This window comes from Lentisalinibacter salinarum (genome assembly GCF_040706555.1).
Taxonomy (GTDB): Bacteria; Pseudomonadota; Gammaproteobacteria; order Steroidobacterales; family Woeseiaceae; genus Lentisalinibacter; species Lentisalinibacter salinarum.
Genome location: NZ_JAPDRH010000002.1, coordinates 1,468,623 through 1,524,264 on the forward strand (window position 1 = coordinate 1,468,623; position 55,642 = coordinate 1,524,264).

At 67.6% G+C, this 55,642-nt stretch carries 54 protein-coding genes and 2 tRNA genes (2 of these 56 only partly in view); 32 read left to right on the plus strand and 24 right to left on the minus strand.

The genetic code is table 11. From position 1 onward, the window contains the following. Positions 1-417, plus strand: the 3' portion of a protein-coding gene (gene coaD, locus ACJMKZ_RS09910; RefSeq protein ID WP_405233024.1) for a pantetheine-phosphate adenylyltransferase. It extends 69 nt beyond the left edge of the window; only the last 417 of its 486 coding nucleotides appear in the window; its start codon lies off the left edge, out of view; its stop codon occupies positions 415-417. Positions 418-443: 26 nt separating this feature from the next. Here coaD and mutM read toward each other — a convergent pair whose 3' ends face one another. Next, a complete protein-coding gene (gene mutM / locus ACJMKZ_RS09915) occupies positions 444-1,256 on the minus strand; it encodes a bifunctional DNA-formamidopyrimidine glycosylase/DNA-(apurinic or apyrimidinic site) lyase (RefSeq protein WP_405233169.1) in 813 nt (270 codons plus the stop codon). Positions 1,257-1,487: 231 nt separating this feature from the next. On the opposite strand from mutM, the gene ACJMKZ_RS09920 reads away from it, so the two are divergent. Next, positions 1,488-2,675, plus strand: coding sequence for a DesA family fatty acid desaturase (locus ACJMKZ_RS09920; RefSeq protein ID WP_405233025.1), 1,188 nt, complete (start codon positions 1,488-1,490; stop codon positions 2,673-2,675). 72 nt (positions 2,676-2,747) lie between these two features. Here the strand turns inward: ACJMKZ_RS09920 and rpmG are convergent, their stop codons facing one another. The 3 genes from rpmG to radC form a co-directional block, all read right to left on the minus strand. Then, positions 2,748-2,903 carry a 50S ribosomal protein L33 gene (gene rpmG, locus ACJMKZ_RS09925; RefSeq protein ID WP_405225747.1) on the minus strand — a complete coding sequence of 52 codons (156 nt, stop codon included), beginning with the start codon at positions 2,901-2,903 and terminating at the stop codon, positions 2,748-2,750. A 23-nt stretch (positions 2,904-2,926) separates the two neighbouring features. Beyond that, complete coding sequence (gene rpmB / locus ACJMKZ_RS09930; protein WP_405233026.1) at positions 2,927-3,163, minus strand: 50S ribosomal protein L28; 237 nt, start codon at positions 3,161-3,163, stop codon at positions 2,927-2,929. A 102-nt stretch (positions 3,164-3,265) separates the two neighbouring features. Then, complete coding sequence (radC, locus tag ACJMKZ_RS09935) at positions 3,266-3,940, minus strand: RadC family protein (RefSeq protein WP_405233027.1); 675 nt, start codon at positions 3,938-3,940, stop codon at positions 3,266-3,268. A 165-nt stretch (positions 3,941-4,105) separates the two neighbouring features. Here radC and coaBC point away from each other — a divergent pair, with 165 nt between their 5' ends. Together coaBC and dut are read left to right on the plus strand one after the other, a co-directional pair. Beyond that, positions 4,106-5,338, plus strand: a complete 1,233-nt coding sequence (gene coaBC, locus ACJMKZ_RS09940; RefSeq protein ID WP_405233028.1) for a bifunctional phosphopantothenoylcysteine decarboxylase/phosphopantothenate--cysteine ligase CoaBC — start codon at positions 4,106-4,108, stop codon at positions 5,336-5,338. Positions 5,339-5,362: 24 nt separating this feature from the next. Further along, on the plus strand, positions 5,363-5,818 hold the full coding sequence (dut, locus tag ACJMKZ_RS09945; protein WP_405233029.1) for a dUTP diphosphatase: 456 nt from the start codon (positions 5,363-5,365) through the stop codon (positions 5,816-5,818). A 7-nt stretch (positions 5,819-5,825) separates the two neighbouring features. Here dut and ACJMKZ_RS09950 read toward each other — a convergent pair whose 3' ends face one another. Next, positions 5,826-6,446 carry a DUF4124 domain-containing protein gene (locus tag ACJMKZ_RS09950; protein ID WP_405233030.1) on the minus strand — a complete coding sequence of 207 codons (621 nt, stop codon included), beginning with the start codon at positions 6,444-6,446 and terminating at the stop codon, positions 5,826-5,828. Positions 6,447-6,537: 91 nt separating this feature from the next. After that, positions 6,538-7,194 carry an orotate phosphoribosyltransferase gene (gene pyrE, locus ACJMKZ_RS09955; RefSeq protein ID WP_405233031.1) on the minus strand — a complete coding sequence of 219 codons (657 nt, stop codon included), beginning with the start codon at positions 7,192-7,194 and terminating at the stop codon, positions 6,538-6,540. Between the two features lie 74 nt (positions 7,195-7,268). Between pyrE and ACJMKZ_RS09960 the strand changes: the two genes are divergently transcribed. After that, positions 7,269-8,105, plus strand: coding sequence for an exodeoxyribonuclease III (locus ACJMKZ_RS09960; protein ID WP_405233032.1), 837 nt, complete (start codon positions 7,269-7,271; stop codon positions 8,103-8,105). Beyond that, on the plus strand, positions 8,095-9,468 hold the full coding sequence (locus tag ACJMKZ_RS09965) for an AmpG family muropeptide MFS transporter (protein WP_405233033.1): 1,374 nt from the start codon (positions 8,095-8,097) through the stop codon (positions 9,466-9,468). The genes ACJMKZ_RS09960 and ACJMKZ_RS09965 overlap by 11 nt, the downstream gene beginning before the upstream one ends. Before the next feature lie 34 nt (positions 9,469-9,502). Here the strand turns inward: ACJMKZ_RS09965 and ACJMKZ_RS09970 are convergent, their stop codons facing one another. Next, positions 9,503-10,360, minus strand: coding sequence for a LytR/AlgR family response regulator transcription factor (locus ACJMKZ_RS09970; protein ID WP_405233034.1), 858 nt, complete (start codon positions 10,358-10,360; stop codon positions 9,503-9,505). A gap of 198 nt (positions 10,361-10,558) precedes the next feature. Here ACJMKZ_RS09970 and ACJMKZ_RS09975 point away from each other — a divergent pair, with 198 nt between their 5' ends. Then, entirely contained in the window at positions 10,559-11,788 is a 1,230-nt protein-coding gene (locus tag ACJMKZ_RS09975; protein WP_405233035.1) for an acyltransferase family protein, read from the plus strand. Positions 11,789-11,808: 20 nt separating this feature from the next. Here ACJMKZ_RS09975 and ACJMKZ_RS09980 read toward each other — a convergent pair whose 3' ends face one another. Then, positions 11,809-12,225: a nuclear transport factor 2 family protein gene (locus ACJMKZ_RS09980; RefSeq protein ID WP_405233036.1), complete on the minus strand. Its 417-nt coding sequence runs from the start codon at positions 12,223-12,225 to the stop codon at positions 11,809-11,811. 45 nt (positions 12,226-12,270) lie between these two features. On the opposite strand from ACJMKZ_RS09980, the gene ACJMKZ_RS09985 reads away from it, so the two are divergent. Further along, entirely contained in the window at positions 12,271-12,642 is a 372-nt protein-coding gene (locus ACJMKZ_RS09985; RefSeq protein WP_405233037.1) for a Rieske (2Fe-2S) protein, read from the plus strand. Here the strand turns inward: ACJMKZ_RS09985 and ACJMKZ_RS09990 are convergent. Then, positions 12,630-12,914, minus strand: a complete 285-nt coding sequence (locus ACJMKZ_RS09990) for a DUF6763 family protein (RefSeq protein ID WP_405233038.1) — start codon at positions 12,912-12,914, stop codon at positions 12,630-12,632. The two genes, ACJMKZ_RS09985 and ACJMKZ_RS09990, sit on opposite strands and share 13 nt — an antisense overlap. A 132-nt stretch (positions 12,915-13,046) precedes the next feature. Between ACJMKZ_RS09990 and ACJMKZ_RS09995 the strand changes: the two genes are divergently transcribed. After that, entirely contained in the window at positions 13,047-13,667 is a 621-nt protein-coding gene (locus ACJMKZ_RS09995; RefSeq protein WP_405233039.1) for a MarC family protein, read from the plus strand. Positions 13,668-13,683: 16 nt separating this feature from the next. On the opposite strand, the gene trmB is transcribed toward ACJMKZ_RS09995, so the two are convergent. Next, positions 13,684-14,373, minus strand: coding sequence for a tRNA (guanosine(46)-N7)-methyltransferase TrmB (gene trmB, locus ACJMKZ_RS10000; RefSeq protein ID WP_405233040.1), 690 nt, complete (start codon positions 14,371-14,373; stop codon positions 13,684-13,686). 121 nt (positions 14,374-14,494) lie between these two features. On the opposite strand from trmB, the gene ACJMKZ_RS10005 reads away from it, so the two are divergent. From ACJMKZ_RS10005 to ACJMKZ_RS10020, 4 genes are all read left to right on the plus strand, one after another. Then, positions 14,495-16,072, plus strand: a complete 1,578-nt coding sequence (locus ACJMKZ_RS10005; protein ID WP_405233041.1) for a DUF4397 domain-containing protein — start codon at positions 14,495-14,497, stop codon at positions 16,070-16,072. A gap of 171 nt (positions 16,073-16,243) precedes the next feature. Beyond that, positions 16,244-17,527, plus strand: a complete 1,284-nt coding sequence (locus ACJMKZ_RS10010; protein ID WP_405233042.1) for an aspartate aminotransferase family protein — start codon at positions 16,244-16,246, stop codon at positions 17,525-17,527. Then, entirely contained in the window at positions 17,524-18,789 is a 1,266-nt protein-coding gene (gene doeA / locus ACJMKZ_RS10015; RefSeq protein WP_405233043.1) for an ectoine hydrolase, read from the plus strand. Before ACJMKZ_RS10010 ends, doeA begins: the two co-directional genes overlap by 4 nt. 79 nt (positions 18,790-18,868) lie before the next feature. Then, on the plus strand, positions 18,869-20,227 hold the full coding sequence (locus tag ACJMKZ_RS10020) for an NAD-dependent succinate-semialdehyde dehydrogenase (RefSeq protein ID WP_405233044.1): 1,359 nt from the start codon (positions 18,869-18,871) through the stop codon (positions 20,225-20,227). A 45-nt stretch (positions 20,228-20,272) separates the two neighbouring features. Here the strand turns inward: ACJMKZ_RS10020 and ACJMKZ_RS10025 are convergent, their stop codons facing one another. Continuing rightward, complete coding sequence (locus ACJMKZ_RS10025) at positions 20,273-21,355, minus strand: alpha/beta hydrolase (protein ID WP_405233045.1); 1,083 nt, start codon at positions 21,353-21,355, stop codon at positions 20,273-20,275. An 83-nt stretch (positions 21,356-21,438) separates the two neighbouring features. Between ACJMKZ_RS10025 and ACJMKZ_RS10030 the strand changes: the two genes are divergently transcribed. After that, positions 21,439-22,224, plus strand: coding sequence for a methyltransferase domain-containing protein (locus tag ACJMKZ_RS10030; protein ID WP_405233046.1), 786 nt, complete (start codon positions 21,439-21,441; stop codon positions 22,222-22,224). 77 nt (positions 22,225-22,301) lie between these two features. After that, positions 22,302-23,312: a DUF481 domain-containing protein gene (locus tag ACJMKZ_RS10035; RefSeq protein WP_405233047.1), complete on the plus strand. Its 1,011-nt coding sequence runs from the start codon at positions 22,302-22,304 to the stop codon at positions 23,310-23,312. Here ACJMKZ_RS10035 and ACJMKZ_RS10040 read toward each other — a convergent pair. After that, positions 23,309-24,598: an alpha/beta hydrolase gene (locus ACJMKZ_RS10040; protein WP_405233048.1), complete on the minus strand. Its 1,290-nt coding sequence runs from the start codon at positions 24,596-24,598 to the stop codon at positions 23,309-23,311. The genes ACJMKZ_RS10035 and ACJMKZ_RS10040 overlap by 4 nt on opposite strands. A 189-nt stretch (positions 24,599-24,787) precedes the next feature. On the opposite strand from ACJMKZ_RS10040, the gene ACJMKZ_RS10045 reads away from it, so the two are divergent. After that, entirely contained in the window at positions 24,788-25,849 is a 1,062-nt protein-coding gene (locus ACJMKZ_RS10045) for an efflux RND transporter periplasmic adaptor subunit (RefSeq protein ID WP_405233049.1), read from the plus strand. 16 nt (positions 25,850-25,865) lie between these two features. Beyond that, positions 25,866-28,919 (plus strand): efflux RND transporter permease subunit, encoded by a 3,054-nt coding sequence (locus ACJMKZ_RS10050; RefSeq protein ID WP_405233050.1) that lies wholly within the window; start codon positions 25,866-25,868, stop codon positions 28,917-28,919. A gap of 67 nt (positions 28,920-28,986) precedes the next feature. On the opposite strand, the gene ACJMKZ_RS10055 is transcribed toward ACJMKZ_RS10050, so the two are convergent. From ACJMKZ_RS10055 to ACJMKZ_RS10065, 3 genes are all read right to left on the minus strand, one after another. Continuing rightward, positions 28,987-29,988: a hypothetical protein gene (locus ACJMKZ_RS10055; protein ID WP_405233051.1), complete on the minus strand. Its 1,002-nt coding sequence runs from the start codon at positions 29,986-29,988 to the stop codon at positions 28,987-28,989. Then, positions 29,985-30,497, minus strand: a complete 513-nt coding sequence (locus ACJMKZ_RS10060; protein WP_405233052.1) for a hypothetical protein — start codon at positions 30,495-30,497, stop codon at positions 29,985-29,987. The genes ACJMKZ_RS10055 and ACJMKZ_RS10060 overlap by 4 nt, the downstream gene beginning before the upstream one ends. Positions 30,498-30,686: 189 nt before the next feature. Beyond that, a complete protein-coding gene (locus ACJMKZ_RS10065) occupies positions 30,687-31,319 on the minus strand; it encodes a DUF2452 domain-containing protein (protein WP_405233053.1) in 633 nt (210 codons plus the stop codon). A 198-nt stretch (positions 31,320-31,517) separates the two neighbouring features. Between ACJMKZ_RS10065 and ACJMKZ_RS10070 the strand changes: the two genes are divergently transcribed. Then, positions 31,518-33,581, plus strand: coding sequence for a S46 family peptidase (locus ACJMKZ_RS10070; protein WP_405233054.1), 2,064 nt, complete (start codon positions 31,518-31,520; stop codon positions 33,579-33,581). A 66-nt stretch (positions 33,582-33,647) separates the two neighbouring features. Beyond that, positions 33,648-33,721: transfer RNA gene (locus ACJMKZ_RS10075), tRNA-Gly, on the plus strand. A 28-nt stretch (positions 33,722-33,749) separates the two neighbouring features. Here ACJMKZ_RS10075 and ACJMKZ_RS10080 read toward each other — a convergent pair. Both ACJMKZ_RS10080 and ACJMKZ_RS10085 read right to left on the minus strand, forming a co-directional pair. Beyond that, the gene (locus tag ACJMKZ_RS10080) at positions 33,750-34,394 is read right to left on the minus strand and encodes a potassium channel family protein (protein ID WP_405233055.1); all 645 of its coding nucleotides are present in this window, start codon (positions 34,392-34,394) and stop codon (positions 33,750-33,752) included. Then, entirely contained in the window at positions 34,391-35,860 is a 1,470-nt protein-coding gene (locus ACJMKZ_RS10085; RefSeq protein ID WP_405233056.1) for a TrkH family potassium uptake protein, read from the minus strand. Before ACJMKZ_RS10085 ends, ACJMKZ_RS10080 begins: the two co-directional genes overlap by 4 nt. Positions 35,861-35,986: 126 nt before the next feature. Between ACJMKZ_RS10085 and ACJMKZ_RS10090 the strand changes: the two genes are divergently transcribed. Then, a complete protein-coding gene (locus tag ACJMKZ_RS10090) occupies positions 35,987-36,946 on the plus strand; it encodes a fumarylacetoacetate hydrolase family protein (protein ID WP_405233170.1) in 960 nt (319 codons plus the stop codon). Here ACJMKZ_RS10090 and ACJMKZ_RS10095 read toward each other — a convergent pair whose 3' ends face one another. Beyond that, on the minus strand, positions 36,947-39,208 hold the full coding sequence (locus tag ACJMKZ_RS10095; RefSeq protein WP_405233057.1) for a S9 family peptidase: 2,262 nt from the start codon (positions 39,206-39,208) through the stop codon (positions 36,947-36,949). Between the two features lie 395 nt (positions 39,209-39,603). On the opposite strand from ACJMKZ_RS10095, the gene ACJMKZ_RS10100 reads away from it, so the two are divergent. Next, on the plus strand, positions 39,604-40,023 hold the full coding sequence (locus ACJMKZ_RS10100) for a prepilin-type N-terminal cleavage/methylation domain-containing protein (RefSeq protein ID WP_405233059.1): 420 nt from the start codon (positions 39,604-39,606) through the stop codon (positions 40,021-40,023). A 28-nt stretch (positions 40,024-40,051) separates the two neighbouring features. Here the strand turns inward: ACJMKZ_RS10100 and ACJMKZ_RS10105 are convergent, their stop codons facing one another. Beyond that, on the minus strand, positions 40,052-42,199 hold the full coding sequence (locus tag ACJMKZ_RS10105) for a putative bifunctional diguanylate cyclase/phosphodiesterase (RefSeq protein WP_405233060.1): 2,148 nt from the start codon (positions 42,197-42,199) through the stop codon (positions 40,052-40,054). Then, positions 42,196-42,405, minus strand: coding sequence for a hypothetical protein (locus tag ACJMKZ_RS10110; RefSeq protein WP_405233061.1), 210 nt, complete (start codon positions 42,403-42,405; stop codon positions 42,196-42,198). The genes ACJMKZ_RS10105 and ACJMKZ_RS10110 overlap by 4 nt, the downstream gene beginning before the upstream one ends. Before the next feature lie 40 nt (positions 42,406-42,445). Between ACJMKZ_RS10110 and ACJMKZ_RS10115 the strand changes: the two genes are divergently transcribed. From ACJMKZ_RS10115 to ACJMKZ_RS10150, 8 genes are all read left to right on the plus strand, one after another. Next, complete coding sequence (locus ACJMKZ_RS10115; protein ID WP_405233062.1) at positions 42,446-42,991, plus strand: RNA polymerase sigma factor; 546 nt, start codon at positions 42,446-42,448, stop codon at positions 42,989-42,991. After that, the gene (locus ACJMKZ_RS10120; RefSeq protein WP_405233063.1) at positions 42,984-43,598 is read left to right on the plus strand and encodes a hypothetical protein; all 615 of its coding nucleotides are present in this window, start codon (positions 42,984-42,986) and stop codon (positions 43,596-43,598) included. The genes ACJMKZ_RS10115 and ACJMKZ_RS10120 overlap by 8 nt, the downstream gene beginning before the upstream one ends. Further along, positions 43,595-44,500 carry a DUF4097 family beta strand repeat-containing protein gene (locus ACJMKZ_RS10125; protein WP_405233064.1) on the plus strand — a complete coding sequence of 302 codons (906 nt, stop codon included), beginning with the start codon at positions 43,595-43,597 and terminating at the stop codon, positions 44,498-44,500. The genes ACJMKZ_RS10120 and ACJMKZ_RS10125 overlap by 4 nt, the downstream gene beginning before the upstream one ends. Before the next feature lie 129 nt (positions 44,501-44,629). Next, positions 44,630-46,822 (plus strand): AsmA family protein, encoded by a 2,193-nt coding sequence (locus ACJMKZ_RS10130; RefSeq protein ID WP_405233065.1) that lies wholly within the window; start codon positions 44,630-44,632, stop codon positions 46,820-46,822. Next, positions 46,812-47,405, plus strand: coding sequence for an SRPBCC family protein (locus tag ACJMKZ_RS10135; RefSeq protein WP_405233066.1), 594 nt, complete (start codon positions 46,812-46,814; stop codon positions 47,403-47,405). Before ACJMKZ_RS10130 ends, ACJMKZ_RS10135 begins: the two co-directional genes overlap by 11 nt. Further along, complete coding sequence (gene mutY, locus ACJMKZ_RS10140; RefSeq protein ID WP_405233067.1) at positions 47,402-48,454, plus strand: A/G-specific adenine glycosylase; 1,053 nt, start codon at positions 47,402-47,404, stop codon at positions 48,452-48,454. The genes ACJMKZ_RS10135 and mutY overlap by 4 nt, the downstream gene beginning before the upstream one ends. 30 nt (positions 48,455-48,484) lie before the next feature. After that, entirely contained in the window at positions 48,485-49,345 is an 861-nt protein-coding gene (locus ACJMKZ_RS10145) for a mechanosensitive ion channel family protein (RefSeq protein ID WP_405233068.1), read from the plus strand. 96 nt (positions 49,346-49,441) lie between these two features. Beyond that, a complete protein-coding gene (locus tag ACJMKZ_RS10150; RefSeq protein WP_405233069.1) occupies positions 49,442-49,711 on the plus strand; it encodes an oxidative damage protection protein in 270 nt (89 codons plus the stop codon). A gap of 102 nt (positions 49,712-49,813) precedes the next feature. Here ACJMKZ_RS10150 and egtD read toward each other — a convergent pair whose 3' ends face one another. The 4 genes from egtD to nikR form a co-directional block, all read right to left on the minus strand. Further along, on the minus strand, positions 49,814-50,788 hold the full coding sequence (egtD, locus tag ACJMKZ_RS10155) for an L-histidine N(alpha)-methyltransferase (protein WP_405233070.1): 975 nt from the start codon (positions 50,786-50,788) through the stop codon (positions 49,814-49,816). 20 nt (positions 50,789-50,808) lie between these two features. Next, positions 50,809-52,086, minus strand: coding sequence for an ergothioneine biosynthesis protein EgtB (gene egtB, locus ACJMKZ_RS10160; protein WP_405233071.1), 1,278 nt, complete (start codon positions 52,084-52,086; stop codon positions 50,809-50,811). A 143-nt stretch (positions 52,087-52,229) separates the two neighbouring features. Then, entirely contained in the window at positions 52,230-54,290 is a 2,061-nt protein-coding gene (locus tag ACJMKZ_RS10165) for a TonB-dependent receptor (protein ID WP_405233072.1), read from the minus strand. 139 nt (positions 54,291-54,429) lie between these two features. Further along, a complete protein-coding gene (nikR, locus tag ACJMKZ_RS10170; RefSeq protein WP_405233073.1) occupies positions 54,430-54,843 on the minus strand; it encodes a nickel-responsive transcriptional regulator NikR in 414 nt (137 codons plus the stop codon). A gap of 170 nt (positions 54,844-55,013) precedes the next feature. On the opposite strand from nikR, the gene ACJMKZ_RS10175 reads away from it, so the two are divergent. The 3 genes from ACJMKZ_RS10175 to ACJMKZ_RS10185 all read left to right on the plus strand — a co-directional run. Then, positions 55,014-55,089, plus strand: a tRNA-Phe gene (locus ACJMKZ_RS10175). 29 nt (positions 55,090-55,118) lie between these two features. After that, entirely contained in the window at positions 55,119-55,346 is a 228-nt protein-coding gene (locus ACJMKZ_RS10180; RefSeq protein WP_405233171.1) for a HipA domain-containing protein, read from the plus strand. Between the two features lie 127 nt (positions 55,347-55,473). Then, positions 55,474-55,642: the beginning of a calcium/sodium antiporter gene (locus ACJMKZ_RS10185; RefSeq protein ID WP_405233074.1), read on the plus strand. The gene runs 785 nt beyond the window's last position; 169 of the gene's 954 nt are visible here — the first part of the coding sequence; it begins with the start codon at positions 55,474-55,476; its stop codon lies beyond the right edge, outside the window.

Here is a 55,642-nt window from a genome sequence, read left to right on the forward strand (position 1 = left end):
CGGGCGTCGCGGATATTCGACCGCATCGTCGTGGCCATCGCCGCCAACCCGGGCAAGCGGCCCATGTTCGACCTGGACGAGCGTGTGGCGCTGGCGGAGGCCGTCCTGGCCGACATCCCCGGCGTCGAGGTGATGGGTTACGAGGGACTCACCATCGATTTCGCCCGCCAGCACGACCTGGGCGCCATCATCCGCGGCCTGCGCGCCGTCTCCGATTTCGAGTACGAGTTCCAGCTCGCGAACATGAACCGCCATCTCACCGACGAGGTGGAGACCGTGTTCCTGACGCCTACGGAGCGCTACACCTACATATCTTCCAGCCTGGTGCGCGAGATCGCCATGCTGGGCGGCGACGTGGGCGAGTTCGTCTCGCCGGTGGTGGAGAAGGCCCTGCTCGAGCGCAGGCCCGCCAACTAGAATCTTCCGGCCGGTCGCCGTCGACGCTATCGCTGGCAGCGCGGGCAGTAGTAGCTGGAACGCTGACCGATCACCCGCTGCCTGACCGGTTCGCCGCAGTCCGGGCACGGCTCGCCGGCCCGCCCGTAGACCGACAGGCTCTGCCGGAAATAGCCCGGCTCGCCGTCGCCGCCGTAGAAGTCCCTGAGCGTGGTGCCGCCCGCGGCAATGGCCTCGGACAGAACGGACTTCACGGCATCAGCCAGGCGGTCCAGCCGCTGTCGCGAGATGCGGCCCGCGGGACGGGACGGGTGGATGCCCGCCCGGTACAGTGCCTCGCTGGCGTAGATGTTGCCGACGCCGACGACCACACGGGCGTCCATCAGGGCCGTCTTCACGGCCGCCCGCCTGCCGGCGAAGGCCCGCCGCAGCCAGGCGCCGTCGAACGCCTCTTCCAGCGGTTCCGGCCCCAGCCGCGCCAGCAACGGATGTTGGGTCCCGTGCGGCACCCAGTGCAGGGAGCCGAAACGCCGCGGGTCGTGGAAACGCAGCCGGTGACCGTCGTCCAGGACCAGCTCCAGATGATCGTGGGTACGCAGCGGCGCCTCCGCGGGCACGATGCGCAGGCTGCCGGACATGCCCAGGTGCAGCATCAGGCTCCCGCTCTCCAGCCGGATCAGCAGGTACTTGGCGCGTCGGTCCACGGCCGTGATGCGCTGCCCTTGCGCCCTAGCCGCGATGTCCGGCGCCACGGGCCAGCGCAGCCTGGGGTCGCGCACACTGAGCGCGGCGATACGCCGGCCGGCCAGATGGGGCTCCACGCCGCGTCGGGTGGTCTCGACTTCGGGCAATTCGGGCATGGCGGACAGAGGGACCTGCCCCCCCACGGGCGGGGCGCGGTCCACGCTCCAGCGGTGCTGAATCGGGGCGGTCATGTTATTGAAATTCACCCGCGAAGGCACCAAATCCTGCGAAGGCGGTCCAAACCGTTTCCGCGTGTTTGCCCCGAGTGTGAACCGCTCCTTTTTCGCCGGCAGGGGGTCCGTTATAGTGGGCGTCCCGTCACGGCATTCCGACAGGTATACCGACGAATGGAATTACTACTGAATTACGCCTACGGCCTGCTGGGCCTCTCTTTCTGGGGCTACGTGCTCGCCGGTTTCGTCATGGTGCAGATCACCATGATGGCGGTGACGCTGTATCTGCATCGCGACCAGGCTCACCGGTCGCTGGACCTGCATCCCGCGCTGCGCCATTTCTTCCGCTTCTGGATCTGGATGACTTCGGGCATGCTCACCCGCGAATGGGTGGCCGTGCACCGCAAGCACCACGCCTTCTGCGAGACGGAGGGCGACCCCCACAGCCCGAAGGTCTTCGGCCTGAAGAAGGTGCTGCTGGAGGGGGCGGAGCTCTACCGGGAAGAGACCGGCAACGAGGAGACCATCCGCAAGTACGGGCGCGGCTGCCCGGACGACTGGATGGAGCGCAACGTCTACACGCGCTTCCCCTACGGCGGGATCATCCTGCTGATCGTGCTCGACCTGCTGCTTTTCGGCGTGCCGGGCATCATCCTGATCGCCACTTCGCTGGTTTCCATGCCGCTGTTCGCCGCCGGCGTCATCAACGGCGTGGGCCATCACTCCGGCTACCGCAATTTCGAGTGTGACGACGCCGCCACGAACATCGTGCCCTGGGGGCTGCTGCTCGGCGGCGAGGAACTGCACAACAACCACCACGCTTTTCCGACCTCGGCCAAGTTCTCGGTGCGGCCCTGGGAATTCGACATCGGCTGGATGTACATCACGATCTTCCGCTCCCTCGGGCTGGCGAAGGTGAAGAAAGTGGCACCGAAGCCCGTGGTGGCGGAGCCTGCGGAGAACGTCGACATCGAGACGCTGCGCGCCGTGATCGTCAACCGCATGCACGTGCTGCGGGACTATACCCGGCAGGTGACCCTGCCCGAGTTCCGCCGCCAGAAGGGCGACGACCCGCTCTGGCGCCGGGCGAAGCGGCTGGTGGTGCGCCAGCCGGCGCTGCTGGACGAGGCGGCGCAGGACCGGCTGCAGTCGCTGCTCGCGCGCAATCCGCGGCTGGCCACGGTGTATCAGTTCCGTGAGCGTCTGCGCGAACTGTGGAGCGGAGCGACGAACGTCAGCAACGACAAGCTGGTGGCGCAGCTGCGTCAGTGGTGCAACGAGGCGGAGGCGAGCGGCATCAAGGCGCTGCAGGACTTCGCCCGCACGCTCCGCGGCTATGCCATGGCGCCGCAACCCGCCTGACCGCAGACGCGGCAGACAGGCACAAAAAACCCGCCGACCGGCGGGTTTTTTGTATCCGGTGCGGGAAGCCGCCTACTTTATCTTGGCTTCCTTGTACGTCACGTGCTTGCGGACGACCGGATCGAACTTCTTTGTTTCCATCTTCTCCGGATGCAGGCGCTTGTTCTTCGTCGTGGTGTAGAAATGGCCCGTGCCGGCCGAAGAGACGAGGCGGATCTTCTCACGCATGGCTATAACCCTCCGGTCTGGCCCTAGACCTTCTGGCCCTGGGCGCGGAGCTCGGCGACCACGTCGTCGATGCCCCGCTTGTCGATGATGCGCATGCCCTTGCTGGAGACGCGCAGCTTCACGAATCGCTGCTCGCTTTCCAGCCAGAAGCGATGGGTGTGCAGGTTCGGCAGAAAGCGCCGGCGGGTCTTGTTATGGGCATGGGAGACGTTGTTGCCGCTCATGGGCCGCTTCCCAGTCACCTGGCAAACCTTGGACATGGCCTCAAGTTCCTGAAATCACGAAAAATACGCCGGCGCGGGGCCGGCGGAAGGGCGGTATTTATACCAGCAGGCGCCGCTTTAGGCAAGAGAAACCGGGCCTTACAGCAGGCCGCGGCTCGCGAGAGAGGTGGCCAGGCCGTCGCCCACCACCAGGTGGTCCAGCATGCGGATGTCCACCAGGTCCAGGGCGGCCTTCAGCCGCCGGGTGATGGATTCGTCCGCCTGACTCGGCTCGGCGACGCCGGAGGGGTGATTGTGGGCCAGGATCACCGCGGCGGCGTTCAGCGCCAGGGCCCGCCGCACGACCTCCCGCGGGTACACGCTGGTGCCGTCCACCGTGCCGCGGAACATCTCCTCGAAGCGGATGACCCGATGGCGGTTGTCCAGGAACAGGCAGCAGAACACTTCCTGGGGCTGGTCGCGCAGGCGTGCGATGAGGTATTCGCAGGTGTCCGCGGGCCCGCTGATCGTGCGCCCGGGCTTCACCTTCTCGCCGAAGTAGCGCCGGGCGAGTTCCGCGGCCGCCTTGAGGCGGGCGGTGCGGGCCGCGCCCAGCCCGGGCATCGTGGTCAGCGCCCCGCACTCCGCGTGCAGCAGCGCGCGCAGCCCGCCGTGCGCGCCGAGCAGCCGACGGGCCAGAGCCACGGCATCGACGCCCGGCCCGCCGCCGCCGAGTACCACGGCCAGCAGTTCGGCGTTGGTCAGCGTTTCCGCACCGTCGGCCAGCAGTTTCTCCCTGGGCCGCTCCTCCTGCGGCCAGTCCCGGATTCCCACGGCAGTTCTCCTCCCTACCCCGTAGCCGAGCGCCATCTTCGGCGGCGACGGCTGCCGCTGCGCGTCCCGTTTATGGACGCGGGCGGCACTTAGGGCGGACGCCGCCGGTAGCCACGCACCCGGACGGCAGGCTAAGCTCGGTCCGTCGACCGGAGGTTCTCGGCCATGAAGCAGATTCTGTTGGGCGTCACCGGCGGCATCGCCGCCTACAAGTCGCCGGAGATCGTGCGCCGGCTCACCGCCCGCGGACTCGAGGTCCAGGTGGTGATGACGGCCGGCGCGCAGCAGTTCGTCACGCCGCTCACTTTCCAGGCGGTCTCCGGCAGGCCGGTGCGTACGGACCTCTGGGACCTCGAGGCCGAGGCGGCCATGGGGCACATCGAGCTCGCGCGCTGGGCCGACCTGGTCCTCGTGGCGCCGGCCACGGCGGACTTCATGGCTCGGCTCGCCCACGGCCAGGCGCCCGATCTGCTCTCCACACTGTGCCTGGCCACCGAGGCCCCCATCGTGCTCGCGCCGGCGATGAACCGCCTGATGTGGGCCAACGACGCCACTCAGCAGAACCGCCAGACGCTGCTCGGCCGCGGCATCCGCCTGCTCGGTCCCGCCGAGGGCGACCAGGCCTGCGGCGAGACGGGACCCGGCCGTATGCTCGAGCCGGCCGACATTGTGGCGGCGCTGCCGTTCGAGCAACCCGCCGGACCGCTGAGCGACGTGAGCATCCTGATCAGCGCCGGACCCACCCGCGAGCCGCTGGATCCGGTGCGCTTCCTGTCGAACCGCAGCTCCGGCAAGATGGGCTTTGCGCTGGCGGAGGCGGCTGCCGCGGCCGGCGCCCGCGTCCGGCTGGTGGCCGGGCCGGTGGCGCTGGACACCCCGCCCTGGGTGGAGCGCCACGACGTCGAGACGGCCGAGGAGATGCTCGGCAAGGTGCGGGAGCTGCTGCCCCGGACCGATATCTACGTGGGCGCGGCGGCCATTGCGGACTACCAGGCGGCCCAACGCAGCGAACAGAAGATGAAGAAGACCGGCGAACGCATGCAGCTGGATCTCGTGCGCGCGCCGGACACGCTGGCCGAGGTGGCACGGGCGGAGGGTCGGCCCTTCACCGTCGGCTTCGCCGCCGAGACCGAGAACTTGGAGGAGAACGCCCGCGGCAAACTCACCGGCAAGGGGCTGGACATGATCGTGGCCAACCGCGTGGGCGGCGAACTGGGCTTCGACACGGACGAGAACGCGGTGACGGTCTTCTGGAACGGCGGTGAGCGCGAGTTCGCTCGCACCGACAAGAAGCGGCTGGCGCGGGGGCTGATGGCGCTGATCATGAATCGCTATCAGAACATGTTCGGCGAGACCCAGCCGGGGCGCATCACCCCCGTGCGCAAGGCCGGTTCGTAAGATCGGTTTTGTGAGACCTGTTCGGTGAGACGAGTCGAGCTGAAGATCCTGGACGATCGCCTCGGCGGCGAGTTCCCGCTGCCTCATTACGCCACCGACGGTTCGGCAGGGCTGGACATGCGAGCCTGCCTCGACCAGCCGCTGACGCTGGGTCCGGGCGAGACGGAGCTGCTGCCGACCGGGCTGGCCATCCACATCGGCGATCCCGGCCTGGCGGCGGTATTGCTGCCGCGCTCCGGCCTCGGCCACAAGTACGGCATCGTGCTCGGCAACCTGACGGGGCTGATCGACTCCGACTACCAGGGCCAGGTCTACGTCTCCTGCTGGAATCGCGGCAGGGAGCCCTATGTCATCGAGCCCGGCGACCGCATCGCCCAGATGGTGTTCGTGCCCGTGGAGCAGGTGGCGTTCGACATCGTGGACGAGTTCCACGAGAGCGAGAGGGGAGAGGGGGGATTCGGCCACTCGGGCCGCAGCTGAGCCTGCGTCAGTATCCCTTCAGGGCGCGGAAGCGCGAGATGTCCTGGGCAAACTTCTGCTCGAGCTGGTCCGCTTCCCGGCGGTGCTCGGCCAGCTGCGCTTCCTGGCGGTTGATGCGGTCCTTCGTGTCGGAGAGATCCTCGGCCAGGTCCGGCGGGATGATCTCGGCGTCGGGTTCCATGGTGTAGGGCTTGTAGTTGCTGGCCTCCTCCTGCAGCGAGACCATGCGCCGGCGCAGGTTGCGCAGGTAGAGTTCGGCCACCTTCTGCTGCGCCCGCAGCAATTCCAGCCGCCGGTCGCGGTGCATCTCCAGCTCTTCCACCGAGAGATAGGTGGAGAGCAGCACCTTGTCCGCCCGCCGGCGCTTCTCCTTCTCGGCTTCCATCTCGCGCCGCTTTGCCTCCAGCGCGAGTTCCTCGGGCGTCTTCTTGCCCTCGATCACCCCGACGGTCACGCCCTGTTCGTTGAGGATGCGCTTCTTCTGGTCACGGTATTCCGGCGGCACCTTGTCACCGTAATGGGTGACGCCCTCGTCGTCGGTCCAGCTATAGGTGCGCCTCTCCTCGCCGGCGCCCGTGAGGAGGACGACCGCGAGTGTCGCGAGTGCTATGGGAGCTGCCTTGGTCATGTCCGTATTACATATTATCGTGCCGAGACCGGACCGGAACTGGTTCGCGGTTTTGGCACATCCCTGACCGGCCGCTGCGGGCGGTTCCCTGTCAGCTCTGATCCGGTTCTACACCATACTGGCGCTGGTAGTCCATGACTGCGCGCAGGTGCTTGCGCTGACCCGGCGTCTCCTCGAGATGGGTGATCAGGTCCGACAGCGTGATGAGGCTCAGCACCGGTACCTTCAGCACGCGCTCCACCTCCTGCACGGCGGAGCGCTCGCCCGTGCCGCGCTCCTGGCGGTCCAGCGAGATCACCACGCCCGCGAGCGTCGCCCCGCTGTCGCGGATGATCTCGACCGCCTCGCGGATGGCCGTGCCCGCCGTGATGACGTCGTCCACGATGAGCACCCGGCCCTCCAGCGGCGCGCCGATGGTGTTGCCGCCCTCGCCGTGGCTCTTCGCTTCCTTGCGGTTGAAGCAGTAGGGCACGTCGATGTCGTGGTGCTCGGCCAGCGCCGCGGCCGCCAGCGTGGCCAGCGGGATACCCTTGTAGGCGGGCCCGAACAGCAGGTCGAACTCCACGTCCGAGTTCGCGATAGCCGAGGCGTAGCAGCGCCCCAGCTTGGCCGCGGCATAGCCGGTGTTGAACAGGCCGGCATTGAAGAAATACGGGCTCATTCGGCCGGACTTCAGCTTGAAAGAGCCGAACTTCAGCACTTCCAGCTCGAGCGCCAGCTCAAGGAATTCTCTCTGCCAGGACCGCATACTGCCTTCCCCGGAGGGGCTCTTGATATCATTCGCGCCGTGCCGGCGGGGTCTCTGCGACCCTGCCTCCAAGTATGACACAGCCGGGGCGGCCGCTGCCGCGCCGGCGCGCCGACGGGAGTGATGCATTGTTCCGGGTCATGAGTCTGAATGCCAACGGTATCCGCGCCGCCGCGAGGAAGGGTTTCTTCGACTGGCTGCCGCGGCGCAACCCGGACGTCGTCTGCATCCAGGAGACCAAGGCCCAGCTGCACCAGCTGGAGGACGAGGTGTTCCACCCGGCCGGCTATCACTGTTACTACGAGGACGCCGAGAAGAAAGGTTACAGCGGTGTTGCGATCTACTCGCGCCACGAGCCGAAGCGCATCGTCCGCGGCCTCGGCATCGAGGAGTTCGACCGCGAGGGCCGCTACCTCGAAGTGCAGCTCGAGGGCGTGGCGGTGGCTTCGGTGTACCTGCCGTCCGGCTCCTCCGGCGACGAGCGCCAGGCGGCAAAGTACCGCTTCCTGGATCACTTCCTGCCCCACCTGCAACGCCTCCGGCGCCGGCGCAATGAATACATCCTGTGCGGCGACTGGAACATCGCCCACCGGGAGATCGACCTCAGGAACTGGCGCTCCAACCGGAAGAACTCCGGCTTCCTGCCCGAGGAGCGGGCCTGGCTCGACCACGTGTTCGACCGGGTGAAACTGGTCGACGCGTTCCGGGTGGTGAACCCCAACGAGGGCGAGTACACCTGGTGGTCGAACCGGGGACGGGCCTGGGAGAAGAACGTGGGGTGGCGCATCGACTATCACGTGATCACCCCCGGGCTCGCGCCGCGCATCCGCCAGGCCGACGTCTACCGGGAGGAGCGCTTCTCCGACCACGCCCCGCTGACCATCGACTACGAGCTGGATCTTGCCGGCTGAGCGCGAGTCCGCCGCCGACGTGCCGGGCCGCCATGCGCCGGGCACCGGCTGGCGCGACTCCGCCGCCGCCTACCTCAGGCCGCGGGTCGTCGCCATGCTGTTCCTCGGCTTCTCGGCCGGGCTGCCGTTCCTGCTGGTGTTCTCCACGCTGGGGGCCTGGCTGACCCAGGCGGGCACCAGCCGCACGGCCATCGGCTATTTCGCCTGGATCGGCATCACCTATTCGGTGAAATTCCTGTGGTCGCCGCTGATCGACCGGCTGTCCATCCCCGTCGCGACGCGGCTCCTGGGCAAGCGGCGCAGCTGGATGCTGGCCGGCCAGATCGGCATCGCGGCGGGCCTCGTCGGCATGGCATTCACCGACCCGGCGGTGAACCTCACGCAGATGGCCTGGCTCGCCCTGCTGGTCGCCTTTTCCTCGGCCACCCAGGACGTCTCCATCGACGCCTGGCGCATCGAGGCCGTGGACGAGCGCATGCAGGGCCCGATGGCCGGCGCCTACCAGACGGGCTACCGGCTCGCCCTGCTGGCCTCCGGCGCCGGCGCGCTGTTCATCGCGAGTGACGCCTCGTGGCCGGCCGCCTACCTGACCATGGCCGCGCTGGTGGGAGTGGGTATCGTCACGGTGCTCGCCATCGGCGAGCCGGAGGTGGACCCGGAGGTGGTGCGTGCGCGCGAGCGGGATTACCTGGAGACGATCGCCCGGATGGTGCCGGAGACGCGCAGCATGGGCGCGGCCGGGCGCTGGTTCTTCGGCGCCGTGGTCTGCCCGTTCCTCGACTTCTTCAGGAAGGCCGGCCTGTTCAGCCTGGTGATCCTGGCATTCATCTCCGTTTACCGCATCAGCGACCTCGTCATGGGCAGCATGGCCAACCCCTTCTACCTGGACCTCGGCTTCACGCTGGAGCAGATCGCGGCCATCGCCAAGGTCTTCGGCATCGGCATGACCATACTGGGTGCGGCCATCGGCGGCGCGCTGGTGGTGCGCTACGGCGCCGTGAAGATGCTGTTGCCCGGCGCGGTGCTGGTGTCGGTGACCAACCTGCTGTTCGCCTGGCTCGCCACACTCGGGCCGGAGCTGGGCATGCTGGTGGTCACGATCTCGGCGGACAACCTCTCGGCGGGATTCGCGGGTTCCGTGTTCATCGCCTACCTGTCGAACCTCACCAGCCCGGGCTACACCGCCACCCAGTACGCCCTGTTCTCCTCGCTCATGACCCTGCTGGGCAAGTTCCTGAGCGGTTTCTCGGGCATCGTCGTCGATACCTGGGACTACCCGGCGTTCTTCCTTTATGCAGCGGTGATGGGCGTACCGGCCATCGTGCTGGCGATCGTCATCGCGAGGCGTGAGCGTCGCACGTAGGAGGGCCTACAGGCCCGACGCTCAGGCCCAACCATCAGGCCGGATCCACCTGTGTCTCGCCGATCAGCTGATCCCGCAGCTCCTTGCGATAGCGCCGGCTCACCGGGACGGTGTCGCCGGTCACCAGTTCCAGTTCCCCGTCGCCACTCTCGAGTGGCACGATACCTGCGATGCGATCCAGATTGACTACCGCGCTGCGGTGTACACGCCGGAAACCCCGGGCAGCAAGCCGTTCGGCGATGTGGGTCATCGTCTCCCGCAGCGGATAGACCCGTTTGCCCACATGAAGGTTGACGTAGTTGCCGCTCCCTTCGATCCAGTCGATGTCTCCGACGCGGACGAGAAACTCCCTGCCCAGCTTCTTCACGAGGAAGCGATCCGTGACCGGCAGCGCTTGCGACTCCTCCGGGCCCTCGGCTACGAATCCCGCTTCGCCTTGCAGCCGCCGCAGGATGAAGCGATACAGGTAGAGGAGTATCAGGAGTAGCGCGTAGGCGCGAAAGTCCTTGAGATATTCGTAGCCGAACTCGGCCCACCAATTGTCCCAGCGGTAGCTCTCGCCGTTATCGACCGCGCGATAGATGGCGACACGGGCCCAGTACATGAGGCTGACGTGAAGGAGCGAGAAAACCACCGAGAATCCTGCGTGGGCGGCCAGTGCCGGCAGCCAGTTTCCGGGACGTATCGGCACGAGGCGATCGAACAGGAGCACGAGCGGTATCAGCGTTGCGACCGCCGCGTGGCTCGTAGCCTCCCAGACGAGAAGCTCCCAGCCCCGATCAGGGAGTCCCAGGCGCGCGCTGTCGTAAAGCACGATGCCCAGGTTGGCGCAGAACATGACGAGTATGGCGAGCGCCCAGAGCCCCACCTCCCAATAGCGTCGCTGTGCCATGTAGCGTTCAAGGGTCACGGTCACCATTGTCCGGTAAAAGCCTGCGCAATCCCATGGCCACGCCCGGGGTGGCCCCCGCCGTTCGTCCCCGCCATCCGCCGTTCGTCACAAAATCGGGTCGGATCGTCACTCCCGTCTCCTGTTTGCCCCGGCGTCGTCGCACCCTTATCCCGCTTTCTGATTCACGAGGAGTCCGGCATGTCCAGCAATGACCATGGCGCAGTCGTTCCCGCAGCGCGTCTCGCCCGTCGCCACGACGTCGATGCCTTACGGGTCCTGGCCTTCAGTCTTCTGATCATCTACCACGTCGGCATGTTCTACGTGGCCGACTGGAACTGGCACGTGAAGTCCGGTTACCAGGCGGAGGGGTTGCAATTGCCGATGATGTTCGTCAATCAGTGGCGTATGCCGCTGATTTTCCTGATATCCGGACTGGCACTCAGTTTCGTCTGGGGTAAATACTCGCCATTGCGTCTTGCCCGAAGGCGACTCTGGCGCCTGGGGCTGCCGCTGGCCTTCGGCATGGCCGTGATCGTCGCGCCCCAGGCCTATCTCGAGGCGGTCTCGAAGGGAGCCATCGAACCCGGTTTCTGGCGCTTCATGGGCATGTATCTGACGTTCGGTGATGTCCCGGCCGAGGCGTACGAGGGCGCTGCCGAAATCACCTGGACGTGGAATCATCTGTGGTACCTGCCCTATCTGCTGTTCTACACGCTCCTGTTACTGCCGATCGCCATACTGCTCGACGGGCCGGGCCGGAAACTGGTTCGCGGCTTCCGAGGCCTGCGCGGCATCTGGGTGATCGTGATACCGGTTCTGCCGCTGATCGGCCTGGGCTACCTGGTATTCCCCCGATTCCCCTATGTCAGCCATGCGCTGATCGACGACGGTTACGCCCACGTGATGTACGGGACGTATTTTCTGTACGGTTTCCTGCTAGGCCGGGATAGCGGCATCTGGATGGAGCTTGCCAGGCTTCGTCGCGTGAACCTGCTGCTGGGGCTGATCCTGTTCCCCACTTTCCATGTCGTCGCCAATGCCTTCGACGGGGATACCGAGCGTGGGTTGTTCCCGATCGCGCTCTCCGTCACCTATCTGAATCGTTGGGTATGGATCGCCGCCATACTCGGCTGGGGGCATGCATGGCTCAATCGGCCCATGCGATGGCTTCCGTATGCGACCGAGGCCGTCTACCCCTGGTATATCCTCCACCAAACCATCACGGTGATCGCGGGCTACCGCCTTTCGAAACTGGATCTGGGTCCGGTCGTCGAGCCGATGCTGCTGCTCGCGGTGACGGTCGCCGGCTGCTATGTGCTCCACGAGTTCGTGATCCGTCGCTCGGTTCTGCTGCGGCCGTTGTTCGGGCTGGTGACAAGGAATCCGAGACAGCTGCCATCGCCGGGAGGCGTGGCAGATCGGGCCTGAAGGCCCTCCTACATGACCGGTCAGTGCGTGCGGCGGCTGGCGGTGGGCGGCGTGCCGTTCGACGGGCGCTGCGAGGGCGAGCCGTGGTGCAGCACCATCCGCCAGCCGTCGGTCGTGAGGCGGTAGGCGTTGGTGGCGATCACCGGCGTCGTGCCTCCGCCCTGCACCTCGAAGTGTTCCTTCACCACGTGCAGCGCGGCCTCCTGCCAGTTGCTGCGATGCAGCTGCTCGCTCAGGATGCGGGTGGGCCCCATGTTGCGGAATATCTGCTCCCAGCTGCGGATGATGGCGTCGTAGCCGGTCAGCGGCGCGCTCAGCGGGTGGATGCAGGTGACATCGGAGTCCCTGCACCAGATCTCGCGCATGGCCTCCAGGTCGCAGAACGAGAACGCGCGATAGAATGCGGCTTCGGCATCGTCGGCGGTAGGGAATCCCATGCAGACAGTCCGATGGATGGTTCAACGGCCCAGCATAACGGCCCGATGAGCCCAAGAGAAGTCAGGAAGGAGGTCTGCCGGCTCGACGAGCTGGCGGATCCGGGCAGCCGCGGCTTCTCGGTGGGAGGGGGCGACTGGCCGTTCAGGGGGTTCGTGGTGCGCCGCGGCGACGAGGTCTGGGCCTACCGGAACTACTGCGTGCATGCCGGCCACCCGCTGGACTGGCAGCCGCACCGGTTCCTCACCGGGGACGGCGGTCATATCATCTGTGCGTCACACGGTGCGACGTTCGAGCTGGACAGCGGGGTGTGTGTGGCGGGTCCGTGCCCGGGCAAGTCGCTGTACCGCCTGCCGGTGGAGGTGGAGCAGGGGTGCGTCGTGGTCACCGTGCCGGATCCGGCCGCTCACTCCACGTAATCCAGACTCCCCAGCCAGTCCCTCCGCCCGGCGCCCTCGCCTTCGGCCTCGTCGTCGTCGAAGTCCATGTCCAGGGAGCCGGACGTGTCTTCCGGCGGGTCGACGGGCTCCAGGATGAGATCCGGCCAGGTCTCCAGGTCGATCTCCCCAAGGGTGCCATCGAAGTACTGGATCTCCAGCGTGCCGTCGGCATCGTCGATGGCGACGATCTCGAACAGTCTGCCGTTCGGCCGGCGGTACCAGTGGCCGATGGCAGGGAATTCGGTAGCCATGTCGTGCAACCTCCACCGCTGCCTTGTATGATCGCGCCTCTCCGGGGAAGGCGCCCTCTCACACGATACCTGAATCATACTCAGACCATTCCGGCGGCGCTGCAATCAGGATGGTCCACAAGGCGCGCAGGCGTGATCGAGCAGCTGCTCAAGAATTTCGTGGTCATGTTCGTCGTCATCGAGCCGGTGACGCTGATACCCGTGTTCGGCGCGCTGACGCGCGGCGGCGCGCCCGGATTCCGGCGGCGCATGGCGGTGAAGGCGGTGAGCATCTCCGCGCTCATCTTCCTCGGTTTCGCACTGGCCGGCGAACAGCTGCTGAAGATACTCGGCATCAGCGTCGATGCGTTCCGCATCGGCGGCGGCCTCCTGCTGTTCATGGTCTCGGTAGACATGGTGTTCGCCAGGGAATCCGGACTGCGTTCGGCCACCATCCGTGAGCAGGAGGAGGCCCGCTACCGGGACGACATCTCCGTATTCCCGCTGGCGTTCCCGCTGATCGCCGGCCCCGGCGCGCTGGCCACCCTGCTGCTGCTCCTGGGTGACGCGGAGGACGACATCGTGAGCGTCGCCCTGCTGTTGGCGGTGGTGTTCGTCGTGCTGGCCATCACCCTGGTGATGATGCTGCTCACCAATCCCATCATGCGCGTCCTGGGCGTGACCGGAGCCAACGTGGTCAGCCGGCTGCTCGGCGTGGTGCTGGTGGCGCTCGCCGTCCAGTACGTGGTGGACGGCATACTGGCCTTCGTCTAGCGTCCGGCGTCGCCCGCTACCGCAGCCGGTATATCCAATCGCAGATTCCGTGGCCGAGCCGCAGGCCGCGGTGCTCGAACTTCGTACGCGGCCGGGCGAGCGGACGGTCGCCCTCGTGCTCGCGCCGCTCCACAAGCTCGAAACGCTGGTCGGTGGCCACTACCTCGTCGATGTGCTCGGCATAGCTGGCCCAGTCGGTGGCGATGTGCAGCGTGCCGCCGGGCGCGAGCACCCGGGCGGCGAGATCCAGGAAGCGGGGCGCGACGATACGCCGTTTGTGGTGGCGCTTCTTCGGCCACGGGTCCGGGAAGTAGAGGTTCAGACGCGCGATGCTGCCCTCCGGTATCGCTTCCATGATCTCGAGCGCATCGCCGCACAGGAGCCGCAGGTTGTCGATGCCGCGGCGCTCGATGCCGAGCAGGCAGTGCCCGATGCCCGGCTCGTGTACCTCGATGCCGTAGTAGCGTGTCTCGGGGTCGTCCTCCGCCTGGTCGAGCAGGCTCTCGCCGTTGCCGAAGCCCACCTCCAGCACCAGACGCGCGCCGCCGCGGAAGGCTGCAGCGACGGCGGCCGGCTCTTCGGCGTCGATGCCGTAGCGAGGCCAGAGTTCCCGCCAGGCCCGCTCCTGCGCCCGGGTCATGCGTCCGGCCCGCCGCACGAAGCTGCGCACCTTCCGTTCCGGCTGTGTATCTGCTCTGTTGCTCATGTCTTCCCGCATCCTGCCTGCGGATGTCCATATTTTGTCAAACACGCTTCGGCATCGGCTTGTTACGGCCATGTCGAATCTCCCTGCGCAACGTATCTCAGTCATCTCAGGGAGAGAAACAATGAGAAAGACTACTGCAACGGCCTCCTTGCTGGCAGCAGCGTTCCTGCTGGCCGGCTGCGAGGGAGACGACGGTACCGACGGCGTCGACGGCCAGGACGGATTCAATTCGCTCGTGGCCACCCGGGAAATCCCGAAGGGCGATGCCGACTGCCCCGGCGGCGGTCTCGCGCTGGACAGCGGCCTCGATACGAACCGCAACGACGAGCTGGACCCCTCCGAGGTCACGGCGACGGAGCTGCTGGAATGCGCAACCGCCCCCCAGCTGCGCGCACTGCACGCCTCGCCCGATGCGCCGGCAGTGAATATCCTCGTGAATGGTCAGGCTGCGCTCAGCGAAGTGGACTATACGGAGGGTTCGGGCTTCCTGCCGGTGGCGGAGACCACCACCGTCCAGGTGGAGGCGATCATCCCCGGCGGTAACGCAATTGTGATCGACGAGACGCTGGAACTCGACTTCGCCACCGACTACACGGTCATCGCCGTCGGCGACGTGGCCGCTCCCATTGGGCCGCTGGTGATCGCGAATCCCACCGACCAGCCCCTGACCCCGGGCAGCTTCTTCGCCCAGGTCGTGCATGCTGCGCCGGATGCACCGCCGGTCGACGTCTACGTGACGACGCCGGGCGCAAATCTCGCCGCCAGCGCGCCGATCGCCGCGACGCCGCTGGCCTACCAGGACGTGAGCGACCGCCTGGAGGTGCCTGCCGGTACTTATCAGGTCCGCGTCACGCTGGCGGGCGACCCGGGGACGGTCGTGTTCGATTCCGGTGAACTGGATGTCGCCGCGGATGCGGAGCTTCTGATCGCCGCGGTGGAGAACACGGGTCCGGGCGCCACGCCCATTCAGCTCGTCGTGCTGGACGGCACCGGTGCCGCCGACCTGCCGGACGCGAACACGCCGGCGGCGGTGACCGCGGTGCACGCGTCGCCGGATGCCCCGCCGGTGGACATCCTGGCGGATGACACCTCCACCGCCAACGACGAGGCGCTGCCCCTCGCAGTGGACTATGCGTTCACCGAGTTCTGCGAGATCGGCGCGGTCCCGGCCCCGGGCGAGTACACCGTGAGCGTCGTTGCGAACGCCGACAACTCCGTGGTAGCCACGGACTTCCCGTTCACCGCCGAGCAGGGCGCCGAGGCGACCGCCATCGTGACAGGATTCCTGTCTTCCGGCACGCCGGCCATCCAGCCGCTGGCGCTCGCCACCGACACGCGCAGCGTGATCACGGAGGCGAAGCTGCGGGTGATCCACGGCTCGCCGAGCACCGGCGACGTGGACCTGTATCTGCTGGCGGACGGCACGGACCTGAACGACGCTTCGGTCACGCCGAGTTTCGCTGACGTCCCCTTCGGCGCGGACACCGGCATCCTGTCCATCGCGCCCGGCATCTACGACGTCTACGTGACGCCGGCCGGTGACAAGAGCGTGGTGGCCATCGAGATCCCGGACGCCACGTTCAGCGGCGGCGAGGTGATCGACGTGATCGCCCGCGACCCCGCCACCGACGGCAGCGAAGGCGCGCTGCCGCTGCCGCTGGTCATCGACTACGCGGCGGTGCCGGCCTGCGCCACCTGAGGCACGGCTGCAAGGGACGCTGACAGGTCAGGGACGACCCCGCGGCCCCCGGAGCTTCGCTCCGGGGGCCGTTTTCTTTTTCAGCGGCGGATGGTCCAGGCGCGACGCGACCGATTTCAAAGGCCGCCCCGCGAATGCTATGGTGGCGCGATAACCAACAGGGAGAAGCAGATGGAAGTTTTCGAGAGATGGGAGTCGGATATCCGCGGCTATTGCCGCACCTACCCGACGGTATTCAAGTCCGCCTCCAACGCGCGGCAGGTGGACGAGAACGGCAAGTCCTACATCGACTTCTTCGCCGGCGCCGGGGTGCTGAACTTCGGCCATAACAACCCGAACATGAAGCAGGCGCTGATCGACTACATCCAGTCCGACGGCGTCGCCCACAGCCTCGATCTCTACACCACCGCCAAGCGGAACTTCATCGAGAAATTCGTCGGCACCATCCTCGAGCCGCGGGGCTGGGACTACAAGCTGCAGTTCATGGGCCCCACCGGCACCAACGCGGTGGAGCTCGCCCTGAAGCTCGCGCGCAAGGTAACGGGCCGGCGCAGCGTGGTGGCCTACACCCACGGTTTTCACGGCATGACGCTGGGCTCGCTGGCCTGCACGTCGAACTCCTACTTCCGCAACGCGGCCGGCGTGCCGCTGGAGCACGTGGTGCACCAGCCCTTCGGCTGCCGGAAGACCTGCCTGGGCTGCGAACTCGGCTGCGGCCTGGAGTCCGTGGACCGGCTGCGGGCCCTGTTCGAGAACCCCTCCAGCGGCTGGGAGCCGCCGGCCGCCTTCCTGGTGGAGGCCATCCAGGCCGAGGGCGGCGTGAAGGTGGCCAGCCGGGAATGGCTGCAGGCCACCCAGCAGCTGGCTAAGGATCTCGGTGCCCTGTTCATCATCGACGACATCCAGGCGGGCTGCGGGCGCACCGGAAATTACTTCAGCTTCGACGGCATGGGCCTGGACCCGGACATCATCACGCTGGCGAAAGGCATCGGCGGCTTCGGCACGCCGCTGGCGATGAACCTGGCCAAGCCGGAACACGACAAGCACTGGAAGCCGGGCGAGCACACGGGCACCTTCCGCGGCCAGGGCCTGTCCTTCGTTGCCGGCGTCGAGGGCCTGAAGTACTTCGACGACGACAGGTTCCTCAAAGAGGTGCGCGAGAAGGGCAAGCACATCCGCGATCACGTGGAGAAGCTCTGCGCCTCGCTGAAGGGCACCACGATGCAGGCCCGGGGCGAGGGCATGATGCAGGCGCTCGACACCGGCGACCCGGAGCTCGCGAAGGCCATCACGGCCAAGTGCTTCGAGGCCGGGCTGATCATCACCCAGTGCGGCGTCGGCGGTCGGGTCCTGAAGATCATCCCGCCGCTCACGATCCCGCAGGAAGACCTGCAGGAGGGCCTGGACATCCTTTCCGAGGCCGTGGCGCAGACCGTGGAGGTGAAGGCCGCATGAGACAGCGCGACGATATGACGTTCCCGTTCGAGGAGTACGAACGCCGTCTGAGGGAACTGCGCGAGCGTATGCAGGCACGCCTCCTGGACGCGGTGGTCATCACCGACCCGGAGAACCTGATGTACCTCACGGACTATCAGACCACCGGGTACTCGTTCTTCCAGGCGCTGGTGGTCCCGCTCGAGGACGAGCCGTTCATGATCACCCGGGGCATGGAAGAGTCGAACATCCATGCCCGCACCTGGGTGGAGCGCACGCGGCCCTATCCCGATACCGGCGACGCAATCCAGATGCTGGTGGAGTCTCTGCGCGAGTTCGGGCTGAACGGCAAGGACATCGGCTACGAGCGAAACAGCTATTTCTTCCCGGCCTATCATCAGGACAGCATCCACACCACGTTCACGGACGGACGGCTGCTGGACTGCTTCGGCATCGTGGAGCAGGGCCGCATCACAAAGTCCGGATACGAGATCGAGGTGATGAAGAAGGCCGCTGCCGCCACGGAGGCCGGCATGCAGGCCGGTTACGAGGCGGTCGAGGCGGGTGCCACCGAGAACGAGATCGGCGCGGCCGTCTCGGCTGCCATGTTCCGGGCAGGCGGCGAGCCGCCGGCGGTGATGCCCTACGTGACGTCCGGACCGCGCACCATGATCGGCCACGCCACCTGGGAAGGCCGCACGGTGCAGCCGGGCGAGCACGTGTTCCTGGAGGTCGGCGGCTGCTACCGGCGCTACCACACGGCGATGATGCGCACGGTGCTGCTCGGCGACATGACGGCGTCGCTGCTGCAGGCGCAGGAACGCATGAAGCTCGCGCTGCGCGAGGTGAAGAACATCATCCGGCCGGGCCTGACGGTGTCCGACGCGGACAACCTGATCCGCGCCATCATCCAGGACAACCAGGTGGGTGCCAACCTCATCACGCGCTCGGGCTACTCCATCGGCATTGCCTTCCCGCCGAGCTGGGACGAGGGCTACATCTGCAGCCTGCGTCAGGGCAGCAGCACCATCCTGGAAGAGGGTATGTGCTTCCACATCATCCCCTGGATGTGGGGCGTGGACGGCGACAAGACCGTGGGCATTTCCGACACCATCTACGTCACAGACAAGAGCTGCCAGTCGTTCTTCACCCTCGACCAGGACTTCATCGTCAAGGGCGAACAGACGCTGATGGGCAAGCGCGTCGGCTCCAGCGACAAGCTGATCGCCATTCCCGCGCGCGACGATCCCGACAAGTCCGGTACGTCCGACAAGGTGTCCTGAGCGTCGCCCGGACTCGTCTGCCCATACCCGACTACCCATACCCGTCTACCCATATCCGCCAGAGCAGGAGCTTCCCTACATGCTGACCGCCATCGATCCCACGACCGGTACCGTGATCCGCGAGGTGAAGCCGGCCTCGCCCGATCAGGTCGAGGACGTCCTCGCCGGAGCTGCCGCCGCCTTCCCGGGCTGGCGCGACACCGGCTTCGACGAGCGCGCCGAGCTGTTGCGCGCCGTTGCCGCCGAGATGCGCCGGGACGTGGACGCCCTGGGCGCACTCATGACCGAGGAGATGGGCAAGCCGGTGCGCGAGGCCCGCGGCGAGGTGGAGAAGGCGGCCTGGTGCGCCGAGCACTACGCCGAGCACGCGGAGTCCTACCTGTCGGCCGACGTCATAGAATCCGACGCCAGTCGCAGCTACGTGCAGTATCTGCCTCTCGGCACCATCCTGGGCGTGCTGCCCTGGAACGCGCCGTTCTGGCTCGCCTTCCGTTTCGCCGCGCCGGCGCTGATGGCCGGCAACACCTGCGCGATGAAGCACGATCCCCACGTCCCGGGCTGCGCGCAGGCCATCGAGGACGTCTTCGCCCGTGTGGGTGCGCCGGAAGGCGTGTTCCAGAACCTGCCGATAGAGACGCCCGCGGTGGAGGGCGTGATCCGCGACGAGCGCATCAAGGGCGTGTCCTTCACCGGTTCCGAGCGCGGCGGGGCGGCCGTCGCTTCCGCGGCGGCGTCGGAGATCAAGCGCTCGGTGCTGGAGCTGGGCGGCTCGGACCCCGCCATCGTGCTGGCGGATGCCGACCTCGAAAAGGCGGCGGACACCATCACCCTGTCACGCATCATCAATGCCGGGCAGAGCTGCATCGCGGCGAAGCGAACCATCGTCGAGGCGCCCGTGTACGACCGCATGGTGGAACTGCTGCAGGATCGCCTGGCGAAACTGAAGGTGGGCGACCCGCGGGAGGAATCCACCGACGTGGGCCCGATCGCACGGGACGACCTGCGTGCCAATCTGCACCGTCAGGTGCGGGCGACCGTCGACGCCGGCGCCACCTGCCGACTCGGCGGCGAGCTGCCGCAAGGCGATGGCTTTTTCTACCCGGTGACGCTGCTCATCGACGTCACGCAGGACATGACCGGCGCGTGCGAGGAGACCTTCGGCCCGGTGGCGGTGGTGATGAAGGCGACGGACGCCGACGAGGCACTGGCCATCGCCAACGACACTCCCTACGGACTGGCGGCCGCGGTGTGGACGGACGCCGCCCGCGGCGAAGCCATGGCCCGCCGGCTCTACACCGGCCAGGTAGCCGTCAACGGCATCGTGAAGACCGACCCCCGCCTGCCGAGCGGCGGCGTCGGCCGCTCAGGCTACGGCCGCGAACTCGGTCCCCACGGCATCCACGAGTTCGTCAACGCGCAGCAGGTCTGGATCGCATAAAGGTGCCGGACCGAACTTTTGCAACTTTTGAAACTTATGAGAGTTTCAGAAGTTCCTGGTCCGATTCCGACCGGCCGAAGCCGTCGTCCCGCGCTTGACCGGCAGCAGACGCCACAGGCCGGGAGCGGGTCCCGGCACGCGCTCGTAGCTGCCATCCGCATCCGCGGCCAGCGGGGCAAACAGACGGCCGATGTCCTCGATCACCGCCGGATTGCGCAGGTGATAGACATGTCCGCTCAGGCTGTACAGACCGGTCCCCGACACGTCCACTAGCTGCACTTTCGCGGACAGCGCGCCCCCTGCACTGGCCTCCTCGTCGGCAATCCCCAGCCGCGCTGAAGTATTCACCACAGTGGACAGGCGCAGCGCCAGGTCATTTTCCGAGGCGTAGATCGTCACCCGCTCTGCCTTCCGTTCCAGCGCCGGCCGCAGCTCGGCGAATCGCGACCGCGCAATATCGGGAGCGACCAGCACGACCTGGCCGAACGCACCGCCGTCGTCGTCCATCCGTGACAGCACCTCCACCGTCGCCCGCGCGCCGAGGCTGTGCCCCAGTATGCTCACGCCGGCGCTGCCGTGCCGGGCGGCCAGCCCCTCGAGCACTGCGCGGAGATCCGGCAGGCTCCAGGCGAGATCACCCGCATCGCTTGCATAGGTCACGTACTTGCGATCGGCGGGCCAGCTGAACAGCAGCAGCCGGCCGTCCAGCCCAAGCCGCTTCTGCAGCAGCGCGGCGTGGCGGCAGCTGCGCCCGAAATCCTCGTTGAAGCCGTGGATATAAACGACCACCCCGGCGCGGCCGACATCCCCGACAGCCGACTTCACGTCGCCAGTGGCCGCCGGCGTCACGCCGAGCAGGCGGCCGTCGTGGTCTTCGGCGTCCCGGATCGCCACCCGGCAACGTCCGGCCGTCACCGGTCCGCGGTCGCCGCCGTAATAGTCCCGTCCGTCGCTGCCCGTCTCGAGCTGCCGATTTGTTACGAAAGCCACCTCCGCGGTCGCGACGGCGTCCGCCGCTGCCGCGGCACCCGGCGACGGACCCACGGGCACCGGGCTCGCGCAGGCCGCGAGCAGCAGGGCACTCGCGCAGAGTGCGGGTCGTCCGTAGCGGTGATACAGGGAGCACATGAAGCCGTCAGTATAACCGCCGCTGGGCGACGCCGCCGTCCTGCACCATAATGAGGATCGTACCGCCTGGCCGGGAGCGCCCCGTGAAACGCCGTACTCCTTACAACGACGCCAAGGCGAGGCGCACCGAACGGGCCTACCTCTCAGCCGAGATCGCACGGCAGCGTGAGCGCACCCTCGAGGCACTCGCCCCGTCGCCCGGTGAATGCATCGTCGACGTCGGCTGCGGCCCCGGCCTGCTGTCCCGAGCCATCGCGGAAGGCGTCGGCCCGGACGGCATGGTACTCGGCCTCGATCTCAGCGGCCCCATGCTCGACCTTGCCCGGGCACGTTGTGCCGGCGTCCCCCAGGTCGGTCTGGCCGCCGCCGATGCCGTGCGACTGCCCGTGGCCTCCGGCGTTGCGGATGCAGTCGCAGCCACCCAGGTCCTGCTCTACGTCGAGCGACCGGAGACCGCCATCACCGAGATGCGCCGGGTCCTCCGTCCGGGTGGCCGCGTCGTGATCGTGGAGACGGACTGGCAGACCGCTGTCGTCACGGCAGAGGACGCAGCCCTGACGCGACGGATGTTCGACGGCTGGGACCGCGCCGTACCGAGTCCGCGGCTGCCGCAACGGCTGCTGCCGCTGCTGCGGGATGCGGGTTTCGACGCCGTCCGCGTCCGGGCCGTGCCGGTCCTGTCCACCCGCTACGATGCGGTCGGCTACGCCGGCACCATGCTCGACCAGTGCGCGGCCGCCGCCGTGTCGGGGGGGCGGACGAGCGAACAGGAAGCCCGCGACTGGCGAGCGGGTATCGAACAGCGCGCGGAGGCAGGCGACTTCCTGTTCTGCGTCACCCGTTTCCTGTTCACCGCGGAGTGCCGGTGAGCCAGGGCCGCAGTTGTCCGTAATCGCATCGGCCGCTAGGCTTCCCGCCGTCCCGTCACGCAACCAGCGATTTCGTCATGTCCGGTAAGCACCTCTTCGTAATCACGACCCTGTTCGTATCCCTGCTGGCCGCCCGCGCCGTGGCGGCCGATGTCGTCTGGATGAAAAACGGTGATCGCATCACCGGCGACATCAAGCGCGTCTGGGACAACGAGCTCTTTCTGGAGACCGCCTACGCGGACGAATTCGCGCTGTCGCTGGACGCCGTCGCCCGCATCGAGTCTGACGAAGACCTGGAGATCGAGCTGCGCGACCACAGCGAGATCACCGGCCGCTTCGCCACCGACGAATCCGGCGGCATGATCCTCGTAACCGGCTCGGGTACCCGGCCGTTCGCGCCGATGGACATAGAGGAACTGACGGAGCCGGAGGACGAGTTCAATTGGGACGCCCGCTCCGATTTCTCCTACAGCGCCACCCGCGGCAATACGGAGACCAGCGACTTCCTCTGGCAGCTGGATGGCGGCGTGAAGATAGGCGATCATCGACACCGGCTGGACTTCCGCCTGGACCGGAAAGACCAGGACGGCCTGACCACGAAGGAGCAGTACACCGCCAGCTACCTCTACAGCTGGTTCTTCTCCGACGGCTGGTTCCTCTCCTCGGGCATCGGCTACGAGCGCGACCCCATCCGTCAGCTCACGTATCGCTACACGCCCGGCGGCGGCGTGGGCTTCCAGTTCTACGAGGACGCCTACCGTCTGTTCGAGATCTCGCTCTCCGCGATCGGCGTTCGGGAGCGGCTCGCGGGCGAGACCGACGAATCGACCGCCGCGCGCTGGCAGCTGCGCTACCGCCGCGACCTCCTCGGCGGGGATCTCGAGTTCTTCCACGATCATCGCTACTGGGTCTATCTGACCGGACGCACCAACCAGGTGGCGGACACTTCGACAGGCATCCGCTGGGACGTCTGGGGCGATATCTATATGAACGTGCAGGTGGACTGGGACTGGGAGTCCAATCCTGCCGCCGGCAACGAGCAGGAGGACGTCACCTACGCTCTCGGCATCGGCATCGAGCTGGACTAGTTGCGCCGGATTTCCAGGTCCTCGCGGGTCAGATTGTTCCGCAGGCGGTCGGGATAGTCCGGCGGCAGACTCCAGAGAAGCTCCAGATCCGTCTTGCCGAGCGCGCGTTCGTCCGGGCCCAGATCGCTGCGCACGGCAAGGATCATGTCGGTGCTTGCCCAGGGGTGGTCGAACCAGTAGCGATGCCCGGTGATGTCGAAGCCGCGCCCTTCCCGGCCTCGCGAGACATCGACGACCTCGAGGCGATCGGCCGCCAGTACGGTCTCCATCTGCTCCGGAGTCAGGTCGTTGTTGCGCTGGCCGATACGCGTGCCGCCACGCATGAAGGTCCGCGCCATCTCCAGGGCGCTGTCCCTGGAGGACACGGTGACGACGACACGGTTCGCCAGATCGTCTATCGCGGGCAAGGCTTCGAGGAACTCCTCGCTCGGTACATCCGCGGCCGCGAAGTACACCGTGCCGATGCGGAAACGCTCATGCAGATCCTGTCCTTCATCAGCGTGCCGCGCATGCAGTTCCCGCAGCGCCGTATTCACGACCCTCCCCCCGGCGCTCCAGCAGACGATGTGGATACGCCGGGCCGACGATTCCGCGGCCAGCAGTTCCAGCAGGGAGGTCAGGGCCGGCGCTGCGCTATAGGCACGCCGGACGTCGCTGCCGGTCCCGTAGGCGAGAATGTTCTGGCGCGTGGGCCAGGAGAACGCCAGCGATGTCATGTCGCGGCCCATGAAGTGGTCCAGCTGGGCCGCGAACGCGTTGGCGTTGTAGAAGTTCACCTTGGCGCCATGGACGTAGATCAGCAGGTCGCGGTCGCGAGCCGACTCGATGGATGAATTGAGGTCGGTCATCAGCCAGGCCGCGGCACCGCCGACGTCGCGTATCCCGCCGGCATCGCCGGGAACGAAGTGGCCGATCTCCACCAGCCCGGCGATGGAAAGGTCGACCATCTCCGGCCGTTCGGCACTGCGCGAATACTCGTTCAGTTCGGACCAGGAGAGATTGGGGCCGCCGAAACCGATCAGCGTCATCCCCACGGATACCGCATCGCTCTCGGCATTGCCGTAGTCGATGCGTTGCAGGTCGTCTTCACGTTCGCGTGTGGTCGCGTAATAGACACGGCGAGGATTCCAGCGCTGATGCTCGGGTATGTGGTCGAGCGGTCCGACGCCGAGTTCCGTGAATAACACCGGAGTCGGCATGAGCGGCTGGACCGGCGGACCCGCACATCCCGCGGCGGCGGCGGCGACGACGAGCAGGAAGGTACGGGCTTTCGGAATCCGGCGCATGGCGTGCCTCCTCGCGAATCTGCGCGGCAATATAGCCATCCATCACAGCCGCGACAACACGGTGCCGGACAGGCCGGCTATGCGGTGGCATGCCACCGATGGCGCGGCGCATGAGTTTTCCGGTAGGCTTCCCTGGCGCCGCACGGACTGGGCCGCCCGGATGCCAATAACAACAGGAATGTGAACAAGATGTTTCGAAGTCTGCCGGGCGCGACGGGGAAAGTCGCGACGCTCTTTCTCACCGCTCTTGTGCTGACCGCCTGCGACAAGTCGCCGCCGGCAGAGCAGGCCGAGATCGCTCGACCCGCGCAGATCGTCACCGTCGGCGCCACGGACCTCGGCTCCGGCCTGCGTTTCCCCGGCCGCGTCCGCGCGGTCAAGCGCGCGGAGCTCGCCTTCGACGTGGCCGGCAAGATCGTCGACTTCCCCGTCACCGAAGGCCAGACGCTGAAGGCAGGCCAGCTCATCGCCGCGCTCGATCCCGAGGCATTTCAGCTGCAGCTCTCGGCGGCCCAGGCGGAGTACGACAAGGCCCGCGCTGATTACGAACGCGTGGAGAAGGTCTGGCAGGAAACCCAGGCCGTCGCCCGGGCCGAAGTCGACCAGAAACGCACCGCCATGGAGGTGGCGCGCTCCCGTTATGCGGCCGCCCGCAAGGAGTTCGAGGACACCCGCCTCACGGCGCCTTTCGACGGCGTCGTCGCCCGCCGCTACGTGGAGAACTTTCAGGCGGTGCAGGCCAAGGAGCCGGTGGCCAGCCTGCAGGACCTGGCGGAGCTGGAGGTGGTGATTCACGTGCCCGAGCGCATCGTGCAGGGCGCGCCGCGGCGCGTAGCCGGCGAGGTCGTGTTCGAGGGCATGCCCGGACAGCGCTTCCCGGTGACGCTGAAGTCGTTCTCCTCCGAGGCCGACGCCCAGACGCAGACCTACGAGGTGGTGCTGTCGCTGACCCGGCCCCAGGGCGTGACCATCCTGCCGGGCATGGCGGCCGAGGTCTTACCGGCGGTGTCCGCCGGCGAGGGCGAGCAGGCGCTGCTCGTGCCCATGAAGGCGATCTTCGCGGGTCCTGACGGCGACTCCCGGGTCTGGGTGGTGGATCCCGACACCTCCCGCGTGAGCCAGCGCGTGATCGAGATCGGCGAGGTCACGGGCGAGGGCGCCGTCGTGACGGCCGGGCTCGCATCCGGCGAGCGCATCGTCACTGCCGGCGTCAATCACCTGCGCGACGCCATGCTGGTTCGGCCCCTCTGAGGGCCGGAGCTCCGCCGTGGATCTCGCCGACTACACCCTGCGCAAGAGCACCATCGCCTGGGTCGGCTGCGCGCTGCTGCTGATCGGTGGGTATCTGTCCTACCTCGGCCTCGCCCGCTACGAGGACCCGGAGTTCATCATCCGCACGGCCGTGATCTCGACGGCCTACCCCGGCGCGCTGCCCATCGAGGTGGCTGACGAGGTGACCGACGTCATCGAGAGCGCGGTGCAGCAGCTGCAGGAGGTCGAGGAGGTCACCTCGGTCTCGCGCATGGGCAACTCCCTTGTGAAGGTGGAGATGAAGCTCGCATTCGCGAAGACCCGCGCCGAACTCGAACAGGTCTGGGACAAGCTGCGACGCAAGGTCAACGGTGCCCAGTCGCGTCTGCCGCCGGGCGCGGGCCCCTCCTTCGTAAACGACGACTTCGGCGACGTCTTCTCGCTGTTCTTCGCCGTCACCGGCGAGGGCTATTCGCTGACCCGGATCCGCGACTATGTGGACCAGCTCGAGCGCGAGCTGCTGCTCGTACCGGGCGTCGCCCGGGTGGCGACGCTGGGCGCCCCGAAGGAAGCCATCTTCGTCGAGATCGCCTCCACGAAGGCCACGCAGCTGGGCATACCGCTGCAGGATATCTACCACGTGCTGCAGGCGCAGAACGTCATCATGCCCGCCGGCGATACCCTGGTGGGCGAGCAGCGCATCGTGATCGCGCCGGTGGCGCCGGTGGACTCCGTCGAGGCGATCAGCAGCATCACGCTGGGCTCTTCCAGCGGCGAGCAGATCATCACGCTCGGCGACGTGGCCAGCGTCACCCGCGGCGTCGTCGAACCGGCGAGCGCCTACGTGCGTTACGACGGCCGGCCGGCCATCGGGCTCGGCATCTCCAACGTGGCCGGCGGCAACGTGGTGCAGATGGGTGACGCCGTGAAGGCGCGGCTGGCCGAGCTGGAGTCGCTCAGGCCGGTGGGCATGGAACTCAAGGTCATCTCCTACCAGTCCGACTCTGTGCGCGAGGCAGTCGACGGGTTCGTGAACAATCTGATCGCGGCACTCGTGATCGTCATCGGCGTGCTTGTGGTCTTCATGGGGCTGCGCAGCGGGCTGATCGTCGGCGCCGTCCTTCTGTTCACGGTGGCGGGCACCCTGATCGCGATGAACCTGGACGGCATCGCCATGCAGCGCATCTCGCTGGGCGCGCTCATCATCGCGCTGGGCATGCTGGTGGACAACGCCATCGTGGTCACCGACGGCATACTGGTGCGGTTGCAGCGGCGCGAAGACCCGCGCGAGGCCGCCTCCGCGGTGGTGCGCTCCACCCAGTGGCCGCTGCTCGGCGGCACCGCCGTGGGCATCCTGGCCTTCAGCGCCATCGGTCTGTCGCCGAGCGACATGGGCGAATACGCCGGCTCGCTGTTCTGGGTGATCCTCTATTCCATGCTGCTCTCCTGGCTGCTGGCGGTGACCATCACGCCGCTGCTGTGCGTGCGTTTCCTGCGGGTGAAGCCGAAGGACCCGGCAGCCGATGCCGGCGAGGGCGGCATACTCGGCCGTTACCGCGGCGTGCTCACGACGGTGCTGCGTCAGCGGGCGGCTTCCGGGGTCACGCTGATCGTTCTGCTGGCCGGAGCCGTCATCGGCTGCGGCTACGTGCCGCCCGGCTTCATGCCCGATTCGGCGCGGCCCCAGTTCGTGGTGGACATGTACCTGCCCCAGGGCACGGACATCGAGGTCACGGCCGCAGAAATGAAGGCGGCCGGCGAATACGTGCGGACGAAGCCGGGCGTCACCAATGTCACCGGCTTCATCGGCCAGGGCGGGCTCCGCTTCATGCTGAGCTACACGCCCGAGGATCCGAGCTCGAGCTACGGCCAGCTGCTCGTGGACGTCGAGAATAGTTCGGTGATCCCGGGACTGGTGGGCGAACTCCAGGACGAACTCACCGCGCGCCACCCGGATGCCGACGTCAAGGTCTGGAAGTTCATGCTCGGCCGCGGCGGCGGCAAGAAGATCGAGGCCGCGTTCCGCGGCCCGGATCCGGACGTCCTCAGACGGCTCGCCGACCAGGCGAAGGCCATCATGGCGGGGGATCCGGAGACGATGGCGGTGCAGGACGACTGGCGCCAGCGCGTGCCCGTGTTGCGTCCGGTGGTCGACGAGGTGGCGGCCCGCCGTGCGGGCGTCAGCACCACCGAGGTCAGCGCCGCCCTGCAGCGGGTCTATACGGGCGAGACCGTGGGCGTCTATCGCCAGGGCGACGACCTCATTCCCATCGTCTCACGGGCGCCGCTGGCCGAGCGTGCCGGCCCCGACGAGCTGGACAATGTGCAGGTGTACAGCCCGGCCGCCGGGCGTTATCTGCCCGTGGGTCAACTGGTGCGCGACGTCGAGATCGAGTGGGTGGACGCCATAATCCGGCGGGTGGACCGGTTTCCCACCATCAAGGCCCAGGCCGACCCGCTGCCCGGCAAGCTCTGGGCGCCGGTGCTGGAACGGCTGCGCCCCCAGGTCGAGGCCATCGAGCTGCCGCCCGGTTACGCCCTGGAGTGGCACGGCGAATACAAGGCCTCCCAGGAAGCCAACGCGGGCCTGGCCGCATCCGCGCCGTTCGGTTTCGCGGCCATGATCCTGGCCGTGGTGGTGATGTTCAACGCCTTCCGCCAGCCGCTGGTGATCTGGCTGACGGCGCCGCTGGCGCTGATCGGCGTCACCATCGGCCTGCTGCTGTTCCAGACGCCGTTCGAGTTCATGGCCATCCTCGGCTTCCTGAGCCTGATCGGTATGCTGGTGAAAAACTCCATCGTGCTGGTGGACCAGGCGGATGCCGAGATCGCGGGCGGCAAACCAGGCCAGCAGGCGGTGCTCGATGCCGCCGTGGCCCGTGCCCGGCCGGTATTCCTCGGCGCGCTCACGACCATACTCGGCGTGGCGCCGCTGCTGGCCGATCCGTTTTTCAAGAGCATGGCCGTCACCATCATGTTCGGCCTGGCGTTCGCGACGCTGCTCACGCTGGTGGTGGTGCCGCTGCTCTATGCGGTGCTGTTCCGGATCCGGGAGCCGTCCGCGGCCTGACGCCGCGGCACTGCCCGGGCGTTGACGCGCCCGGGCAGCCGTCGCACGGGCGGAAAGCCGTGCCGGCTCAGCCGGTCGTCTCTCCTTCGAGCGCATCCCAGGTGGTATCGACGAACTCGTCCACCACGCCGTCGCCGTCTTCGTCGATCTCGAGGCGCACCACGCCCTCGCTTACGATCACGATGCGTACCCGGCTGTCGTCCGCGCCGGTGATCAGAATCTCGCCCGTGTACGGAGGGTTATCACCGGTTGCCTGGATTGGCACCACCGTCTCGTAATCCACCGTGCCGCCCAGCGCGCTGCTGCCCATGCGGCCGAAGACCTCTGCCAGGAACGTCTGCGGCGCGACTCCCGTGTCGACCGTAAGTGTGTGATCGTAGTCCTCGAAGGTCACGCTCAGGCCGGTCTCCGACAACATGAGCTCGCTGCCGGACAGCGCCGTGAGAATCACCGGGAAGTCGAGGCTGTCCACGGTAAGCGTCAGGTCGCCGTCGGCGGTCGCGGCGCCGGAATCGTCGGTTACCACGAGGCCGGTCAGCACCATGTCCAGGGTGACGAGGAAGACATTGGTCAGCGGATCGCCCTCGATCGCGGCGATCGTGAGTTCGATCCCTCCGTTGATGACGTAGCCTTCGTTGTCGTCACAGTTCTCGAACAATGCGGTGATCGTGTCTCCCACCGTCAGCGTGTTCGGATCCGCCACGTCACCGGACAGCGTGATGGTGCCGCCCGCGGCGCAGAACTCGACGACGTCGCTGAATGGCACCTCGGAGCGGCTCTCCTCGCTGCCTGCTTTCTGCAGCATGAGCGTTGCGTCGTCTGTCGAGGCGAGCAGCGGGTCGCTGATCTCGCTTACGTCGAACATCATCATGACGCCGGTGATCGTCGCGGTGGACACCGCTTCGCCGTTATCGACCGTAATCGTCAGCGTCGGGCCGGTGTCGGGGGGAGGCGTGATGCTGCCACCCCCGCCACCACCGCCGCCGGTGGCAATCGTCGTGACGATGCCAAAGGCGACAAATGCGAGTACCGCGACCCTGCGGTACCAGCGCGTTTGCAGCGTTTTCATCTCGATACCTCCACAATCAGGGCCGCGACGCCCGCAGCGAGGCAGCCCAGAGCGGTTGCCAGGAGATCGCCGACGTCGAAACGGCCGTAAACGACGTACGCCTGGACCGGCCCCGGCAGGGGTCCCTCGGTCAGGAGGCGATGCGTCGCCAGGATCAGGCGCTCGGCGGGGGAGGATTGCAGCCACTCCATGATGGCGGCGATCAGGAACCAGCCGAAGGCGCCGTAGACGGATGCGCGGGGGCGCGGCCGCAGCATGAGGATGATGAGCAGCGCGACACCGTAGGCATGGAAAAGGGAGGGGAGCCAGGCAGCTGAAGGGCCGAATAGCCCCTCGAGCGCCGGCTGCCGGTCGGCCAGGGGCTCGAGGAAAAGCACGGTGCCCCAGTCACGGTCGACGAGGTACACGAGAACCCCCAGCAGCAGCGATACACCGGCCGAGGCTGCCAGCGCCATGGTGCCGGCTCTGTCTCGTTCCAGGCACTTCAGACCGACAGTGACGTCAGCCATTACCGTATTGCGGAAACAGCCTGCTCCGATGTTCGGAGTAGGCCCGCCCTCCTGCTAACAGGTTAGTCCTGCGGCCTTCTTGCGCAATCGGGATAAGTACGCAACGGGCATCGTCCGGCATGTACGGCCGTATCCGCCTTGCCGGCCCTTGTTGGTCCGCGGTCTGTCGGGCCTGAAGGCCCTCCTACGTTAGTTCTGGCGCAGCAGGAGCGTGGCGCCGGTCTCCGGCAGGGCCAGCCGCCACTCTCGCGTCGGAATCTCCCGCTGGTCGCCCAGGGTGACGGTCGCGCGTATCGAGCGGCTGAGGGCATTGGCGTTCAGCCGCTGGTAGTAGGCGAGGTTACCGGCATAGAAGGGCAGGACGTCCTCCAGCACGCCGTCGGTATCGAGGGCTGCCGCGAAGGCCTCGTAGAAGCGTGCCACCGCCTCGGCCACCGGCGTGTCCCCGGCCAGCTGCTCCGACGGTGCGATGGTCCACGTGCGGTCGGCCTGCAACACGCAGGCGCCGGCGAAGGCCTCGGCTCGATCCTCCGGCCATTCGTCGGGGGCGATCAGGCTCAGCACCCATTCGCCTTCCGCCAGGTACAGATAGTTGGTGACGCCGACCGCCGGCTTGTAGCGAAACTTCGCCGACAGCACCAGCAGCGAGGTGAACAACTCCGCCAGCACCTGATTGCGCGGCTTGGCGACGACGCCCCTGGGGGCGCTCGCGTACCAGTCCAGCAGGAAGCCGTTCGCGCTCTTGCCGTCCGGGTTGGCCGGCCGCAGGGATACCGCGGTGCCGGCGTCGGCGGAGTCCTTGCGATGTGATTCTTCGTCCATGCGTGACCGGCATTCGGGGGTGGCAACACGTTGTTCGAGCGCGTGCTCCGGACGGATTCCGGCGCCGCCCGGTATCGATTATACGGGAGCGCGAGGGCGCCCCGGATCGGTACAACGGTCCCGGCCCGCCGCCGGATCCGGTTCCGTTCCGCGATGTGCAACTCTAGAATGGCCGGACTCTTCAGTGGAAGTCCCGCCATGCGTCAGTTCACGATCGGTTTCTGTGCCCTCCTGTTGCCCTTCGCCGCCTTCGCAGACGAGGGTATGTGGACGCTCGACAACTTCCCGGCGGCCCAGGTGGAAGAGAAGTACGGTGTGGTTGTCGACGACGCCTGGCTCGAGCGGGCACAGCTCGCGACGACCCGCCTGGAGAACGGCTGCACCGGCTCGTTCGTCTCTCCTGACGGGCTGATCCTGACCAACAACCACTGCATCTGGGGGTGCGTTCGCAACCTCAGCACCGACGAGCGCAACCTGTCCGACGAGGGTTTCCTGGCCACCGAACGCGGCGAGGAATTGCAGTGCCCCGGCCAGCAGGTCTCGGTGCTCGTCGACTACGAGGAAGTCACCGAACAGGTATCGGAGTCGATCGAGGGTCTGTCCGAGACCGAAGCCAACGAGACGCGCAAGGCCATGCTCACCCGGCTCGAATCCGCCTGCGAGTCGGCTTCCGAGGGCGCGCTGCGCTGCGAGGCCGTCACCCTGTACAACGGCGGCCAGTATTTCATCTACGCCTATCGGCGCTATGACGATGTGCGGCTGGTGTTCGCCCCCGAACTCGATATCGCCGCCTTCGGTGGCGACCCCGACAACTTCAATTTCCCCCGCTGGTCGTTCGACATGTCATTCCTTCGCGCCTACGAAGATGGCGAGCCGGCGTCGACACCGGACTACCTGACGTGGCGCCGCGGCGGTCCCGAGGCCGGGGACCCCGTCTTCGTCACCGGGCATCCGGGCAGCACGTCCCGTCAGCTGACCATCACCGAGCTCAGGATGCTGCGCGACGTCGTCTACCCGATCTGGCTGCTGCGTTACTCCGAACTCCGCGGCCGCATGCTCGCCTGGCAGCACACCAGTCCGGAGGCCGAGCGTGCCGTGCAGCAGAACATCCTGCTGGTGGAAAACGGCATCAAGGTGCTGCGCAACCGGCTGTTCGCCCTGCTGAACGATGAGATGATGGCGGAGAAGGCCGCCGGCGAGCGCAAGCTGCGGGAAGCGGTGGCGGCGAATCCCGAGTACGAGGCCGAATACGGCGCTGCGTGGGAGCTTATCGCCGACGCCGTCGCGGCGCGTCGCAACATCTACGAGGAGCATCTGTTCATCGAGAACGCCGCCGGGCTAATGGGCGACCTGTTCGGTTATGCGAAGACCATCGTCCGCGGTACGGTCGAGCGCGAGAAGCCGAACGAGCAGCGGATCCGGGCCTACACGGAGGCCGCGCTGCCGCAGGTGGAGCAGAGGCTGCTGGCCGAGCGGCCCGTCAGCAAGCCCTACGACGAGCTGCGCCTCACGTTCTCGCTCGAGAAGATGCGCGAATGGCTCGGGCCGGACAGCTCCTACGTGAAGACCATCCTCGCCAACGAGTCACCGGATGCGCTGGCGGAATACCTCGTGGAAAACACGCGCCTTGACGAGGCCGCGTTCCGGCGCGAACTCTGGGAGGGTGGCATCGAGGCCGTCAGGGCGAGCGACGACCCGCTGATCCGGCTCGCTCTCGCCATCGAACCGGCCGCCCGGGAGCTTCGCGAAGCCTACGAGCAGCGCGTCGAAGCGCCGCTTACCCGCGGCCGGGAGATGATCGCGGATGCGCGATTCAGGATCTACGGCACAGGGATCTACCCGGATGCCACGTTCACGCTGCGCGTGAGCTACGGCGCGGTCGAGGGCTGGGAAGAGAAGGGCGAATACGTGGCCCCGTTTACGAAGACGCGCCGGCTGTTCGAGCGGGCCACCGGAGAGCGACCGTTCCTGGTGCCGGAGAGTTGGCGGAAGGCGCGCGAGGCACTGGATCCCCGGACGCCGTTCAATTTCGTCAGCACTACGGATACCACCGGCGGCAATTCCGGCAGCCCGGTCATCGCGGCGGACGGCGCGCTGGTCGGTGTCGCCTTCGACGGCAACATCCACTCGATCGCGGGCGAGTTCTGGTTCGATCCGGACCTGAACCGGTCCGTCGCCGTCGATACGGCCATCATGCTGGAGGCGCTCGACAAAGTGTACGGCGCCGGGCACCTGCTCCAGGAACTCACCGTCGTCGAGTGACCCGGCGGTCGATCGCAGCTATTGGGATTGTCGGGCGGGGGCAGTAGACTAGCGGCAACCCCCCGGGCGGGTGTAGTTCAATGGTAGAACATCAGCTTCCCAAGCTGAGAATGAGGGTTCGATTCCCTTCACCCGCTCCAGTCTCCGGACCGCCCCAGGGATTCTGATCTAACCCTTCGACCTGCGCTCCCGTAGCGCATCCGCGTCTTCTGTCCGCGCCAGCACCACGACCTGATCGCCCTTCTTCACCTCCAGTTCCGGCTTCGCGAAGATCAGCTCCTCGTCCCGGTAGAGGCAGATGACCCGGCTGTCGCCCGGCAGGTCCAGGCTTTCGATGCTGCCTGCCTCGTCTTCCCCGAGCACGAAGGAGATCAGCCTTGCATCCGCACCCAGCGTGGCGGAGAGTTCCAGGGGGTTGCGGCCTTCCATCACGTCGGCCAGATGCCGGGCCACCGTCACCTCCGGCACGATGGTATCCACCAGTCCGAGTTCCAGGCAGACGTGCTCGAATTCCTCGTTCTCGATGCGCGTTACGACCCGGCTGAACCCCAGCGAGCGGCCGACGAGGCTGGCGATGATGTTGGTCTGGTCGTTGGTGGTGAGGCAGAACAGGAAGTCGGTGTTCTCCGGGTCGGCTTCCTTCAGGATGGCCGGGCGGCTGCCGTCGCCGTGCAGCACCCCGCAGTCGAGGTCGTCGAGCGACTCGATCACCTCCCTGTCCTGTTCGATGATGACCACTTCGTGGTTGCGGTTGAGCAGCACCCGGACAGCGGCCAGCGTCGCCGGGCCTGCTCCTACGAATACGGCTCTCATTGTGTTGCGTACCTCCTGCCGATCCAGGTGTGCGGGGCGAGCACCACCAGGATGGCGATGAACTCCAGGCGCCCGGCCAGCATGTCGAAGGCGAGCACCGCCTTCAGCAGGCCGGGCAGGTCGCTGGATGTGATGCCGGTGCTGAGGCCCACCGTGCCCGTGGCGGAGACCACCTCGAACAGGGCGTCCAGCGGGGCGTGGCCGTACAGCAGGAACGGCACGACCGAGGCCACGACCACTATCAGGAACAGCGTCGGCACCGCCAGGATGTGCAGGACCTCGCCGGGTTCCAGCCGCCGACCGCCCACGCGGGGTTCGACGACCGCGTGGGGCGGCAGCGCCATGCGCTGTATCAGCAGCTGGATCACCCGCAGCACCACGAGCAGCCGCAGCAGCTTGATGCCGCCGGCGGTGGAACCCACGCTGCCGCCCAGAGCCATGCTGACGATGCTGGTCCACTTGGCCGCGTCCGGCAGTGTGGCCGGATCCACCGGCGTGAAACCGGAGGTGGTCTGCGCCGAGATACCGAGCAGGAAGCCCTGTCTTGCCGCAATGCCGGTATCCAGCCCGCTCGCGGCGAGGATCAGGCTCAGTGCCGCGCCGACCACGAGCGCCGCCAGCACCAGCGCGCGGAGTTCGGCATCGGCGAGCACGCCGCGCCATTCGCCACGGGCGGCGCGCAGGTACAGCGGCAGGCTGACGGCGGCGAGCAGGGTGATCAGGCTCAGCACCCAGGCCGACCAGCGGCCGTCGAAGCCGGCCAGGCTCCCGTCCAGGGAAGAGAATCCGCCGGTCGATACGCCGGACAGCACGTGCACCAGTGCGGTGTACGGGCGGCCCTCCGCGGCCCAGAGGACGAGCCAGGCCGCCACGGTCATGAGGGCATAGAGCACCAGCAGGCGGCGGGCATGCCAGATCATGGACGGTATGTCGGATTCACGCGCGCCGGTCGGCTCCAGCAGCCGGCGCGCCGCGATCCCGCGCGGTACCAGCATCACCACGCACAGCGCGGCGAAGCCGAGACCGCCGTACCACTGCATCCAGGACCGGGTCAGCAGCAGGACCGGTGATTGTCCGGCCGGCTCGGGGATCACGGAGAGACCCGTGGTCGTCACCGCCGAGACCGCCTCGAACCAGGCATCGGTCGGCGTCAGACCGAAGGTGGTGAACGGCCAGATCATCACGGCCGGAGTCAGGATGAAGGCACCGGCCACCAGCACCAGCGCCTCGTTCGGCTGGATCTCGGCGGGCGCCCGGATACGGTGGCAGAGGAATCCGGCGGCGCCGAGGGCAAGGGCCGTGATGCCGAGGGTGGCGGCGGCGCGGTGATCCGCTCCGGCGAGGGCCGCTGCGGCCGGGATCGCGGTGAGCAGGGCGATGGTGACGGCGAGCAGGCCGCCATAACGCACCAGCACCCGCGGCCGGACCGCGTGCCGGAGCGTCGTCAGCCTGTTCCGGTGTGCCATGGTGTCCGGCGAGCCAGTTTTCTGCACCCCGACTCTGGCACGGGCGGCGCCACCCGGGAATCAGGGAAACTACCCGGCCGCCGCCGGGTTTTGTGTTTGCCGCCGCAGCCGGGATAATCGGTGGCCATGCGATTCGCGCGCTTCCGCATCGACGACACCATTGTTATTGCCGCGGCTGCCGAAGATGGCGCCTGGGTGCCGGTCGGCGACCTCGCGCCAGACGCGCCGGGCGACATGCTCGCCCTGCTCGACCGTTGGCCGCAGCTGAAGGTGCGCGCGGAGGAGGCGCTGGCCAGCGGCGAATGGCAGCCGCTGCCGGCGAGCGCCGAACCGCTGCTGCCGTTCCGTCCGGCCTCGTTGCGGGACTTCATGCTGTCCGAGACCCACGCGGTGGAGGCGGCGCGCGGCTACCTGCGGCGATTCAAGCCGGGGCTGCTGAAGATGGTGAACGGATACGAGAAGCTCACCGGCAGGACCTTCCCGGCACTGAAGCCGAAGCCGCTCTGGTACCGCCAGCCGGTCTACTACCTGACCAACCACCTGAACGTGGTCACCGACGGCGCCACTGTCGACTGGCCGGACTACACCGACGCGCTGGACTACGAACTGGAACTGGCCTTCGTCATCACGAAGCCGCTGCTGAACGCGACGCGGGAAGAAGCGGAAGCGGCCATCGGCGGCTTCCTGATCCTGAACGACTTCAGCGCGAGGGACGTGCAGCTCGACGAGATGAAGAGCGGCTTCGGCCCGCAGAAGTGCAAGCACTTCGTAAATGCGCTGTCGGCCAGCGTGGCCACCGCTGACGACATCCTGCCCCGCATCGACACCGTGAAGGGGGAGGTCCGGATCAACGGCGAGCGCATCGTCGAGAGCCGCAACGCGGATCTGCAGCACGGCGTCGCCGATATCCTGGTGCACGTCTCCCGTGCAGAGCGGCTGCACCCGGGCGAGGTATTCGGGCTCGGCACAATGCCCGGCGGCTGCGCCATGGAGAACGGCCGCTGGCTCGCCCCCGGCGACGAGATCGAACTTGCCATCGAGGGGATCGGCACGCTGGCGAACCGGGTGGGTGGCCGGGGCGGCTGATCAGTCCCCGGCGTGGCTCACCGGCTCGCGCTCGGTCAGCCCCAGCAGCTTCAGCGCGAAGGCATACTCGTGGGCCCTTTCCTCCAGCTTCTCGAAGCGCGCGGCCGAGCCACGATGGCCGGCCTCCATGTTCATGCGCAGGAAGAACGGCCCGCCCTTCGCCTCGTCACGCAGCCGCGCCACCCACTTGGCCGGCTCCCAGTAGGTGACCCGATAATCGGCGATGCCGCCCGTAGCCAGCACGGGCGGATACGGGACGTCGTCGCGGATGTTGTCGTAGGGCGAGTAGGCGGCGATGGTTGCGTACGCCTCCCGCTCGGCGACCGGGTTGCCCCATTCCGACCACTCCGGCGGTGTCAGGGGCAGCGTCTCGTCCGAGATCGTGTTCAGCACGTCCACGAAGGGCACCGCCGCCAGTACGCCGCCGAACAGGTCGGGGCGCAGGTTCAGCGCGGCGCCGACCAGCAGGCCGCCGGCGGAGCCGCCGTAGATGACGGTCTCGTTCCTGCGGCCGTAGCCGCGCTCCTGCAGCGCTTCGGCGACGTCGACGAAATCCGTGAACGTATTCATCTTCTTGCCGAGCTTGCCGTCCAGGTACCACTGCCTGCCTTTGGCCGCGCCTCCCCGGATGTGAGCGATGGCATAGACGATGCCGCGGTCCACCAGCGACAGCGTGCTGGTGGAGAAGTTCGCCGGCATGGTCAGGCCGTAGCTGCCGTAGCCGTAGAGCACCAGCGGCGCGCTGCCGTCGGTGGGCGTGTTCGCCAGACGGAGGATGGTGACCGGCACCTCCGCGCCGTCCCTCGCCTCGATGAAGATGCGCTCCACCGCGTAGAGTTCCGGGCTATGGCCGCTCGGCACCTCCTGGGTCTTCCTGAGCGTGCGCTCCCGGGTGAACATGTCGAAGTCCCAGACCTGTTCCGGCGTGGCGGGGGATTCGTAACTGAAGCGCGCGGTCTTCGCGTAGAACTCGTAGCCCTCTTCCAGGCCGAGGGAATAGGCCGCCTCGTCGAAGTCGACGGGATAGCTCACCTCGCCCTCGTAGTCCGTGATGACGATGCGGGGCAGGGCGTTCTCCCGCTCAAGGCGCACCAGCCGGTCGGCGAAAGCGACGAAGTCCACCAGGTAGGTGCCGGGGCGGTGGGGCAGCCAGTCCTCCCAGTTGTGCCGGCCCGGGTCGGTGATGGGCGTGCGCGCGATCTTGAAGTCCACGGCGCCGTCCGCGTTGGTGTGCAGGTAGAAGTACTCGCCGTGATGCTCGGGATCATAGATCTCGTCGTCCCGCCGCGGGGCGATCAGTACAGGCTCCGTGCCCGGCGGTGCGTTGGCGCGCAGGAAACGGGCCTCGCTGGAGGTCACCTTCGAGGAGGTGATGAAGATGTACTCGCCGCTCAGGCTCTTCGAGACGTCGAGGAAGAAGCTGTCGTCCGGTTCCTCGTAGACCAGCCGGTCGTCGGCCGGGTCGTTGCCGAGCACGTGATGCTTCACCCGCTTCGGGCGCTGATGGTCGTCCCGCTCGATGTAGTAGAAGGAGCGCGAGTCAGCAGACCAGACGGCGCCGCCGTCGGTGGAGGTAATGGTCTCGTCGAACTCCTCGCCCGTGACGATGTTGCGCACGCGGATGTCGTAGTACTCCGATCCGGTGCGGTCCGCGCTGTAGGCGATCCACTGATGGTCAGGGCTGTGCTCGACGCTGCCGATGTCGAAGAAGTCCTCACCTTCGCCTTCCCGGTCGCCATCGTAGAGCACCGTCTCTTCGCCGCCTTCGCGGGGCGTGCGCACGAACACCGGGTACTGCCCGCCGTCCCGGAAACGCACGGAATACGCCCACGGGCCGTCGGGCAGGGGCACGGAGCTGTCGTCCTCCTTGATGCGACCGCGCATCTCCGCGACGAGGGTCTCGCGCAGCCCGGCCAGATCCGCCGTGGCGTCCTCGTAGTGGCGGTTCTCCGCCTCCAGGTGGCTGCGGATATCGGCACTCAGCTTCGAAGGCTCGCGCAGCACCTCCTGCCAGTTCGCATCCCGCAGCCAGGCGTAGGCGTCCGTGCGGGTGACGCCGTGCTGCTCGATGGTCGCCGGACGCTTCTCGGCGGCCGGCGGCGGGCTGTCGGGGCTGATGCGGAAAGCGGGTCGGGTGGAAGTCATGGTGCTCCGGGGTTCATCGTTGTCGTGGCGGGCATCGGTCTCGCGCGCCTCATTACCGCAGCCGGCTGCCAGCATGGCGAACAGGAAGGCAAACAGCGCGGAATTCGGGCGGACCATGGGTTGGCGGGCTCGCGGTTCACGGGGCGGGAGATTCTAACCGATTCCCCATTCTATTGGCGTTGGCCCGTCCCAGCCGCCGACGGGCCCGTAGCCGTGAGGTCTGGCACTCATCAGTCACGGTATCTGATTAGCGGATCCTCCCGGCCACCGCGAGCACGGCCGTCATGCGGGGGTATCCATCGCCACGACCTTTTGTCGGGAGCAAGATGGATACCCCCGCAGGGCGGCCAGGAAAGAAGGGAATCGGGCCTGAAGGCCCTCCCACAGCGGATCGGGCCTCAAGGCCCTCCTACCTTGATTCTTGAACGGCGTCACAGACACGGCGCGGGCATCAGGCCAATCTCCGTCGTTATGTTCAGCCGGGCCGCGGCCCGCATCGAGGAGGCGGGGATATGGAATCCCAGAAAGGTCTCACCGCACTGGAATTGCTGATCGTGGTCGCGATCATCGCGATGCTGGCCGCGGTGGCCGTGCCGCGCTTCTCGCTGCTGGACCGGGAGGCCCGGGAGCAGGCCGTGGTCTCGCTCGCCGACGGGGTGAGGAGTTCGGCCGAGATCACCCACCGGGTGTGGTCGGCCGCGGGCCGGCCCGAGACACTGACGTTCCAGGGCGAGGAACTTCGCTTCGTGCATGGTTATCCGGCCGAGCAGGCGATCGCCGATGCCGTGATCGGGCCCGGCGGCTTCCGGCAGAACAACGGCGTGTGGGTGCACGAGGATGCTCGCTCGGCGCTTGACTGCGGCGTGGTCTATCTGCCGCCTACGGCGGACGGCGTGCCGGCGACGGTGAACGCCTACACGGCAGGCTGCTGACTCCGGGAAGTCTCTTGCCGGGAAGACCCTAGACGCGTCGCGCGGCGACGGTCTCGTCGCGCAGGAACATCGACGCCTTCTCGGGGTGCATCGGGCGGCTGAACAGGAAGCCCTGTACCAGGTCGCAGTTGCACTCGCGCAGGAAGTCCAGCTGCTCGGCGGTCTCCACCCCTTCCGCCGCCACCTCGATATCCAGCCCGCGGGCCATGGCGATTGCGGCGCGCACGAGACGCTGGTGATCCTCGTTGTCCTGCAGGTCCGCGATGAGGCTGCGGTCGATCACGAAGGTATCCACCACGCCGCTGTCCAGCGAACGGAACGAGATATCCTGGGTGCCGAATCGGTCCAGGGAAATGCGCACGCCGAGCGCATTCAGCTCGGCCATGATGTGCGCAGGCATGCGGCGGCCGTGATTCATGCCCGCGGCCATGATTTCCAGTTCCAGGCAGCCCGGATCCAGGTTGGTGTCTTCCAGCGCCTTCGCCACCGATTCGACGATGCGTCCTCGCGCGAGCTGTGCCGGCGAGAGATTCACCGCCACCGTGAGGTCCGGCAGGTCGAACTGGGTCTGCCAGGCCTTCAGCTGCGCGGCGGCGTTGGCGACAATCCATTCGCCCACCGAGTGGATGAGCCCGCTGGACTCGAGGATGGGCAGGAAGCGCTCGGGCGCCAGCAGGCCGAAGCGGGGATGCTGCCAGCGCAGCAGCGCCTCGAAGCCGATGAGCCGGCCGTTGCGCACGTCGATGCGCGGTTGGTAGTGCAGCAACAGCTCCCGGCGCACTAGGGCGTGACGCAGCCCCACCTCCAGCTCTTCCCGCTCCGCGATCTTGTGGTTCAGCGCGGCGGAGTGGAACTGGAAGCGTCCGCCGCCGTGGCTCTTGGCCTGGCTGGTTGCCAGCGCGGCCGCCTTCACCAGCTCGGCGGCGTTGTTGCCCGCCTCCGGATACAGGGCGATGCCGATGCTGGGCGTCAGATAGACCTCGTTGCCGCCGACGAAGTACTGCTCCTCCAGCGCCAGCACGAGCTTCTGCCCCACTGTGGCAGCGTCCTGGGGCGAGTCCACGTCCTCGATGCAGATCACGAACTGGTCGGCGTTCCAGCGTCCCACGAGGTCGCTCACCCGCAGTTCCCGCACCAGCCTCAGGGCGACCTCCTGCAGCAGGCGGTCGCCGGTGTCGTGACCCAGCGTGTCGTTGACCGACCGGAAGCGGTCGAGGTCGATGAACAGAATGCCCAGCTCTCGTTTGTGCCGGGAGGCGCGACTGATGGCCCGGCCTAGCTGCTCGCCGAACAGACCGCGGCCGGCCAATTCCGTGAGCGGGTCGTACAGGGAGGTCCGTTCCTGGTGCCTGGCACGTTGCCGGCGGTCGGTCACGTCGCGGAAGGAAACCACCGCCCCCACACGCCGGCCGGCGGCATCAGTGAGTGCGCGCCCGCTGAGGCTCAGCAGCATCGGCGGCTGGCCCTCGGTCTCGTACAACGCTTCCATGTCGCTGAACTTCTCGCCGGCGAGCGCCCGCGGCAGAGGCCGGGCCTCCACCGGCAACGGCGTCTCCACGCCCGGCGCATTGGCACAGAACTGCCGATGCCAGGCCAGGGTCGGCCGTTCCCGCGGACCCAGGCCGAGCATGCTGCGGCCGGCGGGGTTGATGGAGATCACCACGCCGTGTTCGTCGATCACGATAACGCCGTCGTTGATGCCGTGCAGGATGGTGCGCATCGCGTCTTCCGGCCGCTGCATGCGACGGACGAACTGGTGCCGGTCGAGCGCGTAGTGCAGGGCCTCGACGAGCGTGCCCGGGGTGATCTCGTCCAGGCACAGATAATCCTGGGCGCCGTGCTGCACGGCCGACATGCCCCGGTGCTCGTTCACCCGCGCGGTTACGGCGATCACCGGCAGGCCCGGCAGCTCCGCCATCGCAGACGCCGGGCGCAGGCGCTGACGACCGGCCTCGGTGAGGCCGACGTCGAGCACTACTATGTCCGGATTGATGCGGGCGACCTCGTCGCGGATGCCGGACGGGTCGCTCGCCTGATGGATGCCGTCGATGGCATCGAGCTGGCGCAGCATCTGCAGGATGTTGCCGCCGGGGAGGGAGTAGTCGCCGATATAGAGTACGCGGAGCTGACGAGCGAGGGGCTCCGGGGTGTCGCCCGACCTGTGGGCTTCGCTCATGCTCCCTCCCTGTGCGCGGGTGCTTTCGGGTTATCGTTTATGACCACCGGCATCGCAGGATCATAGCAAAAGAGCCGCCGGGTGCCGATGGGCGTGATTTTTTTCGCGACGGCTTCAAACCCCCGGCCACGGCGCTGCATCGAAGGATCAAACGACGGATGAAAGGAGCCATGGAGATTGATTGGGCGATTGACCGCGCCAGCCATCGAATTCCCGGTTGCCCGACCGCTCGGGGAAGAGCCGCCCGTGACCGCTGAACCGGCCGATCTGGCCGTCCGCCGCGCCCGCAAGGGCGACCGCCGGGCCTTCGAGCAGCTCTACCGCACCCACGTCGGCCAGGTATACGGCCTGTGCCTGCGCATGACGGGCCAGCCGGCCGAGGCCGAGGACTGTGCGCAGGAGGCGTTCATCCAGGCCTGGCGCAAGCTCGCCCAGTTCCGCGGCGACGCGGCGTTCGGGACATGGCTGCACCGCATCGCGGTGAACGCGGTGCTGGCGAGACGGCGCAGGATGCGGCCGGAGGACTCGCTGGACGACGGCGCGGAGTCCGGCGCGGTCGCCGAGAGCCCGGCCGACCAGCGGGACCTGGAAGCCGCCGTCGCCACGCTGCCGGAGGGTGCGCGCCACGTCTTCGTGCTGCTGACCGTATACGGCTACACCCATGAGGAAGCGGGCGAGATGCTGGGCATCGCCAGCGGCACCTGCAAGGCACAACTGCACCGGGCCCGCCGGCTGCTCGCCGAGCGGCTGAGCGACGGCCCGACGCCTACAGAGGACCAGACCAGTGACTGAAGAACAGCGGAGACGGGAAGAGGCGGAGCTGGATCGCCATATCGCCGCGCTGCCTAAGGCGGTGGAGCCCGGGCGCGACCTGTGGCCCGGCATCGAGGCCCGGCTGGAAGAGGCGGACGCGCGTCCCGGCCCGCGCCGCTGGTGGTGGGGTGCCGTGGCCGCGGCGCTCGGCACGGCCGCATTGCTGCCCCTGCTGCTCGTTCGTGACGGGCCGGTGGGGGAAGACCCGGTGCCCATGGCCACCGTGCCAGCCGAATCGCCGGCGACGGTCAACCGCGGCCTGGATACCGCGGGCCAGCAGCTCAGGCTGCGCAAAGCCGCCGTGACGTCGGTGGAGCCGGGCCCCGAGTACCGCGCGGCCCGTGCGGAACTCCTGAGCCTGCTCGAAGCGCGCCTCGCGCAGCTCGCGCCGGAAGACCGCGAGATCGTGGTGCGCAACATCGAGACCATCAGGAGCGCCCTGGAGGAGATCGACACCGCCCTGCAGGACAACCCGGACGACCCACTGCTGCAGGAACTGATGCTGCAGACCTATCAGAGAGAACTGGATGTGATGGCACGGGTGAACGGCCTTGCCGGCCCGGCCAGGAGGAGGACCGACCTATGAATGCGCAGACCATGATCGCGAAGACACTGACAATGCTGCTGCTGGCCGCGCTGCCGCTGGCGGCGCAGGCCGATCGGCAGTACGAGCGCACCGTGGCCCTGGACGGCGCGAAGGAAGTGCGCATCAGCAATACCGCCGGCTCCATCGAGGTGGAGGGCTCGGACCGCCAGGACATCCGCATCACCGGCGTCCTGGAGGACGACGTGGAGGAAGTGCTGATCGAGCGGCAGGGCAGCGCGATCGCCATCGAGGTGAAGGTGCAGGACAGGCTCCGCTCGTATCGCCGGGCCTCGGCCGAGCTGCGCATCGAGATGCCGGCGGCCATGGGTCTGAGCGTGGTGGGCACCAGCGCGGATATCGAGGCCGAGGGCGTGCGCGGCGAGCAGCGGCTGAAGAGCGTCAGCGGTGACGTGAGCACCGAGGTCTGGGGCGAGCCGGTGACCGCGGAGACCGTCAGCGGCGACGTCCGCGTGGAAGGCCACGGCGAGGTGTCCCGCGCGAGGCTGGCGGCCGTCAGCGGCGACCTGGTGGTCGAGGAGCTGGCCGGCGAACTCGACGCCCAGTCGGTGAGCGGCGACGTGATCGTGAGCGACAGCCGGGTGAGCCGTGCCCGCTTCGAGACCACCTCCGGCGACGTGATCGCCACCGTGAGTCTGGAGCGCGACGGCAGCTTCGAGGCGGAGAGCGTCAGCGGCGACATCGAGCTGGACGTCGCGGGCGAGCCCGACGCCGAGATCGACGTGACCAGCTTCAGCGGCAGCATCGACAACTGCTTCGGCCCGAAGCCCGAGCGCCAGAGCCGCTACGCCCCGGGCTCCGAGCTGCGCTTCACGGCCGGCGAGGGCCGCGGCGAGATCCGCCTGCAGACCCTCAGCGGCGACATAGACCTCTGCAAGATGTAGGAGGGGATTTATCCCCGATCCCGATCCCGACCCCGATCCCCTCCCCACCCAATCCCCCGACCCGCCTCTGCCTGCCGGGTCGGGGGTTTGCTAATCTAGACGTCTCACCCGCGCTGCGAAGGATCTGCAATGGGGCGCTTCCTGAAATTCCTCCTCATCGGCATTGCCGCCGTCGTCGGCCTCCTCGTCGTGGTCGTGCTGGCAGTGGCGCTGCTGTTCGACCCGAACGACTACAAGGACGAGATCTCGGCGCAGGTGGAGGCCGCCACCGGGCGCTCGCTGACGCTGGAGGGCGACCTCGAGCTCGGCCTGTTCCCCTGGCTGAGCGTCGATACCGGGCGCATCGTGCTCGGCAATGCAGAGGGATTCGGCCCCGAGCCCTTCGCCGAACTGGATGAAGCCAGCGTCGCCATCCGGCTGTGGCCGCTCATCACGGGAAGCATCGAGGCCGGCCGGGCCTCCGTGGACGGGCTCGTGCTCAATCTGCGCATCGCCGGTGACGGCACCACCAACTGGGACGACCTGGCCGCCGCCGGCGAAGAGCCTGCCGAAGCGCCCGCCGCCGAAGACGAGCGCACGGGCCTCGGCCAGCTGCGGGTCGCCGGCGTCAGCCTCACCGGTGCGACCATCGACTGGCAGGACGAGGCGGTGGGAGTCCATTACCGGGTCACCGAACTCGGGCTGAACACCGGCGCCATAGAGCCCGGCCTGCCCTTCGACGTCGACGGCGGCTTCGTGCTGGCCACCCTGCCCGAGGGCCCGGGTGGCGAGTTCGAACTCGCGACCGTCGTCACTGCGGACCTCGCGGGCGGGCGCATCGTGCTGGACGGCCTGCTGCTGGACGGCCGCCTCGATCCCGGCGCGGAGCTCGAGGCCTTCGATTTCGGCGTGTCCGCGCGGCGCCTGGCCTATGCGACGGAGCAGCAGGCGCTGCAACTCGACGGCGGCGCGCTGGAGGTAGCCTCCCTGCGCGTCGACGCTGAGCTCACCGGCACCGTCGGCGACGCGCTGCAGCTCTCGGGCCGCATCGAGGCGCCCCGCTTCTCGCCGAAGGACCTGGCCGACACACTGGGCACGCCGCTGCCGCCCACCGCCGACCCGGCCGTGCTGCAGCTCGTCTCCTTCGCCGCCGACGTCGCCCTCACCGACGACAGCGTCGCCCTCTCCGCCATGACCGCCCGCCTCGACGACACCGAACTGAAGGGCGACTTTTCGATGCGCGGCTTCGAGGCGCCGTCCTATCGCTTCGCGCTGGAGGGCGACCGCATCGACCTGGACCGCTACCTGGCGCCGCCCGCCGACGACGCGCCGGCCGAGGCCGACACCGCCGCCCTGGATGCCACCGAGATCCCGGTGGACGTCATCCGCTCGCTGGACGCCGAGGGCACGCTGAAGTTCGCGGAGGTGGTGCTGGGCGGCCTCACCTTCCGCACGATCGAGCTCGGCGTCAGCGCCGGGGACGGCCGGGTGCGGCTGCACCCCATCGCCGCCCGCGTGCTGGAGGGCGGCTACAACGGGGATGTGCGCATCGACGCCAGCGGCAGCAAGCCGCGCCTGTCGGTGGACGAGCGGGTGGAGGGCGTGCAGCTCGCCGCCCTCGGCCGCGAACTCTACGAGACGGACAAGCTGAGCGGCAGTCTGCAGGGCCGGTTCACGCTGGCCGGCAGCGGGGCCAACCTGGCCGAGATCCGGCAGGACCTGGGCGGCGACGTCGGCTTCGAACTCAGCGACGGCGCGTTCGAGGGCACGGATCTCTGGTACCAGATCCGCCGGGCGCGGGCCGTATTCCGGCGCGAGACGCCGCCGCAGCCGTCCGCGGAACCCCGCACGCCGTTCTCCACCATCCGCGGCACCGGCAAGGTGGCCGACGGCGTACTCACGAACGACGACCTGTTCGCCGAGCTGCCGTTTCTGCGCGTCACCGGCGCGGGCACGGTGGACCTGGCCGCCGCCACTCTGGACTACGGCGTGCGCGCACGGGTACTCGAGCGTCCCGACTTCATCGCCGGAGCCAGCGAGGAAGAGCTGGATGAATACACCGAGGCGGTCATCCCGATCCGTATCACCGGCAGCCTGGCTGACCCGTCCGTGCGCCCGGACGTCGAGGACATGCTGCGCCAGGAGGTGAAAGGCCGCATCGAGGAAGAGAAGGAGCGCCTGCAGAAAAAACTGCTGGAGCGCCTCGGCATCGAGCCGGAAGAAGAGGCGGCGCCCGCCGACGGCGAGAACCTGACTCCGCAAGACGAGCAGCCCGCCGAAGAGGAAGAGTCGGTCGAGGACCAGCTCAAGAAGAAACTGAAAGACCTGCTCGGTGAGCGCTGAGGACCGAAGCCCGGCGGCCCTCGCCATCGTCCTTCTGGCAGCCTCGGTCGCGCTGGCCGCCGCGCCCGCCCTCGGCGCGGACCTGCTGGACGTGAGCGTGGAGAAAGACGGCGAGCGTTACACCATGGCCTCGCGCACCTACTTCGAGGCGCCGCCCGAGGCCGTGTTCCGGGTGCTGTCCGACTACGACCGCTTCGAGCGCATCTCCAGCATCTTCGAAGACGTTCGCTTCATCGCTCCCGCCAGCGACGGCACCCCCCGCGCGTTCACCCTGGTGAAGGGCTGCGTGCTGTTCTTCTGCAAGACCATCGAGCGCATCGAGGAGCTGCACTTCACGCCCCACAGCCGGATCGTCGCCGAGGTGGAGCCCGAGCACAGCGACTTCGCCTACGGCCGCACCGAGTGGCGGTTCATCCCGTCCGGCTCCGGCACCGAGGTGCACTACCGCATGGAGATGGAGCCCGGCTTCTGGGTGCCGCCGCTGATAGGGCCGTACATCATGAAGCGCTCCTTCCGCAGCGACGCCGTCGAGGCGCTGAATCGCATCGAAGCACTGGCACAGGGTCGGGAGCCGCCGTCGTGACGCCCTTCGCCGAGAGGCTGCTCGACTGGTACGACCGCCACGGCCGCCACGACCTGCCCTGGCAGCACGATCCAGTGCCCTACCGGGTCTGGGTCTCGGAGATCATGCTGCAGCAGACCCAGGTGAAGACGGTCATCCCGTACTTCGAGCGCTTCATGGAGCGGTTCCCGACGGTGGAGGCGCTCGCGGCCGCCTCGGTCGACGACGTGCTGGCGCTCTGGTCCGGCCTCGGCTACTACGCCCGGGCGCGCAATCTGCACCGCGCCGCGCGGGAGGTCGCGTCCGATCACGGCGGCGAGTTCCCGCGCGAGCCGGAGGCGCTGGAGGCCCTGCCCGGCATCGGCCGCTCCACGGCCGGCGCCATCCTCGCGCTCTCCTTCGGCGAGCGCCACCCGATCCTGGACGGCAACGTCAAGCGCGTGCTGGCCCGCTACCACGCGGTGGATGGCTGGCCGGGACGCACGACGGTGGCGAAGGAGCTCTGGCAGCTGGCGGAGCGGCACACGCCATCGCAGCGTGTGGACGACTACACCCAGGCCATCATGGATCTCGGCGCGACGCTCTGTACCCGCAGCCGCCCGGCCTGCGAGCGCTGCCCGCAGGGGGCGGATTGTCGGGCACTGGCGCTGGGCCGGCAGGCGGACTTCCCGGGCCGCAGGCCGCCGCAGAAATCGCGCCGGCTCCGCACCGCCGAGTTCGCGCTGGCCTGGGACGGCAGCGCGGTGCTGCTGGAGCGCCGCCCCGATGCCGGCATCTGGGGGGGTCTCTGGAGCCTGCCGGAGATCGGTGACGAGGAGACGGCGGAGGACTGGTGCCGGCGGCGGCTGGGGGCGGAACCCCCCGCCGTGGAGCGCTGGGAGGCTGTCGAACACAGCTTCACCCATTATGATCTGCGCATGCGGCCGGTCCTCATCCGGCTGGACGAACGGCCGGGCGCAGCACGCGACGCGGACGACGAGCGCTGGGTGGATGTGCCGGGCGACGGACAGTTGGGGTTGCCGGCCCCTGTACGGCGGCTGCTGGACAGACTGGGCGACCTCGGCGGCTGAACCGTCGCCGGAGAGAAGTGGAAGGGAAGGATGGACGAACAACTCGAAAAACAGCTGGGACAGCAGCTGGACTTGGTCCAGCAGGTCTACGAACTGGTGGTCAACTTCATGGTGACCTACTCGTTCCGCCTCGTCGGCGCGGTGCTGGTCATCATCGTCGGCATCCTGGTGGCGCGATGGGTGGGCCGCATCGTGCTGCGCGCGCAGGAGCGCCACGAGGTCGACGTGACGCTGCGCCAGTTCATCGCCAGCACGGTGCGCATCACGGTCATCGCGCTGTTCGCGATCATCGCCATGAACCAGCTCGGCGTGAGCATCACCCCGCTGATCGCCGCCATCGGCGGCCTGGCCGTCGGCGTCAGCTTCGCGCTGCAGGGGCCGGTGGCCAACTACGGCGCCGGGCTGGTGATCATCCTCACGCGCATGTACCGGGTGGGCGACACCGTGACCATCCAGGACTGCTCCGGCCTGGTCGAAGACATCTCGCTGGCTACCACCGTGCTGCTCACCGAGGACGGCGAGCGCATCGTCATCCCGAACCGGCAGATCACCGGCGAGATCCACACCAACTCCTTCGCCAACCGCGTGGTCGAGGGCCGGGTGGGTATTGCCTACAGCGAGGATCCCGAGCGGGCCATCGGCATCATCGCCGATGCGCTGGCCGGCGTGGACGGCGTCTCGAGCGAGGTTTCACCGCAGATCGGCATCGCGGGCTTCGGCGACTCCTCCATCGATCTCGACTACCGCTACTGGGCGCCCACCAACCGCTATTTCGGGGTCATGCACGAGGCCAATATGGCCGTGTATCAGGCCCTGAAGCGCAAAGGCGTCAGCATCCCGTTCCCGCAGCGCGAAGTGCGGTTGCTCGGCGAGGGCACGGCCGCCGGCTGAGGTGGCCCGGCCGCGCGCCGGATCGATTTTGGGTCCGCGTCGGGCGCTCTGGTATAAAGCGTTCATCTTTCCGGAACCCATCGAACGAGGCATCCAATGAGCCGTACGGTCAACTGCGTCGTGCTCGGCCAGGAAGCGGAGGGGCTGGACTACGCCCCCTATCCCGGCGAACTCGGCAAACGCATCTACCAGAACGTCTCCAAGCAGGCCTGGCAGCGCTGGCTCGCCCACCAGACCATGCTGATCAACGAATACCGCCTGACCCCCATCGAGCCGAAGGCGCGGGAATTCCTGGAGAAGGAGATGGAGAAGTTCTTCTTCGGGGAGGGGTCGCAGGCGCCGGAGGGCTACGTCCCGAAAGAATAATGGGGGAGGGCCTTCAGGCCCGATTGGGGTATGGTTCACTCAAGCGCGGATCGGGGCTAAAGCCCCTCCCACATGCCGCCGGCGGCCAGGAAAGAAAGCCGATCAGACGGCGGTGCAGTACTGGACGCTGAACAGGTCGTCCGCGTCGGTCCAGACCCGATCCACCCGGAAGCCGGCCAGTTCCGCCATCTGCGCGAAGGTCTCCGGCCGGTACTTGTGCGAGCACTCGGAGAGGATGTACTCGCCGGCGGCCATGGGGATGGCCGCGTCGCCCACGTGGATGGTCTGGTCGCGCTCGCTGACCAGGTGCATCTCGATACGGTCCAGCTGCTCGTTGTAGATGGCGCGGTGGCGGAAGGCGGCGAGGTCGAAGTCTGCGCCGAAGCGCCGGTTGAGGTGCGCCAGCATGTTCAGGTTGAACCGCTCGGTGTAGCCGGCGGCGTCGTTGTAGGCGCGCTCCAGCACCGCCTTGTCTTTCACCAGGTCCACACCGATCAGCAGCGCGCCGCCGTCCCGCGCCTCCTCGCGCATGACCTTCATCAGCGACACCGCGGAATCGGGCCAGAAGTTGCCGATGGTGGAGCCGGGGAAGAACACCAGGTTGCGCTCCGGCATGATCTTCGGCGATGGCAGGTCGAAAGGCTTGGTGAAGTCGGCGGCCACCGGCAGGATCTCGAGCTCCGGGTAGTCGGCGGCCAGGATGTCGGCGGACTTCACCAGGAACTCTTTCGAGACGTCCACCGGCACGTAGGCGGCCACGTCGTGCAGGTGGCTGAGCAGGATGCGAATCTTGATGCTGGCGCCGGAGCCGAATTCGATCACCGAGGCGCGCGGCCCGACCGCATCCGCGATCTCGCCGATGTTGTCGCGCATGATGCCGATCTCGGTCTGCGTGGGGTAGTACTCCGGCTGTTCGCAGATGGCGTCGAACAGCTCCGAGCCGCGCTCGTCGTAGAAATACTTCGGGGAGATCAGTTTCTGCGGCCGGGAGAGCCCCTCGATAAGCTCCGCCAGTTCCAGGTTTTCGGACAGATCCTGTTCCGTCAGGTCTTCCGCCCGCGCTGCGTCGGTGCTCACAAGGTGATCCTTCGTTGTGCTCAGCCGGCGTCCCTCGCCAGCCGGAATCCGAGGAACTGCCAGCGCGCGTCGGGATAGAAGAAGCTCCTGTAGCTGGCGCGGATGTGGTCGCTGGCGGTGGCGCAGGAGCCGCCGCGCACGACCATCTGGTTGCACATGAACTTGCCGTTGTACTCGCCGAGGGAGCCGGCCAGCGGCCGGAAGCCCGGGTACGCGGTGTAGGGCGAGGCGGTCCACTCCCAGACGTCGCCGAACAGCTGGTGCAGGCCTTCGCCGTCATCGCGGTCGGCCACCGGGTGCCAGTAGCCCGAATCCATCAGGTTGCCCTTTACCTCGGCGCCGGCCGCCGCCGTCTCCCACTCTGCTTCGGTGGGCAGCCGGGCGCCGGCCCAGCTGGCGAAGGCGTCGGCCTCGTAGTAGCTGACGTGGGTGACCGGCGCATCCGGGTCGATCTCCCGCTCGCCGCCCAGCGTGAACTCGCTCTCGAGGTCGCGGGACCAGTACAGCGGGCGCTTCCAGCCCTGCTCGTGCACCAGCGACCAGCCGTCCGAGAGCCAGAGATCCGCGTGATGGTAGCCGCCGTCCTCGATGAACTCGCGGTACTCGCGGTTGGTGATCAGGCGGGAGCCGAGTTCGTGGGGGTGCAGCAGTTCGGTATGGCGCGGCGTCTCGTTGTCGAAGCAGAAGCCCCGGCCCGTGGCGCCGATCTCGTGCTGACCCTCACGTCCCGGCACCCAACGCATCCCGTCCGCCGCTGCCGCGGGCGGCTTCTTCAGCTCGTCGCTCAGCGCCGGCTTCATCGGGTTGCAGGAGAACACGTGCTTGATGTCGGTGAGTATCAGCTCCTGGTGCTGCTGCTCGTGATGCAGGCCGAGCGTTACCAGAAATGCGAGTTCTCCCTCCCCGCCCCTTTTCGCCAGCAGCCGGTTCATGCCCTCGTCCACGTGCCGGCGGTAGTTCATGATCTCGCGCACCGTCGGGCGGGACAGCAGTCCCCGCTCGGGACGGCGGTGCATCTGGCCGACCGTGTAGTAATAGGAGTTGAAGAGATAGTCGTAGGCGTCGTGGAAGGGCACGTAGTCCGGCACATATTCCTGCAGCACGAAGCGCTCGAAGAACCAGCTGGTGTGGGCCAGGTGCCACTTCGTGGGACTCACGTCGGCCATGGACTGCACCACGAAGTCCTCCGGCGCCAGCGTGTCGCACAGCGAAAGGCTCTGCGCCCGGACCCGGGAGTAGTGCAGCGGCAATGATTCCTGCCCGTAATCGGGGCGGATATCGTCCGGTACGGAGGCCATCGGTCGCTCCTCGGGGGCCAGTCTTAAGGGTAGGCGGCGCTCCCGAGGGTGTCAAAAACACGCGACGCAGGACAGTCTCCGCAGCGAGTGTTACAGCTGTGTGCAACAAGCCGGCCTGTCCGGCCGGCCTGTCCGTCATCCGGCTAGCGCCAGTGCATTGTGACCGATGCGCGGACGGTGCGGGGCTCCAGCGGGTGGAAATGAAGGTCGCCAACCGGCGCGATCTCGCCGGCCAGCCGAGATTCGTAGAAATAGGCGATGTCGTCGTCTTCCGAGTCGAGCAGATTGAACGCGTCGAGCCTGAGTTCCACCGTGCCGCGCCGCCAGGCCACGCCGGCGTTCAACAGCAGCGAGTCTTCGCTGCGCACGGAGCCGTCCTCCACCAGCGGCGCGTCGTCCAGGTAGCGCACCCGGGCGCTCGCACTGAAGCCGTTGGCCCAGGCCGCGTTCAGTCCCAGCGTGAAGGTGGAGCCGACCGCACCGGGAATCTCCCGGCCGCCGCCCTGGTCGCGCTTGAACTCGGCATCCGTGGCCGTCCAGGCGGCGTTCACCGCCAGCCACTCGTTGGCCTGCCAGAACGCGGACGCCTCCACGCCGAGGCGCTCGGTGGCGTCGTTCGGCTCGGTGGTGCCGGCATCGCCCACGTATACCAGCTCCGAGTCGAGCTCCAGCCAGAAGCCGACCAGCGTGGCGTTGAAGCGCGTGCCCCGCTCGAAGCGCAGGCCGACTTCGCCGCCCTCGGATTCCACCAGCACGTCGACGGGGTCCACCGGGTCGCCGCTCGCGGGATCGATAACGATGGTGGCGCCGCGCACGTCGTTGGAATGGAAGCCGCGGCCCCAGCTGGCGTAGGCCTCGAGAGCGTCCGACATACGCCAGGCCAGCCCGAGCTTCGGGCTCACCAGCGAGTCGTCGCCGGAGCCGCTGTTCACCGCGCGAAAGGCGACCACCTGCCAGTCATAGTAGTCGGCACGCAGCCCCAGGATGGCGCGCACGGAGCGGGTGAGCTCGACGTCGGCCTCGCCCCAGACGCCGGCGGCCAGTTCCTCCACGGCGTCCTGGCGGACCACGTCCGTTCGCACCCGCGCGGCCGTGCCGTACAGGCCCACCTCGTCGATGTCGTCGTAGCGCAGGTCGGCGCCGTAGCGGAACTCCACCAGCCGGCGGCCGAAGTCCACGCTCCTGCCGCCTTCGAGGCTCGCGCCGTAGAGAGTGCGGTCGTCGCGCTGTTCGAACTCGTCGCCCTGCGCGGGGTCGTCCAGGAAATAGGTGAAGTTCGAGTACAGGGTGAAGTCGTAGTCGACGACATACGCGCGGGCCTCCCAGGTGCCGAAGTCCAGTGAACCGGTCAGGGCGTAGCGCCCGGTCTGACCGCCCAGGTCCGGGTCGAGAAAGCCGAGGCGGTCGATCAGGCCGGACTCGACCGCGCGCAGCGGGATCTGGTCGGTAGCATCCCACTCGCTGTCGTAGGCCTGCAGGTTCAGCTCCGCCCGGGCGCCGGCCACATCGAAGGCATAGGCGAGGTAGGCCTTGTATTGCTCGAGGTTCTCCTCCAGCTCCCAGGGTCCGTCGTAGACGGTGGCGTCGAATGCGGTGGTGAGCGTACCGCCGCCCACGTCGCTGCTGCCGGCCGCGAGCGCCCGTCCGTAGCCGTGCTCGCCCGCCGTGAGGCCCGCCAGCGTCTCCGGCAGTTCGTCGTAGAACGTGAACTCCACGCTGCCGGCCGACGAGAAATCACCCGTTTCGGCTGCATACGGACCTTTTCGATAGCGAGTGGTGGCGACCAGCTCCGGGATCAGGAAATTGAGGTCGAGGTAGCCCTGGCCGTGGCCATGGGTGGGCATGTTCAGCGGCACTCCCCCGGCGCTCACCGAGAAATCCGTTCCGTGGTCCAGGTTGAAGCCGCGCAGGAAGTACTGGTTGGCCTTGCCGCTGCCGGAATGCTGGGTAGCCACCATGCCGGGCACCGCCTCCACCAGCTCGCCCACGCGCAGCAAAGGAGGCAGCTGGATGTCGTCGTAGCCCACCAGCCCTTCGGAGGCGGTGTCGGCGGTGCCGATCAGCTCCCGGGACCGTCCGTAGACCACGATCTCCTCGAGGGCAGTCTCCGCGACGGCGCCGTGACTCGACGAGCTATCCGGCCAGGCGGCGGGGGAGACAGCCACGGCCAGTGCGGCGAGGGACGCCGCCAGGGGTATTCTCATCGGGTGCTCCCTCTTTGAAACGGGTGGGCCGGTCGCGGAGACCGTTTTCATTCGAGATCTTATTGGTAGCACGCAAGGAATATTCGTGCTACACGGAAAACCCGTAGTCAGGTTTCGTCGCGGCGCTCGCCGCCTGCCCTCAGAAGTCTGCGGCGGTGAGGGTCAGTCGCCCGTGGCGGACACCTTTGGTCGCGATCAGCGCGTCGGCCAGCGCCCGCACACGGCCCGCCGCGCCGCGCAGCACGATCACCTCCATGCAGTACTCGTGGGTCAGATGCACGTGCAGCGTGGCGATGACCGCGTGGTGCGCCTCGTGCTGCATGGCCGTGAGCCGGTCGCCGAGGCGGCGCTGGCTGTGGGAATACACCAGCGTGACCGTGCCGACCACGGCGGTTTCGTCGTCGGTCTCCACGTCTTCCCGGCCGATCTCGCTCCGGATCATGTCCCGGAACGCCTCCGAACGGCTGGGATAGCCGCGGTCTTCGATCAGGCGGTCGAATTCCTCGAGGAGATCGGCCTCGATGGCCACCCCGATGCGCTTCAGGTCGGACATGGAGATAGCCTAAGCCGCGGCCCGACGGCCGGCAAGCGATGGCCGGGCGCGCGTCCCTTGACTACCCGCCGCCGGCCCGTTGTAATACCCCGCTCGCTATCCCGGGACGCGCCGGGTCATCTGCGTAGGAGGGCCTTCAGGCCCGACCCCGCGAACGTCCCGCCCGAAATGGCCAGGTAGCTCAGTTGGTAGAGCAGCGGATTGAAAATCCGCGTGTCGGTGGTTCGATTCCGCCCCTGGCCACCAGTCTTTTCAAGGTGCATTCCGATCACACGGTGTACACCTTATTCCGGACCCAGAGCACACCTCTCCAGCATCCGGCGTTCAGCGCGCCTAATGATGACGACGATGCCAGTGAATTCGTCCGCCGCCTGACATCCAAAGCGCTGATAGGCAATGCCGATATGCACGTGAAGAACTGGTCGGTGATCTACCCCGACCGCCGTACCGCGCGGCTCGCCCCCGCCTCCCCGAAAGCCTCGCCCTGGATACGGCTCGTGTGAAACGGTGTCGGGCACCGACTTCGAGTCCTGTGGCTGACTCGCCAGCATGTCTCTCGTATCATGCAACTGCCGCGGCAGCTAGCTGCCGTTCGCTTGATGCTGGCACCCGTATTCTTGAGGCAGCGACTTGTACGATTCGTTAATTCTGTTCATCGGCCTGGTGGTCCTCATCAAGAGTGCGGACTTTCTGGTTGCCGGCGCTTCTTCTGTGGCAGCCCGGTTCGGAATCTCTTCCCTGGTGATCGGCCTCACCATCGTGTCGTTCGGCACGTCATTGCCCGAGATGCTGGTGACCA

Coding starts and splice junctions, on each gene's coding strand:
- ACJMKZ_RS10060 (WP_405233052.1), bottom strand. CDS start 30,497: ATGGCTGACGTCACTGTCGGTCTGAAGTGCCTGGAACGAGACAGAGCC.
- egtB (WP_405233071.1), bottom strand. CDS start 52,086: ATGGCCTCCGTACCGGACGATATCCGCCCCGATTACGGGCAGGAATCA.
- ACJMKZ_RS10095 (WP_405233057.1), bottom strand. CDS start 39,208: ATGGTCCGCCCGAATTCCGCGCTGTTTGCCTTCCTGTTCGCCATGCTG.
- mutM (WP_405233169.1), bottom strand. CDS start 1,256: ATGCCCGAATTGCCCGAAGTCGAGACCACCCGACGCGGCGTGGAGCCC.
- ACJMKZ_RS09960 (WP_405233032.1), top strand. CDS start 7,269: ATGACACAGCCGGGGCGGCCGCTGCCGCGCCGGCGCGCCGACGGGAGT.
- ACJMKZ_RS09990 (WP_405233038.1), bottom strand. CDS start 12,914: ATGGCTACCGAATTCCCTGCCATCGGCCACTGGTACCGCCGGCCGAAC.
- ACJMKZ_RS10010 (WP_405233042.1), top strand. CDS start 16,244: ATGGAAGTTTTCGAGAGATGGGAGTCGGATATCCGCGGCTATTGCCGC.
- ACJMKZ_RS10065 (WP_405233053.1), bottom strand. CDS start 31,319: ATGGACGAAGAATCACATCGCAAGGACTCCGCCGACGCCGGCACCGCG.
- trmB (WP_405233040.1), bottom strand. CDS start 14,373: ATGAGCAACAGAGCAGATACACAGCCGGAACGGAAGGTGCGCAGCTTC.
- ACJMKZ_RS10025 (WP_405233045.1), bottom strand. CDS start 21,355: ATGTGCTCCCTGTATCACCGCTACGGACGACCCGCACTCTGCGCGAGT.
- ACJMKZ_RS10125 (WP_405233064.1), top strand. CDS start 43,595: ATGAATGCGCAGACCATGATCGCGAAGACACTGACAATGCTGCTGCTG.
- ACJMKZ_RS10090 (WP_405233170.1), top strand. CDS start 35,987: ATGCGATTCGCGCGCTTCCGCATCGACGACACCATTGTTATTGCCGCG.
- ACJMKZ_RS10145 (WP_405233068.1), top strand. CDS start 48,485: ATGGACGAACAACTCGAAAAACAGCTGGGACAGCAGCTGGACTTGGTC.
- ACJMKZ_RS09985 (WP_405233037.1), top strand. CDS start 12,271: ATGAGCCCAAGAGAAGTCAGGAAGGAGGTCTGCCGGCTCGACGAGCTG.
- ACJMKZ_RS09980 (WP_405233036.1), bottom strand. CDS start 12,225: ATGGGATTCCCTACCGCCGACGATGCCGAAGCCGCATTCTATCGCGCG.
- nikR (WP_405233073.1), bottom strand. CDS start 54,843: ATGTCCGACCTGAAGCGCATCGGGGTGGCCATCGAGGCCGATCTCCTC.
- ACJMKZ_RS10150 (WP_405233069.1), top strand. CDS start 49,442: ATGAGCCGTACGGTCAACTGCGTCGTGCTCGGCCAGGAAGCGGAGGGG.
- ACJMKZ_RS10040 (WP_405233048.1), bottom strand. CDS start 24,598: ATGCGCCGGATTCCGAAAGCCCGTACCTTCCTGCTCGTCGTCGCCGCC.
- ACJMKZ_RS10105 (WP_405233060.1), bottom strand. CDS start 42,199: ATGAGCGAAGCCCACAGGTCGGGCGACACCCCGGAGCCCCTCGCTCGT.
- ACJMKZ_RS10005 (WP_405233041.1), top strand. CDS start 14,495: ATGAGAAAGACTACTGCAACGGCCTCCTTGCTGGCAGCAGCGTTCCTG.
- ACJMKZ_RS09920 (WP_405233025.1), top strand. CDS start 1,488: ATGGAATTACTACTGAATTACGCCTACGGCCTGCTGGGCCTCTCTTTC.
- rpmB (WP_405233026.1), bottom strand. CDS start 3,163: ATGTCCAAGGTTTGCCAGGTGACTGGGAAGCGGCCCATGAGCGGCAAC.
- ACJMKZ_RS10130 (WP_405233065.1), top strand. CDS start 44,630: ATGGGGCGCTTCCTGAAATTCCTCCTCATCGGCATTGCCGCCGTCGTC.
- ACJMKZ_RS10055 (WP_405233051.1), bottom strand. CDS start 29,988: ATGAAAACGCTGCAAACGCGCTGGTACCGCAGGGTCGCGGTACTCGCA.
- doeA (WP_405233043.1), top strand. CDS start 17,524: ATGAGACAGCGCGACGATATGACGTTCCCGTTCGAGGAGTACGAACGC.
- ACJMKZ_RS09970 (WP_405233034.1), bottom strand. CDS start 10,360: ATGGCACAGCGACGCTATTGGGAGGTGGGGCTCTGGGCGCTCGCCATA.
- ACJMKZ_RS10020 (WP_405233044.1), top strand. CDS start 18,869: ATGCTGACCGCCATCGATCCCACGACCGGTACCGTGATCCGCGAGGTG.
- pyrE (WP_405233031.1), bottom strand. CDS start 7,194: ATGCGGTCCTGGCAGAGAGAATTCCTTGAGCTGGCGCTCGAGCTGGAA.
- coaBC (WP_405233028.1), top strand. CDS start 4,106: ATGAAGCAGATTCTGTTGGGCGTCACCGGCGGCATCGCCGCCTACAAG.
- ACJMKZ_RS10035 (WP_405233047.1), top strand. CDS start 22,302: ATGTCCGGTAAGCACCTCTTCGTAATCACGACCCTGTTCGTATCCCTG.
- ACJMKZ_RS10110 (WP_405233061.1), bottom strand. CDS start 42,405: ATGGCTGGCGCGGTCAATCGCCCAATCAATCTCCATGGCTCCTTTCAT.
- rpmG (WP_405225747.1), bottom strand. CDS start 2,903: ATGCGTGAGAAGATCCGCCTCGTCTCTTCGGCCGGCACGGGCCATTTC.
- ACJMKZ_RS09975 (WP_405233035.1), top strand. CDS start 10,559: ATGTCCAGCAATGACCATGGCGCAGTCGTTCCCGCAGCGCGTCTCGCC.
- ACJMKZ_RS10085 (WP_405233056.1), bottom strand. CDS start 35,860: ATGGCACACCGGAACAGGCTGACGACGCTCCGGCACGCGGTCCGGCCG.
- ACJMKZ_RS10165 (WP_405233072.1), bottom strand. CDS start 54,290: ATGAGAATACCCCTGGCGGCGTCCCTCGCCGCACTGGCCGTGGCTGTC.
- ACJMKZ_RS09950 (WP_405233030.1), bottom strand. CDS start 6,446: ATGACCAAGGCAGCTCCCATAGCACTCGCGACACTCGCGGTCGTCCTC.
- ACJMKZ_RS10100 (WP_405233059.1), top strand. CDS start 39,604: ATGGAATCCCAGAAAGGTCTCACCGCACTGGAATTGCTGATCGTGGTC.
- ACJMKZ_RS10080 (WP_405233055.1), bottom strand. CDS start 34,394: ATGAGAGCCGTATTCGTAGGAGCAGGCCCGGCGACGCTGGCCGCTGTC.
- ACJMKZ_RS10070 (WP_405233054.1), top strand. CDS start 31,518: ATGCGTCAGTTCACGATCGGTTTCTGTGCCCTCCTGTTGCCCTTCGCC.
- ACJMKZ_RS10045 (WP_405233049.1), top strand. CDS start 24,788: ATGTTTCGAAGTCTGCCGGGCGCGACGGGGAAAGTCGCGACGCTCTTT.